General features: G+C 71.1%; 47 protein-coding genes and 1 pseudogene (2 of these 48 running past the window's edge). 17 read left to right on the forward strand and 31 right to left on the reverse strand.

The window, feature by feature from the left end; translation table 11 throughout:
* Nucleotides 1–2,601: the 5' end (the start) of an SDR family NAD(P)-dependent oxidoreductase gene (locus ACTMVF_RS13515; protein WP_441271227.1), read on the reverse strand. Its footprint begins 5,025 nt before the window's first position; only the first 2,601 of its 7,626 coding nucleotides appear in the window; its start codon is at nt 2,599–2,601; its stop codon lies off the left edge, out of view.
* A gap of 529 nt (nt 2,602–3,130) precedes the next feature.
* Here ACTMVF_RS13515 and ACTMVF_RS13520 point away from each other — a divergent pair.
* The 5 genes and pseudogenes from ACTMVF_RS13520 (at nt 3,131) to ACTMVF_RS13540 (ending at nt 7,547) form a co-directional block, all read left to right on the forward strand.
* Nucleotides 3,131–3,758, forward strand: a pseudogene (locus tag ACTMVF_RS13520) (response regulator transcription factor).
* Between the two features lie 100 nt (nt 3,759–3,858).
* Entirely contained in the window at nt 3,859–4,230 is a 372-nt protein-coding gene (locus ACTMVF_RS13525; protein ID WP_441271228.1) for a DUF4333 domain-containing protein, read from the forward strand.
* A 21-nt stretch (nt 4,231–4,251) separates the two neighbouring features.
* Complete coding sequence (locus ACTMVF_RS13530; RefSeq protein ID WP_441271229.1) at nt 4,252–4,935, forward strand: ABC transporter ATP-binding protein; 684 nt, start codon at nt 4,252–4,254, stop codon at nt 4,933–4,935.
* A gap of 23 nt (nt 4,936–4,958) precedes the next feature.
* On the forward strand, nt 4,959–6,974 hold the full coding sequence (locus tag ACTMVF_RS13535) for an FtsX-like permease family protein (protein WP_441271230.1): 2,016 nt from the start codon (nt 4,959–4,961) through the stop codon (nt 6,972–6,974).
* 75 nt (nt 6,975–7,049) lie between these two features.
* Nucleotides 7,050–7,547: an SDR family oxidoreductase gene (locus tag ACTMVF_RS13540; protein WP_441271231.1), complete on the forward strand. Its 498-nt coding sequence runs from the start codon at nt 7,050–7,052 to the stop codon at nt 7,545–7,547.
* 89 nt (nt 7,548–7,636) lie between these two features.
* Here the strand turns inward: ACTMVF_RS13540 and ACTMVF_RS13545 are convergent, their stop codons facing one another.
* A complete protein-coding gene (locus tag ACTMVF_RS13545; RefSeq protein WP_441271232.1) occupies nt 7,637–8,434 on the reverse strand; it encodes an SDR family NAD(P)-dependent oxidoreductase in 798 nt (265 codons plus the stop codon).
* Between the two features lie 59 nt (nt 8,435–8,493).
* Between ACTMVF_RS13545 and ACTMVF_RS13550 the strand changes: the two genes are divergently transcribed.
* On the forward strand, nt 8,494–8,874 hold the full coding sequence (locus ACTMVF_RS13550) for a MerR family transcriptional regulator (RefSeq protein WP_441271233.1): 381 nt from the start codon (nt 8,494–8,496) through the stop codon (nt 8,872–8,874).
* A gap of 713 nt (nt 8,875–9,587) precedes the next feature.
* The gene (locus ACTMVF_RS13555; RefSeq protein ID WP_441271358.1) at nt 9,588–10,331 is read left to right on the forward strand and encodes a phosphatase PAP2 family protein; all 744 of its coding nucleotides are present in this window, start codon (nt 9,588–9,590) and stop codon (nt 10,329–10,331) included.
* Nucleotides 10,332–10,343: 12 nt separating this feature from the next.
* Here the strand turns inward: ACTMVF_RS13555 and ACTMVF_RS13560 are convergent, their stop codons facing one another.
* The 21 genes from ACTMVF_RS13560 to ACTMVF_RS13660 form a co-directional block, all read right to left on the reverse strand.
* Nucleotides 10,344–11,717: a glutamate-1-semialdehyde 2,1-aminomutase gene (locus ACTMVF_RS13560; protein ID WP_441271359.1), complete on the reverse strand. Its 1,374-nt coding sequence runs from the start codon at nt 11,715–11,717 to the stop codon at nt 10,344–10,346.
* A gap of 13 nt (nt 11,718–11,730) precedes the next feature.
* Nucleotides 11,731–12,282: a dTDP-4-dehydrorhamnose 3,5-epimerase gene (gene rfbC / locus ACTMVF_RS13565; protein ID WP_441271234.1), complete on the reverse strand. Its 552-nt coding sequence runs from the start codon at nt 12,280–12,282 to the stop codon at nt 11,731–11,733.
* On the reverse strand, nt 12,279–13,517 hold the full coding sequence (locus tag ACTMVF_RS13570; protein WP_441271235.1) for a polysaccharide pyruvyl transferase family protein: 1,239 nt from the start codon (nt 13,515–13,517) through the stop codon (nt 12,279–12,281). The genes rfbC and ACTMVF_RS13570 overlap by 4 nt, the downstream gene beginning before the upstream one ends.
* Nucleotides 13,514–14,470, reverse strand: coding sequence for a glycosyltransferase family 2 protein (locus ACTMVF_RS13575; protein WP_441271236.1), 957 nt, complete (start codon nt 14,468–14,470; stop codon nt 13,514–13,516). Before ACTMVF_RS13575 ends, ACTMVF_RS13570 begins: the two co-directional genes overlap by 4 nt.
* Complete coding sequence (locus ACTMVF_RS13580; protein WP_441271360.1) at nt 14,467–15,756, reverse strand: hypothetical protein; 1,290 nt, start codon at nt 15,754–15,756, stop codon at nt 14,467–14,469. The genes ACTMVF_RS13575 and ACTMVF_RS13580 overlap by 4 nt, the downstream gene beginning before the upstream one ends.
* 5 nt (nt 15,757–15,761) lie before the next feature.
* A complete protein-coding gene (locus tag ACTMVF_RS13585) occupies nt 15,762–17,036 on the reverse strand; it encodes a DUF4910 domain-containing protein (RefSeq protein ID WP_441271361.1) in 1,275 nt (424 codons plus the stop codon).
* A gap of 20 nt (nt 17,037–17,056) precedes the next feature.
* A complete protein-coding gene (locus ACTMVF_RS13590; RefSeq protein ID WP_441271237.1) occupies nt 17,057–18,082 on the reverse strand; it encodes an NAD-dependent epimerase/dehydratase family protein in 1,026 nt (341 codons plus the stop codon).
* Between the two features lie 3 nt (nt 18,083–18,085).
* Nucleotides 18,086–18,733, reverse strand: a complete 648-nt coding sequence (locus tag ACTMVF_RS13595) for a PIG-L deacetylase family protein (RefSeq protein WP_441271238.1) — start codon at nt 18,731–18,733, stop codon at nt 18,086–18,088.
* Nucleotides 18,730–19,524, reverse strand: a complete 795-nt coding sequence (locus tag ACTMVF_RS13600) for a sugar phosphate nucleotidyltransferase (RefSeq protein WP_441271239.1) — start codon at nt 19,522–19,524, stop codon at nt 18,730–18,732. The genes ACTMVF_RS13595 and ACTMVF_RS13600 overlap by 4 nt, the downstream gene beginning before the upstream one ends.
* An 11-nt stretch (nt 19,525–19,535) precedes the next feature.
* Nucleotides 19,536–20,771 (reverse strand): class I SAM-dependent methyltransferase, encoded by a 1,236-nt coding sequence (locus tag ACTMVF_RS13605; protein WP_441271240.1) that lies wholly within the window; start codon nt 20,769–20,771, stop codon nt 19,536–19,538.
* A complete protein-coding gene (locus ACTMVF_RS13610; protein ID WP_441271241.1) occupies nt 20,768–21,979 on the reverse strand; it encodes a glycosyltransferase in 1,212 nt (403 codons plus the stop codon). The genes ACTMVF_RS13605 and ACTMVF_RS13610 overlap by 4 nt, the downstream gene beginning before the upstream one ends.
* 2 nt (nt 21,980–21,981) lie before the next feature.
* A complete protein-coding gene (locus ACTMVF_RS13615; RefSeq protein WP_441271242.1) occupies nt 21,982–23,301 on the reverse strand; it encodes an O-antigen ligase domain-containing protein in 1,320 nt (439 codons plus the stop codon).
* Between the two features lies 1 nt (nt 23,302).
* Complete coding sequence (locus ACTMVF_RS13620) at nt 23,303–24,832, reverse strand: right-handed parallel beta-helix repeat-containing protein (protein ID WP_441271362.1); 1,530 nt, start codon at nt 24,830–24,832, stop codon at nt 23,303–23,305.
* Between the two features lie 23 nt (nt 24,833–24,855).
* Nucleotides 24,856–26,799, reverse strand: a complete 1,944-nt coding sequence (locus tag ACTMVF_RS13625) for an alginate lyase family protein (protein ID WP_441271243.1) — start codon at nt 26,797–26,799, stop codon at nt 24,856–24,858.
* Entirely contained in the window at nt 26,796–28,991 is a 2,196-nt protein-coding gene (locus ACTMVF_RS13630; protein WP_441271244.1) for a bi-domain-containing oxidoreductase, read from the reverse strand. Before ACTMVF_RS13630 ends, ACTMVF_RS13625 begins: the two co-directional genes overlap by 4 nt.
* Nucleotides 28,992–29,008: 17 nt before the next feature.
* On the reverse strand, nt 29,009–30,943 hold the full coding sequence (gene asnB, locus ACTMVF_RS13635) for an asparagine synthase (glutamine-hydrolyzing) (RefSeq protein ID WP_441271245.1): 1,935 nt from the start codon (nt 30,941–30,943) through the stop codon (nt 29,009–29,011).
* A gap of 3 nt (nt 30,944–30,946) precedes the next feature.
* The gene (locus tag ACTMVF_RS13640; protein ID WP_441271246.1) at nt 30,947–32,515 is read right to left on the reverse strand and encodes a Wzz/FepE/Etk N-terminal domain-containing protein; all 1,569 of its coding nucleotides are present in this window, start codon (nt 32,513–32,515) and stop codon (nt 30,947–30,949) included.
* Nucleotides 32,512–33,882 (reverse strand): Wzz/FepE/Etk N-terminal domain-containing protein, encoded by a 1,371-nt coding sequence (locus tag ACTMVF_RS13645; RefSeq protein WP_441271247.1) that lies wholly within the window; start codon nt 33,880–33,882, stop codon nt 32,512–32,514. Before ACTMVF_RS13645 ends, ACTMVF_RS13640 begins: the two co-directional genes overlap by 4 nt.
* Complete coding sequence (locus tag ACTMVF_RS13650; protein ID WP_441271248.1) at nt 33,879–35,177, reverse strand: glycosyltransferase family 4 protein; 1,299 nt, start codon at nt 35,175–35,177, stop codon at nt 33,879–33,881. Before ACTMVF_RS13650 ends, ACTMVF_RS13645 begins: the two co-directional genes overlap by 4 nt.
* Nucleotides 35,167–36,492 carry a nucleotide sugar dehydrogenase gene (locus ACTMVF_RS13655; protein WP_441271249.1) on the reverse strand — a complete coding sequence of 442 codons (1,326 nt, stop codon included), beginning with the start codon at nt 36,490–36,492 and terminating at the stop codon, nt 35,167–35,169. The genes ACTMVF_RS13650 and ACTMVF_RS13655 overlap by 11 nt, the downstream gene beginning before the upstream one ends.
* Before the next feature lie 103 nt (nt 36,493–36,595).
* Nucleotides 36,596–38,074, reverse strand: coding sequence for a sugar transferase (locus tag ACTMVF_RS13660; protein WP_441271250.1), 1,479 nt, complete (start codon nt 38,072–38,074; stop codon nt 36,596–36,598).
* Between the two features lie 933 nt (nt 38,075–39,007).
* On the opposite strand from ACTMVF_RS13660, the gene abc-f reads away from it, so the two are divergent.
* On the forward strand, nt 39,008–40,660 hold the full coding sequence (gene abc-f, locus ACTMVF_RS13665) for a ribosomal protection-like ABC-F family protein (protein WP_441271251.1): 1,653 nt from the start codon (nt 39,008–39,010) through the stop codon (nt 40,658–40,660).
* A 175-nt stretch (nt 40,661–40,835) separates the two neighbouring features.
* Here the strand turns inward: abc-f and ACTMVF_RS13670 are convergent, their stop codons facing one another.
* Nucleotides 40,836–41,714: a helix-turn-helix transcriptional regulator gene (locus ACTMVF_RS13670; protein WP_441271252.1), complete on the reverse strand. Its 879-nt coding sequence runs from the start codon at nt 41,712–41,714 to the stop codon at nt 40,836–40,838.
* A 103-nt stretch (nt 41,715–41,817) separates the two neighbouring features.
* Here ACTMVF_RS13670 and ACTMVF_RS13675 point away from each other — a divergent pair, with 103 nt between their 5' ends.
* Complete coding sequence (locus ACTMVF_RS13675; RefSeq protein WP_441271253.1) at nt 41,818–42,513, forward strand: SDR family NAD(P)-dependent oxidoreductase; 696 nt, start codon at nt 41,818–41,820, stop codon at nt 42,511–42,513.
* Between the two features lie 173 nt (nt 42,514–42,686).
* Nucleotides 42,687–43,163: a tautomerase family protein gene (locus tag ACTMVF_RS13680; RefSeq protein WP_441271254.1), complete on the forward strand. Its 477-nt coding sequence runs from the start codon at nt 42,687–42,689 to the stop codon at nt 43,161–43,163.
* Nucleotides 43,164–43,499: 336 nt separating this feature from the next.
* Here the strand turns inward: ACTMVF_RS13680 and ACTMVF_RS13685 are convergent, their stop codons facing one another.
* The 4 genes from ACTMVF_RS13685 to ACTMVF_RS13700 all read right to left on the reverse strand — a co-directional run bounded on the left by ACTMVF_RS13685 (nt 43,500) and on the right by ACTMVF_RS13700 (nt 47,631).
* Nucleotides 43,500–44,531, reverse strand: a complete 1,032-nt coding sequence (locus ACTMVF_RS13685; RefSeq protein ID WP_441271255.1) for a LacI family DNA-binding transcriptional regulator — start codon at nt 44,529–44,531, stop codon at nt 43,500–43,502.
* Nucleotides 44,532–44,606: 75 nt separating this feature from the next.
* The gene (locus tag ACTMVF_RS13690; RefSeq protein WP_441271256.1) at nt 44,607–45,443 is read right to left on the reverse strand and encodes an ATP-binding cassette domain-containing protein; all 837 of its coding nucleotides are present in this window, start codon (nt 45,441–45,443) and stop codon (nt 44,607–44,609) included.
* Complete coding sequence (locus ACTMVF_RS13695; RefSeq protein WP_441271257.1) at nt 45,440–46,453, reverse strand: ABC transporter permease; 1,014 nt, start codon at nt 46,451–46,453, stop codon at nt 45,440–45,442. Before ACTMVF_RS13695 ends, ACTMVF_RS13690 begins: the two co-directional genes overlap by 4 nt.
* 155 nt (nt 46,454–46,608) lie before the next feature.
* Entirely contained in the window at nt 46,609–47,631 is a 1,023-nt protein-coding gene (locus ACTMVF_RS13700) for a sugar ABC transporter substrate-binding protein (RefSeq protein ID WP_441271258.1), read from the reverse strand.
* A 221-nt stretch (nt 47,632–47,852) separates the two neighbouring features.
* Here ACTMVF_RS13700 and ACTMVF_RS13705 point away from each other — a divergent pair, with 221 nt between their 5' ends.
* From ACTMVF_RS13705 to ACTMVF_RS13715, 3 genes are all read left to right on the forward strand, one after another.
* On the forward strand, nt 47,853–48,815 hold the full coding sequence (locus tag ACTMVF_RS13705) for a carbohydrate kinase family protein (protein ID WP_441271259.1): 963 nt from the start codon (nt 47,853–47,855) through the stop codon (nt 48,813–48,815).
* Nucleotides 48,816–49,042: 227 nt separating this feature from the next.
* The gene (locus ACTMVF_RS13710) at nt 49,043–51,604 is read left to right on the forward strand and encodes a GH32 C-terminal domain-containing protein (protein ID WP_441271260.1); all 2,562 of its coding nucleotides are present in this window, start codon (nt 49,043–49,045) and stop codon (nt 51,602–51,604) included.
* Between the two features lie 37 nt (nt 51,605–51,641).
* Complete coding sequence (locus ACTMVF_RS13715) at nt 51,642–51,935, forward strand: putative quinol monooxygenase (protein WP_441271261.1); 294 nt, start codon at nt 51,642–51,644, stop codon at nt 51,933–51,935.
* Nucleotides 51,936–52,145: 210 nt separating this feature from the next.
* Here the strand turns inward: ACTMVF_RS13715 and ACTMVF_RS13720 are convergent, their stop codons facing one another.
* Nucleotides 52,146–52,940, reverse strand: a complete 795-nt coding sequence (locus ACTMVF_RS13720) for an oxidoreductase (protein WP_441271363.1) — start codon at nt 52,938–52,940, stop codon at nt 52,146–52,148.
* On the opposite strand from ACTMVF_RS13720, the gene ACTMVF_RS13725 reads away from it, so the two are divergent.
* Nucleotides 52,941–53,111, forward strand: a complete 171-nt coding sequence (locus ACTMVF_RS13725) for a hypothetical protein (RefSeq protein WP_441271369.1) — start codon at nt 52,941–52,943, stop codon at nt 53,109–53,111.
* Nucleotides 53,112–53,133: 22 nt separating this feature from the next.
* Here the strand turns inward: ACTMVF_RS13725 and ACTMVF_RS13730 are convergent, their stop codons facing one another.
* Nucleotides 53,134–53,703, reverse strand: coding sequence for a TetR/AcrR family transcriptional regulator (locus tag ACTMVF_RS13730; protein WP_441271262.1), 570 nt, complete (start codon nt 53,701–53,703; stop codon nt 53,134–53,136).
* A 178-nt stretch (nt 53,704–53,881) separates the two neighbouring features.
* Nucleotides 53,882–54,847, reverse strand: a complete 966-nt coding sequence (locus ACTMVF_RS13735; protein WP_441271263.1) for a LysR substrate-binding domain-containing protein — start codon at nt 54,845–54,847, stop codon at nt 53,882–53,884.
* Nucleotides 54,848–54,987: 140 nt separating this feature from the next.
* Between ACTMVF_RS13735 and ACTMVF_RS13740 the strand changes: the two genes are divergently transcribed.
* The 3 genes in view from ACTMVF_RS13740 to amaB are tightly spaced (at most 59 nt apart) and all read left to right on the forward strand, a layout consistent with a single transcriptional unit that may run on beyond the window.
* The gene (locus ACTMVF_RS13740; RefSeq protein WP_441271264.1) at nt 54,988–56,163 is read left to right on the forward strand and encodes an NAD(P)/FAD-dependent oxidoreductase; all 1,176 of its coding nucleotides are present in this window, start codon (nt 54,988–54,990) and stop codon (nt 56,161–56,163) included.
* A 27-nt stretch (nt 56,164–56,190) separates the two neighbouring features.
* Nucleotides 56,191–57,579: a 2-oxoadipate dioxygenase/decarboxylase gene (hglS, locus tag ACTMVF_RS13745; protein WP_441271265.1), complete on the forward strand. Its 1,389-nt coding sequence runs from the start codon at nt 56,191–56,193 to the stop codon at nt 57,577–57,579.
* 59 nt (nt 57,580–57,638) lie between these two features.
* On the forward strand, nt 57,639–57,671 hold the beginning of the coding sequence (amaB, locus tag ACTMVF_RS13750; RefSeq protein WP_441271266.1) for an L-piperidine-6-carboxylate dehydrogenase. The gene runs 1,503 nt beyond the window's last position; the window shows 33 of its 1,536 coding nt (coding positions 1–33); the start codon lies at nt 57,639–57,641; the stop codon falls past the right edge of the window.

The raw sequence follows: 57,671 nt of genomic DNA on the forward strand, positions 1-57,671 counted from the left end.
GCCGGCGGCGTCGCGACGCAGGGTGCCGAGTACGGCCACCCGGTCGCGTCCGGCGGTGATCCGGCGCAGGTAGGTGCGCAGGACGGGATGGGGGCCGACCTCCAGCAGGACGTCGACGCCCGCGTCCAGGGCGTGGTCGACGGCGGCGGCGAACCGGACCGGCTCGCGCACGTTGCGCCACCAGTACTCGGCGTCCAGGCCGCTCGCGGGCACCGGGCCGCCGGTGACCGTGGAGATCAGCGCCTCGGTGTTCCCGTCCGGGGCCAACCCCTCCAGGCCGACGGCCAGCGGGGCGCGGACCCGCTCCATGACCGGGCTGTGGAAGGCGTAGTCGAGGTCCATGAGCCGGAAGAACACCTCGCGGGCCGCCAACTCCTCGCCCAGCGACTTGAGTTGGTTCACATGACCGGCGATCGTCACATCCCTGGCACTGTTCACGGCGGCCACCACCAGGCCCGGGTAGGCCGACAGGACCCGCTCCGCCTCGGCCGACGGCAGCCCCACCGCCGCCATCCGGCCCCGGCCGGCCGTGGCCGCCTGGGCCCGGCCGCGCTCGGCGACCACCCATGCCGCCTCCTGCAACGTCAGCGCGCCGACCGCGTAGGCGGCGGCCACCTCGCCGACGCTGTGCCCGAGCGCGGCCGTCCACCGCACGCCCCGCTCGCGCAGGACCGCGACGATCCCGGCCTGCACCGCGAACAGCAGCGGCTGCGCCACCTCGGTGGCCTCCAGCCCCCACTCGTCCGCCGGCCGGCGCAGCTGCGCGGCCACCGACCAGCCGATCCGGGGCGTCAGCGCGGCGTCGACCGACTCCACCTCGGCGCCGAACACCGGGTCGGTGTCCAGCAGATCGGCGGCCATCCCCGCCCACTGCGAGCCGTTGCCCGCGAAGACGAGGCCGACCCGGCCGTGCTCGACCGCCTCACCGGTCACGCCGTCGTCGGTCAGGATCCGCGCGGCCCCGTGCGGGGAGGAGGCGAGCGCCACGCGGCGGTAGCGGTGCCTGGCGCGGCGGACGGCGGTGGTGGCGGCGATGTCGTAGAACTCCGCCGACTCGATGGACTCCGTCGGCCCTGTGGACACCGGCCCTGTTGACCCCATCGACCCCATCGACCCCATCGACCCCGTGGGCTCCTGCGGCGCGGTCGGTTTCCGCGGCATGGTGCCCGTCAGCCGGGCGGCCAGCCGTCGCGCCGCCTCCTCGGCCGCCTGCGGGGTACGCCCCGAGGCGATCACCGGCAGTACGCCGACCGTGTCCGCGCCGGGCTGCGGGACAGCGGAGGGCGGAGGGGGGACAGCGGGGGGCGGCCCGACGACGACATGGGCGTTGGCCCTGCCGAACCCGAAGGAATTGACGCCGACGAAGCGCCGTCGGCCCCCCGACGCCAGCGGACGGGCCCGGTCGACCGGCTCCAGCCCCAGCCCGGCGAAGTCGATGCCGGGGTTGAGCGGATCCAGGTGCAGTGAGGCGGGGATCGTGCCGTACCGCAGCACCGCGAGGGCCTTGAACAGCCCCGCCATGCCCGACGCCGGCTCCAGGTGCCCGACGTTGGACTTCACCGACCCGATGGGCAGCGGCCCCACCGTCCGCGCGACGCCCAGCACTTGGCCCAGCGCCGCACACTCGGCCGGATCGCCCGCCTGCGTTCCGGTGCCGTGCGCCTCCACGTACCCGACCTCGTCGGGTGCGATCCCCGCCCGCTCGTACACCCGGCGCAGCAGGTCCTCCTGCGCCCGCGCGCTCGGCAGGGCCAGCCCGACGGTGTGTCCGTCGCAGTTGCTGCCGGCGCCGGCGATCACTCCGTGGATACGGTCTGCGTCGGCCAGTGCGTCGGCCAGCGGCTTCAGCACCACCACGCCCGCGCCCTCGGCCCTGACGAACCCGTCGGCGTCGGCCGAGAACGCCGCGCACCGGCCCCGCTTCGACAGCATCGACGCCTGGCTGAACCCGACGAATCCGGCCGGGTTCAGCAGCACGTTGACCCCGCCCGCCAGGGCCACCCGGCTACCGCCCGACGCGAGTTCCCGGCAGGCGCGTTCCACGGCCACCAGCGACGACGAGCAGGCGGTGTCGACGGCCATGCTGGGCCCGCGCAGATCGAAGAAGTGCGACAGCCTGTTCGCCGCGATCGAGTGGGCCGTGCCCGCCATGGAATAGGCGTTCATGCTCCGGGCCCTGACCATCTGCAGCCCGCCGTAGGAGAAGTCGGAGACACCGACGAACACACAGGTGTCCGAGCCCGCCAACGTCGCGGGGTCGATCGCGGCGTCGTCCAGCGCCTCGACGGCCGTCTCCAGCAGCAGCCGGTGCTGCGGGTCCATCTGCGCCGCCTCCCGCGGCGAGATCCCGAAGTACTCCGCGTCGAACCCGGCGATGTCCGTCAGGAACCCGCCTCGCGCGGTGTACGACTTCCCCGGCCGTGGCATCGCGGTGTCGACGAACCGCGCGCTCTCGAACCGGTCCTCCGGGACCGCCCCGATCAGGTCACGCCCGGCCTCCAACGCCCCCCACAAACCGGCCAGATCCACGATCCCGCCGGGCAGCCGGCACCCCAGACCCACGATCGCGAACGCATCCGTACCGTATGAATCCCCCGACATCCTCACGCCCCCAGTCCCGAAACTCTGTGTAATCGTGCGACTACGGGATCACCATGGCGGGGGTACCGGGACAGGTCAAGCGGAATCGGACGGAGCCGCCTCTCCTTTCGGGCCGTGACCTGCGACAACTCCCATGCGAACAACGGCAATCGGAGTCAACCTGTGGAGCGGGGAGAACCGAGTGGGGGAACGGTGGCCGACTGCGGGCAGTGACGGATGACGCCCGCACCCGGGTTTATTTCCGGAAGAGGTCGGTGACGGCGTCCCTGACCGCACTCCTGACCACGGACGAGGCGAACGCATGCTGCGGATGGACGCGTTGCTGCACGAGTACGACTCGGCGCTGCGCCTCGGGCCGGGGCGATCAGCCGGTGTACGCGCTACAGCTTGTGGCGGGCGCGTATCCGACCCGCCCCGACTCACCGTGGCGGCGATCCGGCGCAGGTGCGGGCCCGTCATGAGCCCGAGCTCATAGCGCAGCAACGGGACCCACAGGGAACTATCAGGGACGCGGAACAGGATCAGGCGCATGCCTGCCGCCAGAGAAGCCCTCGCCATCCGTCGGAGCGCGGTGCGTGTGCTGATCGTCGACGACGACCCCGAGCTGACCGAGCTGCTGTCGTGGGCCGTGACGGAGGCGGGCCGGCAGCCCTTCACGGCCGAGGACGGGCGCAGCGCCCTGACGCTCGCACGCGGCTGTGCCCCGCACGCCGTCGTCCTGGACAGGATGCTGCCCGACCTGGACGGCGTGCACGTACTGCGGCGCCTGCGGTACGAGAACGCCCACCTGCCCGTGCTCATGCTCACCGCCCGCGACACCCTCGAACACCGCCTCGACGGGCTGTCGGCCGGCGCGGACGACACAGGAGGCGGCTGACGAGCCCGTACGGGTCCTCGGCGATCCGGTGCCGGCCGAGACGACCCGCCAGGTGCAGCGCGACGGTACGCCGATCGCGCTCACCGCGAAGGAGTTCGACCCGCTCAGCTATCTGATGCGGCATCCGCGCCAGGTGCTCGGCAAGGCGCAGATCCTCGGCGAGCCACAGCACGGCGGCCAGGGGGCGCAGCCGCGGGCGGAAACGGACTTCATGCCGATCACCGTAGGCCGGCCCCCCCGGCGGCGGGATCGGCCGATCGGCCGAGGGGCCCGCCGCTGACGCCGGCCTCATGGCCGAGGCGCGCGCCCGGCCGCGCGGGCGAGGGTGGAGCCGCATCCTCACCACGGGCTTACGGACCCTCGGACATCAGGAGTACGCGATGCAGCGCAGCAAGTTCCTCGTAGGCGTCGTCGGCGGCGTGACCGCCGTGGTCGCGCTGGGCGGCCTCGGCACGTATGTGCTCGCCGGCACCGAGTCCACCAGCCGCCTGGACGAATACAGCACCGCCTCGGTGGACGGGCACAAGGCGCTCGCGGCGAACATCGTCGCGGGCCGCACCCAGAGCAAGATCCACCCTCTGCCCTGGGTCGGCGAGAAGGTCTCCGGCGTCACCTGCCCGACCGGCCTGAAGGCCGTGGCCGGTGCCACCCTCACCTGCACCGGCAAGAAGAGCGACGGCACGACCGTCGATATCCCCGTCCGTGTGACCAAGGCCGACGCCAAGAGCGTCACCTGGACGTTCGAGCGCTGAGAAGGGACCGGGACACACATCATGAGCACCGTTCTGGCCGGCTACGGCCTCGTCAAGAAGTACGGCTCCACCACCGCCCTGGCCGGCATCGACGTGGAAGTCGGCGAGCGCGACTCCCTCGCCATCATGGGCCCGTCCGGGTCCGGCAAGTCCACGTTGCTGCACACCCTCGCCGGGATCATCCGCCCCGACGACGGCCAGGTCCTGCTGCGCGGCGAGCGTATGGACAAACTCGGCGAGAACCGGCTCAGCGCCCTGCGCCGCAAGCGGTTCGGATTCGTGTTCCAGTTCGGTCAGCTGCTGCCGGAGCTGCCCGCCGAGGAGAACGTAGCCCTGCCGCTGATGCTGGAGGGCATGCCGCGCGGCGAGGCCGTCACTCGCGCCCGCCGCTGGTTCGCGCCGCTGGGCCTGGACGGGCTGGAGCACCGCCGCCCCGGCCAGCTCTCCGGCGGCCAGGCCCAGCGCGTGGCCATCGCCCGCGCCCTGGCCGTCGAACCGGACGTGGTCTTCGCCGACGAGCCCACCGGCGCCCTGGACCAGCGCACCAGCACCGAAGTGATCCAGCTGCTGACCTTCGCGTCCCGGCAGTCGGGCGCCGCCCTGGTGATGGTCACCCACGACGCCGACATCGCCGCCCACTGCGACCGGATCCTCCAGGTCCGCGACGGCCGCATCAGCGGCCACACCCAGTACACCGTCGCCTGACCCCGCCTTCCCCGGAGCCCGCCATGCGTTCCCCCGTCCTGCCCCTGACCTGGCACCTCGCCAGGTCCTCCGGCCGCCGCGGCCTGCACTCCCAGCTGCTCGCGGCCGGCGCCGCCGCCGTCGGCTCCTTCCTCCTGCTCGTGATGATCGCCGCCTCCCTCGGCGCGGGCGCCCGCGCCGAGCACACCACCTGGCGCACCCCCGACGCCGTACCGGCCAAGGAGGCGACGGCCGTCCAGGCCACGACCGTCACGTACGTACGCCAGGACCCCGTCACCGTTGTGAACCTGGCCCAGCTGCCCGGCCGCGCGGCCACCCCCGCACCCCCCGGCCTGAGCGGCTTCCCGAAGCAGGGCGAGGTGTACGTGTCCCCGGCCCTGGCCGACCTGCTGCACCACCTCCCCGCCGGCCAACTCGCCGACCGCTTCCCGACGACGAAGTCCTACGGCACGATCGGCGCCGCCGGCCTCGCCTCGCCCGACGAACTGGTCGCGGTGGTCGGACGGGCACCCGGCGACCAGGCCGTCTCCAAGACCGCCGGGGAGCAGAACTACTACGACGACGGGCTGAGCGAGCGCGCACTGGTCTCCGGGTTCGCCGGCACCAAGGCGAGCGTGTTCACCGGCATCGACCAGGGGACGGTGCTGCTGGGCGTGGTGCTGCTCGTCATGCCGGTCGTCGTGCTGGCCTCGGCCGCCGGACGGCTCGGTGCGGCCCGGCGCGAGCAGCGGCTCGCCGCGCTGCGGCTGGCCGGGGCGACCCCGCGGCAGATCCTCGCCATGACCGCCGTCGAGGCGGCGGGGGTCGGCGCTGCCGGGGCGTTGGCGGGCGCGCTCGCTTACACGGCGCTGCTGCCCGCGCTCGCCGAACTCCCGTACGGCGTAGGCGGTTGGTACACCGGGCAGCTGTGGGTGGGGCTGCCGTGGCTCGCGGCCGTGGTGCTGGCCGTCACCGCGCTGATCACCGTGAGCGCGGTGACCATGCTCCGCCAGGTGGCCACCTCGCCCCTGGGCGTCGCCCAGCAGGCCAACCCCCGCCGCACCCGCCTGATCCGCCTCGTGCTGTTCGTCGCGGTCCTGGCTTACATCTGGGCGACCACGGGCGACAGCGGCCAGCTGACGATCCGGCAGCTGATCGCGCTGCTGGTGCTCTTCTACGGCGCGTTCTGGCTGTTCGGCCCCTGGGTCGTGGACCGGCTGGGCCGGATCGTGGCCCGCCGCGCCAAGCGCCCGGCCACGCTGCTGGCCGCGCGCCGGCTCAGCGACGACCCGCGCGGAGCCTGGCGCACCGTCAGCGGCCTGGTGCTCGCAGGGTTCGTGGCCGGGTTCTTCTCCGTCGGCACGCTGGGCTCCGACGGCCCGAGCCATGAGGGGCAGGCGGCGGTGATCACCGCGAACGCCGCCGACGCCCGGCACACCGCCGCCGAGGCCCGCACGCTCCTGCACCGGGCGGGCGTCACCGCGACCGTCACCGTCACCAGCGAGGACGATTACTTCAGCCTGCTCGGCGGTGTCAACGGCGTGATCGCCCAGGTCTCCGGCGGGCAGGAGCGCATCGACACCGCCGTCACCGCCCTGACGCCCCTCGGATCGGGCAGGTATCCGATCTCGCAGGAGTACGTGTCCGCGCCGGACGACACGGCCACCGGCCGCATCGCCACCGTCAGCACCGCCACCCTGGTACTGAGCTTCGTGATCGCCGCCGCGTCCGCCGGCCTCACCGCCGCCGCCGACGTCCTCGACCGGCGCCGGGTCTACGGCCTGTTGCGACTGGCCGGCACCCCGCTTCAGGTGCTGGACCGGGCCCGGATCCGCGAGACCGTCATCCCGCTGGCCGCCCTGGCCGGCGGCACCACAGCGATGGGCGTCTTCGGCGCCATGCAGCTCAACGAGCAGGCCGGTACCACGATCAACATCTCCGGTTTCGTGGAGCTGGTGGTCTGTGTGGCCGTCGGCGCGCTGGCCATGCTCGCCGCCATCGCGGGCAGCAGGCCGCTGCTGCGGAAGGTGACGCAAGGTCCGGCACAGACGGCGGACTGACGCCGTACCGACGGCTGCCGTGCAGGTGGGTGAGGAGGCCGCCGGTCAGACCGGCCAGCTGGGTCACCTGCTCCGGTGAGAGGGCGTCGAAGACGAGTCTGCGCACTGCTTCGACGTGGCTGGGGGCGGCCCGCACGATGGCGGCTCGGCCGGCGGGGGGCGAGACGGAACTTGGCGCCGCGCCGACCGGTCTCACACTCCTCCCGCTCGACCAGTCCCCACCGCTGCATCCGGGCGAGCTGGTGGGACAGGCGGCTCTGCGAAGAGATCGCCGCCGCGCTCTCGTTCCTCTGCTCACCCGACTCCAGCTACCTCACCGCCCACGCACTCGTCGTCGACGGTGGCGTCACCCACCAACCTGGAAGGAATGCTTCGTGGATGCCGGCGGATCACTCCTGCCAGCCTGCCGCCGCGGCAGCGCGCTCCTTCCACTGCCGCACGCCCGACGGACAGGCCAGAGCGGCACCTCCCGGCCGTAGGCGTGGAAGAAGTGGTCGAGTGCCTGGCGGTGCTCGGGGTGGTGCATCCGCACGATCCAGTCTGCAGCATTCATGTCCCCCTGCGACCGGCTGAGCGGGCCGCAGGGGGACAGGTTGTGGTCTGCATACGTTTCGCTTCCGCGCGGCGGAGTCGATCCGGGGCCGCCTACCGGGTGGGGTCGGTCATGCGCCGAGGCCCTGGCCGAACCCGCCGTCCACGGGGAGTTCCACGCCGGTGGTGAAGGTGGCGTCGACGGCCAGGTACAGCGCGGCGGCGGCGATCTCCTCCACGGTGCCTCCTCGGCCCATCGGTGTGGAGGCGTTGCCCTGTTCGATGAACTCGGCGCGCTGTTCGTCGGTCAGTGCGGCGACGCCCATGGTGGGGGTGAGGATGAAGCCGGGGGCGATCGCGTTGACGCGGATCTTGCGGGGGAGCAGCTCGGCGGCGAGCACCTTGGCGAAGGCGGCGACGGCCTCCTTCGCCCCGGAGTAGGCGCTGAGACCGGGGAAGATCTGGTCGTTGGAGACGGTGGTGAACACGATCGAGCCGCCCTCGGACATCAGCGGCGCCAGCCGCTGCACGGTGAAGAAGGCGCCCTTGGCGTTGACGTCGAAGATGCGGTCCCACGATTCCTCGGTGACTTCTTCGAGCGTCTGGAACTCGGCGATGCCCTGGTTGACGAACAGGTAGTCGATGCGGCCGAGGTCCTCAGCGACCTGATCGCCGAGGGCGGCGATGGATGTGGCGTCAGTGGCGTCGGAGCGCACCGGGTGGGCCAGCGGGGTGTCGAGTGCCGCCTGGGCCTCGGTGAGTCGCTGGTCGCTGCGTCCGGTGTACATCACTTCGGCGCCGCGGTCGGTTAAGGCCTGGACGATGGCCCGGCCCATTCCGATGGTGCCGCCGGTGACCACTGCCTTCTTACCTGCCAGGGCCTTCGGATCGATGGTGGGAGATTGCTGGGTGCTGTGAGTCGTTGTCATGGCGGCTAAGCTAAACCTTGACATTGATGTCAGAGTCAAACTTCTGTGCCGGGAGTCATATGTTCATCGGCGAGCTGTCGAGGCGCACCGGCGTCAGCACCAGGAGCCTGCGGTATTACGAGCAGCAAGGGCTGCTGCGACCGCAACGGCGAGCCAGCGGCTACCGCGAGTTCGACGAGTCCGATGTGGCCACCGTGCGCAGGGTCCGGATCCTGCTTGCGGCCGGGCTGAATACCGACCTGATCCGGGAAGTGCTGCCCTGCATGGCTGAAGAGGGAGCCATCCTGGCGCCAACTTGCGAGGAAATGGCCCAGGACCTCAAGGACGAACGCGAGCGCCTGGGCCGCTCCATCGAACAGCTCCAAGCCGCCCACGCCATGCTCGGCTCGATCATCCACGCAGGCGAAGCGATCACCGCCCGGGTCGGCCGCAACGGATAGGTTCGCGACTCCACAGCGGACGCCTCCACAACCTCGCCGGCACCATCTGACCGACCCTGACGCCTCCGGCGCACACGCTTTTCGCGGGCGGGCTACGGCGGCGCTTCGGGTGCATCTGCGTCCGTCGAGCGGAGCGAGCGGTCAGCCCTCCTGATCACTCCTGGGCCGTCCCTGGGCCGTGCGAGGGCGCCCGAGGTCGACCAAAGGCGACCGACAGTGACGGTCGCCCGGCAGTCGGCATCCGAGAAACGCCCTCTCAGGACGTCGGGGGTGGCCCCTCGAGGCAAGGCGCCGCGCCCCCGGAATGTTTCCCACGCTAGGAGCCAGTGGCTTCGACGCGGCCCGAAGTGTCATGGGCGTCGGCTCGGTCGACAGACCGTTCGTCGTCGAAACTCGCTGCCGACCAGCCGGGATTCCTCGGTGTCCCGGCGTATTGACACGCGGACTGTCCGAGGGCGGTTTGCCGCGACGGCATTGTTGGGCAGGGGGGCAACCAGAGGCTCATTCCGATGCTCTTCGCCAGGGGGATGGACAGGCCGACGAGTTCGGGACTGCACAGGCTGACGGCTCCCGCGTGGGCCAAGTCGAACACGACGGGAGGGGGCTCGTTGGCGGGGAGTTGGCGCCGGCAGAAGCCGAAGGTCACGTCGACCAGCGTCAGTGGCGTTGGATCGCTTGGCCGGAGCGAGCCCGTGGATCTGACGGGCCCGGCCATGCCGGCGGGCGGCAGCGGGCAATTCTCGGGGGCGCGGCATCGCGGTAGCGGCGGGGTGCTGCCCCCGTCGCTACGCGTGTCGCTCGGGTTGATCGCGGCCCTCGCCACGCTGGTGGTGGGCGTGCTCGGGGTCCTGTACGCCGGCCACAGCGAGCCCGGCAGGGTGGACAGGTGGATCATCCAGCCGACGGCGGACAGTGTGCGGCCGCCGTGGCGGTACGTCGCTCTGGCCACGGACTTCCTGGGGGAGCCTGCCGGAGCGGCGCTGCTGGTCGTGGCCGCCGTGACGGGCTGCGTGCTGCTTCGGTGGCCGCGCGCAGCGGTGCTCGTCGTTGCCGGTCCCGGCCTGACCGTGGGGACGACGACGCTGCTCAAGCCCCTGGTAGGACGCACCATTCACGGCGACGGCAACCTGTCCTATCCGAGCGGGCACACCGCCTTCCTCACCGCGCTCGCCCTCGTGGTGGCGCTGCTCGCGACGGGCAGGTTCGGCCTCGGCAGAACGGCCGGCACGTCACTCGTGCTCGCCGCGGCGCTGGTCGCCGGCGCCGCCATGGGCTGGGCGCAGGTCGCCCTGGGCGCGCACTACCCGACCGACGTCCTCGGCGGCTGGTGCACCGCGCTGGCGGTGACACCGGCGACCGCGTGGCTGGTCGACCGGGCGGCCGACCAGCAGGTCGCTCGGGCGGCCGACCGGCAGGCCGCTCGGAGGGCCGACGCCGGTCGTCGGGAGCGTCGCTGACGTCACGTCACGTCAGGCCAAGCGGCGGAACACGGGCTTCACCGGTCGTCCGCCCAGCCAGGGGGTGGGATCTGCGGCGTCCAGTGCCTTCCGGTACACCGCACAGGCCTGGGCCACCACCGCGACGGTGTGATCGATGTCGGCATCGCTGAGCGCGCTGCTCACCACGAACGACGGGGCCAGCACCCCGCCCGCGAGGAGTTGGCGCAGGAACAGGGTGCGGTACTCCTGCGACGGCTGCCGGTTCTCGTCGAGGGTGGCGAAGACCAGGTTGCTGGCCCGGCCCCGGACGACGATGTGATCGCCGACGCCCATGCTCGCCGCGGCGTCCCGGACCCCGGCGGCCAACCGCTCGCCCAGGGCGTGCAGCCGCGCGGTGACGCCCTCCTCGACGTAGGTGGTCTGCACGGCCATCGCGGCGGCCAGCGAGTGCGTTTCCGCCCCGTGCGTGGTGGACAGCAGGAACACCCGGTCGCCGGAGTGACGCAGCCCGCCCCGCTCCATCAGCTCGCGGCGCCCGGCCAGCGCGGCGACGGCGAACCCGTTGCCCAGCGCCTTGCCGAACGTGGAGAGGTCGGGGACGACGCCGTAGAGCCCCTGGGCGCCCGCCTCGGACCAGCGGAAGCCGGTGATCATCTCGTCGAAGACCAGTACGCAGCCGTGCCGGTCGGCCAGCTCGCGCAGGCCGGCGAGGTACCCGGGCGGCGGCTCGGTGTGGGTGGCGGGTTCGAGGATCAGACAGGCGACCTCGTTCCGGTAGCGGTTCAGCAGCTCCTCCGTGGCGGCCAGATCCCCGTAAGGGAACGCCACGGTGAGCTCGTTGGTCGCGGCCGGGATGCCGGCGGACATCGGCGTGGTGCCGATGAACCAGTCGTCGACGGAGAAGAACGGATGGTCGGCGCAGATGGCCACCCGCGGGCGCCCGGTGACGGCGCGGGCGAGGCGTACCGCGGCGGTGGTGGCGTCGGAACCGTTCTTCGCGAACTTCACCATCTCGGCGGTCGGCACCGTGGCCAGGAAGCGTTCGGCGGCCTCGACCTCCACGATGGACGGGCGCACGAAGTTGCTGCCACGGTCGAGTTCGCGTCGCACCGCCTCGGTCACGCGCGGGTGGGCGTGGCCGAGGCTGACCGACCGCAGGCCGGAGCCGTACTCGATGTAGCGGTTGCCGTCGACGTCCCACACGTGGGCACCGCGGCCGTGGCTGATGACCGGGGCCAGGTTCTCGGGGTACTGATCGTCGCCCTTGGCGTAGGTGTGCGCGCCCCCGGGGATGAGGGCGTGCAGCCGTTCGTTCGCCAGCCGCGACCGGGGGAGGAGGAACTCCTCGGTCTCCTTGGTCTCTTCGGTCTCTTCGGTCTCTTCGGTGTGTCCGGTGTGTTCGATGTCCACGCCGACCTCACTTCTCTCTGTGCTTCAGGACCTCGGCGAGGCTCGGCGCCTCCCGGTCCCGCTGGGACATCGATGTGGCCGGCAGCGGCCAGGGGATCGCGAGCTCCGGGTCGTCGAAGGCGATCGTCACGTCCTCGGCCGGATCGTGCGGGCGGTCGATCCGGTACGAGGTGTCGGCGGTTTCGGTCAGGGCCTGGAAGCCGTGGGCGCATCCCGCGGGGATGTACAGGGTCGTCTGCGTCTTGTCGGACAGTTCGAAGAAGGCCCGGCCCAGGTACGTCGGCGAGTCCGGCCGCAGGTCCACGACCACGTCGAAGATCTGCCCGTACGAGCACCGCACCAGCTTGGCCTCGCCAGCGCCGGAGCGCAGGTGCAGGCCGCGCAGTACGCCCCGGGCCGAGCGGGACACGCTGTCCTGGACGAAGGCGTGCGGGTCGAGGCCCGCCGAGCGGACCACGTCGGCGTCGAAGGTGCGGCAGAAGAAGCCGCGTTCGTCGGCGTACGGTGTCGGCTCGAAGATGTACGCGCCGGCGATCTCCGGGACTTCGGTCGCTTTCATGGAGTCTCCTGCCGAGTGCGGGCGTGGGCGTGGGTGCGGGCGTGGTCGGCCGTCGGGAACAGGACCGCGGTCAACTCGGTGAATTGGTCCCGGAGTTGCCGTGCGGCGACCAGGTTCCGCTCGGTGAGGGTTCGCCGCAGCTGCGCCGATTGCCCTTCCAGCGCCCGGAATTGCTCCAGCAGCCGGTCGGCGTCGACCTCGCGGGCCGGGTGGCAGTACGCGCCCAGCCCCATTCGGTCCATGAGCGCGTCGCTCTTCGCCGCGTAGCTGAGGGCGAGGGTCGGCGTGCCGGCCTTCAGCGCGCAGATCAGGTTGTGGTACCGGGTCGCCACCACGGTGTCGGCAGCCGCCGTCTCCTGCATCAGGTCGGCCAGTGAAGCCGCCTCGGCAGCGGTGACCAGCGGCGAGTTGACCGCGTCGAGGATCGCGGCGACCACCGGCGCATCGCACTCGTCGCCGGTGAGCAGCCGGACCGGCCTGCCGTCCTCCACCAGCGCGCGGACGAACCGGGTCGTCCCGTCGAGGTAGCGCCGGTGGATCTCCTCGGCCCGGGCGCGGTCGTCATTGCCGCCGTGGAAGTCCATGACGCCGACGCAGACCGGGCCCGGCGGGCCGTCCGGGGGCGCGCTCGCCTCCGGTGTCGGCAGGGCGAACGCCAGGTCCGGATAGACCTCGTCGCGTGCGGTGTCCACGCCCATGTCCCGCATCGCGTCGCGGGACGGGGCGTCCCGGTACGACCGGTACGCGGCCAGCCGCGCCGACCAGCGCACCAGGGCCCGGGTCGGCCGGTTGCCGATCGGGGCGGCGCCGACGCCGACCAGCGCGACCCGGGTGCCGAACAGCCTGCCGGAGGCGCAGAGCAGGAACAGCGAGTAGGGGAAGCCCCACGGCCGCAGCGGCAGCGTGGCCTCCAGCACGCCCATGCCCGGCACGATCACCACGTCGTGCCTGCGCACCCAGGCGGCGGTGCGGACGGCGTCGACGAGTTTGCCCAGGCCCTTCGCGGCGATCGCGCCCGCACGCGACGCGGTCCGGTACTCCCCGCGGTACCAGTGCAGCCGCGTCGCGGCGATCCCGTACCGGGCCGCGACGACCTCGGGTCCGCCGCACAGCGCGTCCACGACCGCCTCCGGGTGCTCGGCGCGGAGGTACCCGAGCACGGCTTCGAGCGACCCGTCGTTGCCGAGGTTGCCGGAGCCCAGCAGGCCGAACACCCCGATGCGGGAAGGGGTCACGCCTGCCTCCCTTCACGACCTGCACGGCCGGCGACGAGGGCGTCGACGGAGACCGCGAGCCGGCCCGGGTCGACCGGGGCACGGTCCTCGACCCGCTCCCCGGCGCCCGGCCGGACCCGGCTGGTCATCCACGCGGCCAGATGGCGGAAGCACGCGCGCCGGTCCGCCGGGGACAGCGGCGCCCGCCTGATCGCCGAGGCGAAGCCCCAGACGTACTCGGCGAGCAGCCGGGGCGTCGGATGCAGCGGGCCTGCCCGGCGCGGGTCCAGGTTGACGCACCTGGAGCGCTTGCTCGGATTCGCCCGCTCGGCGCGCGTGGGATGGTCGCGGCGGAAGTACAGCAGCTCCGGCACCTGGTGGAAGGGCCCGTGCAGGGTGATCTCGGCGACGAACGTGCGGTCCGCGTGGTGGTAGCTGTCGTGCGGCTTCACCCGGCGCAGCACGTCGGCCCGCATCACCCCGTAGAAGTCGTCGCCCCCGGGCTCGAACAGCAGACTGCGGAAGCGCTCCGGCGCGTGCGGGGAGTCGGTGGCGAGCCCGTACTCGTACGGGACCTTCACCTGGCCGTCGCCGTCGATGACCGCCTGGCCGGAGTGCGCGAGGATCACGTCCGGCCGCTCGTCCAGCGCCGATACGCAGCGCCGCAGCAGGTCGCGGGCGTAAAGGTCGTCGTGCGAGGCCCACTTGAACAGTTCGCCGCGGCATGCGGTGAACACGTAGTTGTGGTTCGGTGCGGCGCCGATGTTCCGGGTCAGCCGTATGTACCGGATGCGCGAATCCTGCGCGGCGTACTTGCGGCAGATGTCCCGGGTCCCGTCGGTCGAGGCGTTGTCGGAGATGACCAGCTCGAAGTCCTCGTAGGTCTGGCCGAGCAGGGCGTCGAGCGATTCGGCGAGGTACTCCTCGCCGTTGTAGACGGGCAGGCCGATGCTCAGCCGGGGATGGGCGGTCATGAAGTCCTCACTTCGGGGATGGGGTTCTGGTGGCGCTCGCGCAGGGCGGAGCTCAGCTGCAGCCACCACAGGGCCGAGCCGCAGACGGTCGCGGCGGCGACGCCCCAGGCCGAGCCGACGGTGCCGCCCACGACCGCCCCGCCGAGCCCGCCGATGACGTAACAGGCGGAGGCGAACAGCTGGCTGCGCAGGCTGCGCCGGGCCGCGCCGAGCGCGCGCAACCCGGCCGCCGCGCCGGTGCCGAGGCCGGCGCCCGCGACGCCGAGCGTGACCGGCACGATGAGTTCCGAGGCAGAGCTCCAGACACCGCCGAGCACGAACTCGCCGCCCCGGTCCGGTACCAGCAGGAGTGCTCCGCCCCAGAGCAGCGCGGCGAGGGCCTGTCCGCCGCCCAGCAGAAGGCAGAACGCGCCGAGGCGGTGCGGGGCCCGTCGCAGCACCCGGGCCGCCTCCGCGACGGTGACCAGGGACAGCCCCATCAGCACGGCGAGGAACGGGCCGAGCAGCAGTTCGGCGCCCCGGACCACCCCCACAGCGCCGACCCCGACGATCGCGCCGAGCCCGTACGCCCGCAGCTGGCTCGCGCCGCTGTTGCTGACGTTCTCGACCAGATACCGGTAGCCGAGGTCGCGGTGCTCGCGAAGCCACTCGCGCGCACCGGTCAACCGGGGCCGGATGCTGGTCTGGAAGCAGCCGTACACCGCGGCCACCGCTGCGGACCCGCCCCAGGCGAGTACGAAAGCGGCCACGCTGCCCACATGGGCCGCCACCACCATGGCCGGGACGAGCACGACGCCCCACACGAGGTCGTTGACGAACGCCTTCCGCCCGTTGCCGGCGGCGAAGAACGCGAACCGCCATGCGTCCTGCAGCAGCAGCCCCGGCAGTACGACACCGAGGCAGGCGAACGCGGGCCCCACGCGGCCGCCGAGAGCAAGGCCGGCCACCACGGACGCCGCGCCGAGGGCGACGCCGACGCCGAGCGCGGTACCCGACGACCGGACCACCGCCGCGCGCCAGGCCGCGTCCGGCACGCCGCTGAAGCGCACCATGAGCGGATCGGTGGCAAGGCCGCGGGAGACGTTGAGCACCACGCCGTAGGTCACCCAGGCCAGGGTGAACACGCCGAACGCGGTCAGCCCCAGCGAGCGTGCCACATAGATCCCCACCGCGAAGTTGGTCATGCTGGAGGCCGCCTGGTCGGCCAGCCCCCAGGACAGCCGGCCGACGATGCCCCGCCGGGCGGACCCGGCCGGTGTCGTCGTCTCCTCCCCCTCGGTGGTCATCGGCGTCATGCCTTGATCAGCCCGGCGCCGTGCAGGGCCCCGGCTGCGGCGGCCACGGTGTCGAACGGCAGCCCGGACCGCTCGGCGACGTCCAGCAGGCTGTGCTCACCGTCGGAGAGATTGAGCACCCAGAGCATGGCCATCTGGGCCTGCTTGGTGTCGCTGCGGCCGCCGAGCGCGTCGTACAACCCACGTCGGCCCAGCTGTGGTTCGCCGTAGGGGCTGAGGTTGAGGTACCGCCGGTTGCGGTCGAGGACGGCGAACGCCTCGCGGCAGACGGCGAGGGTGTCCGCCATCGCCTCCGGGGAGACGAAGTCCGGGTTGTCCGCCGAGGTGTGGTACTCGGGGTAGCCGGCGTACGGGGTCCGGCTGAGCGAGCCCACGCCGAGATTGAACCCGGGGGAGCAGAACTGCCGCTCGTCGTAGCCGTACGGAGTGAACTCGGCGACGCGGTGCGGGCGTTCGGAGGCGGCCAGCACGTGGCGCATCACCCGGTCGATCTCCGCGTCGCCGCGCCTGCTCTGCTTGTACGTCAGCGAGCCGGAGTCGCCGGCGCAGGCCAGCACCAGGCCGTGCTTGACCCGTTCCACCCTCTCCTTGTTGCGGGCCAGCCAGGTGATCGCCCCGATGGTGCCGGGCGCGAACAGGAACCGGTAGGTGTAGTACGGCGTCTGCTCCGCCAACGCCCGGGCCAGGTACGTCGCCACCGCGATGCCGGCCAGGTTGTCGTTGGCCAGTGACGGGTGGCAGACGTGGCAGGAGACGATCACTTCGTCGGGGACCTGTCCGGGGACCACGTGCTCGGCGTAGGTGAGGTGGCCATCGGCGAGCGTGGAGTCGATGCGCACCTCGTACTCGCCGTCCGGCAGCGCGTCCAGGATCTCCTGGGCCAGGCAGAACCCCCATTCCGGCTTGTAGTAGCTGGTGCGGTACGGCACCCAGGACGGGTGGTCGGGCAGGGTGTGCAGGTGCGCGCGCAGCTCGGACAGGGGCATGGTCCTCGACACGGGCACGCTGTAGCCGAGCACGTGCAGGCTGGACGCGGCGAAGTCGACGACCCGGTGGCCGGCGGTGTCGGCGATGTACGCGTCCCGGATGTTCCACTCCTGCGGCACCGTCCAGTCGAGCACCTGCGTCCCGGTCGGCACCTCGTGCACCTGGAGCGGGATGTACTCGCCGACGATCTCCAGGGTGGCGCGCACTCCGTCGCCGGTGATGCTGCGGCACAGCGGGTACAGCCGCTCCACCAGGGCGTGCATTTCCTCGCCGGGCGTGGTCATCGGCTGCTCGCCGACCGCGGTCATCCGCGCCACCGCAGGGTGTCGTCGACGGTGCCGGCGTCGGACGCCGCGCGCAGCACGGCAAGGCGGGTGAAGCGCCGCTCGAAGTCGTCCTTGGTCAGCCCGAACTTCCGGTAGAAGTCGGCGAGTTCGAGCGCGCCCTGCTTCACCGTCCACTCGCAGTCGAAGCCGGGCACGGCGGCGCGGAACCGGGAGAAGTCCACCCGGTACGACCGCGGATCGGCACCGGTCTCCCCGGTGATCACCACCTTGGAGCCGGCCACCGCCTCGGCGACCTGCCCGGCGATCTCGGCGACCGTGACGTTGTTGACCTCGCTGCCGATGTTGAACGCCCGGTCGTGCACCGCTTCGCGCGGCGCGGTCAGCGCGGCCGTGAAGGCACGTGCGATGTCGGCGGCGTGCACCAGCGGGCGCCAGGGAGTGCCGTCGGAGAGCACCAGGACCTCGCCGGACAGAAGCGCGTGGCCGACCAGGTTGTTCAGCACGATGTCGGCGCGCAGCCGGGGCGAGTAGCCGAAGGCGGTGGCGTTGCGCATGAACACCGGCGTGAAGTCGCCGTCGGCCAGGGCGTGCAGGTCGTCCTCCACCCGCACCTTGGACTCCGCGTACGGCGTCACCGGGCGCAGCGGGGCGTCCTCGCCCACCAGGTCGTCGCCGCCGGCGGCGCCGTAGACGGAGCAGGTCGACGCGTACAGGAAGCGCCGCACTCCGGCGTCGCGCGCCAGCCGGGCGAGGCGTACGGACGCGTGGTGGTTGATGTCGTAGGTGAGTTCCGGCGCCAGCGAGCCCAGCGGGTCGTTGGAGAGCGCGGCCAGGTGGATCACGGCGTCGACCCCGGCCACGTGTTCGGCCGTGATGTCGCGCAGGTCCACCCGGTGCCCCTGCGGGTCCGCGGGCGTCGGGCCCAGCACACAATCGGCGAACAGGCCGGCGTCGAGGCCGACGACCTCGTGCCCGGCGGCGGCAAGGACCGGGGCCATGACGGTGCCCAGGTATCCCTGGTGTCCGGTCAGAAGTACGCGCATGGTTCAACCCCCCAGGTTGAGCGTGAGTTTGGTGACGGCGAACGCCTCGGCGTAGCGCTCGTGGCATTCGATGCCGCGGATGCGCGCGAGACCCAGGAAGGCCTCCCGGTCGTACCAGGGCCGGTGCCGCTGCGAGGGATAGTGCTCCTGCAGCAGCCGCACCTTCTGTTCGGCGATCTCCTGCGACAGTGGCTGGTACGCCGCCATACGGCCGAGATCGCCGTCCCACTTGACGATCTCGTAGCCGAGGACCAGGTGGTCGCGGAACGCGGTGGGTATCAGCTGCGCCAGGCCGCGGTGGTCCTGATGCGCGTCATCGGTGCGCGGGGCCAGGATCAGATCCGGGTCGGTCTGCGCGCGCAGCTCCTCGACCGCGGCCTTGGCCTCTTCCCAGTGCACGGGCATACGGCCGTCCGGCAGCTTGTGCACGGTCAGCCGCAGGTCGGCGCCCGGGCAGAAAGCGGCGAGCGCGGCCTGCTCCTCCTGCTCCCGTTCGCTGCCACCGCCGGAGAGCACCAGCGCGTCGACACGGAGACCTGGCCGCGCACGGCACAGCGTCAGCAGCGTGCCGCCGGCGCCGATGGCGATGTCGTCGCAGTGCGCGCCCACCGCGACGATCCGGTCCGGGTGCCCGGCCCCGAGCCGGATCACGCGCTCACCCCGGCGCTGTCCCGCTCCCACACGGCCCACGGGCGGTCGCCCCGGGCGTAGGCGGCGTCGAGCGCGGCCCGCTCCTTCACGGTGTCGGTCGGCTTCCAGAAGCCGCGGTGCCGGTGCGCCACCAGTCGGCCCCGCTTGGCCAGTTGGGCGCATCCGTCGGCGACCAGGTCCCCGTTCTCCGGTATGTGGTCGAAGACCTCCTGGCGGAGCACGAAGTAGCCGCCGTTCTCCCACAGCGGCAGTTCGCTCACCGCGGTGATGCCCCCCACCAGCCCGTCCTCGCCCAACTCCACGCAGTGGAACGACGACTGCGGCGGCACCACCATCATCGACGCCCCGGCGTCGCGCTGCGCGAACCGGTCGATCATCTCCGGCAGCGGGGCGTCGGTGAGCACGTCGGCGTAGTTGGCGAGGAACATCTCGTCGCCGTCCAGATGGTGCCGCACCCGGCGCAACCGCTCCCCGATCGGCGACTCGACGCCGGTCTGCGCGAACGTGATCGTCCAGTCCGAGATGTCGGTGGACAGCAACTCGGTCCGCCCGCCTCGCAGCACGAAGTCGTTGGACGTCGTCTCCTCGTAGTTGAGGAAGAAGTCCTTGATGTGATGGGCCCCGTACCCGAGGCACAGGATGAACTCCGTGTGCCCGAAGTGCGCGTAGTAGCGCATGACGTGCCAGATCAGCGGTCTCGGGCCGACCATCGCCATCGGCTTGGGCACGTCGTCGGAGGTTCCGTTGCGCATCCGCATCCCGTAACCGCCGCAGAACAGTACGACCTTCATGCTGTGCCCTTTCAAGACGCGACCTCGACGATGCTCAGTTCCGGGATGGGAAAGACCAGCCGGCCGCCCCAGTCGTGGACGAAGGACAGCTGCTCGACCAGCTCGGCCCGCAGGTTCCACGGGAGGACGAGGACGTAGTCCGGTTTGTCGGCGGCTATCTGCTCGGGCGGCAGGATCGGGATGCGGGTGCCCGGGGTGAACCTGCCGTGCTTGTAGGGGTTGCGGTCGACCGTGTACGGGAGCAGGTCGGGCCGGATGCCGCAGTGGTTGAGCAGGGTGTTGCCCTTGCCCGGGGCGCCGTAGCCGACGACCGTCTCGCCGCGCTCGGCCGCCTCGATGAGGAACTTCAGGAGGTCCCGGCGCACCTTGGCCACCCGGGCGGAGAACTCGGTGTACCCGGACAGCTCCTGCAGCCCGGCGGCCTTCTCCCGGGCCAGGACGTCGGCCACCCGCCGGCTCGGCTCGCCCGCGACCTCGGTCGGCCGGGCCCACAGCCGGATGGAGCCGCCGTGCGTGGGCAGCACCTCGACGTCCACGAGCGCGAGTCCGCCGCTCGCAAGCGCCCGGATCGCGGACGCGACCGTGTAGTACTGGAAGTGCTCGTGGTAGATCGTGTCGTACTGGTTCTCCTCGATCAGGGTGAGCAGGTGCTGCACCTCGACGGAGACCCAGCCGTCGTCGGCGACCAGGGCGCGCAGCCCCTGGGAGAAGCCGACCACGTCGGGGATGTGCGCATACACGTTGTTCGCCACGACCAGGTCCGCCGGGCCGTGTTCGGCGCGGACGGCCGAGCCGGTCTCGGGGCTCAGGAACTCCGTGAGCGTGGGCACGCCGGCGTCCCGCGCCGCGGCGCCGACGTTCACCGACGGCTCGATGCCGAGGCAGCGGATCCCCCGGTCCACCACGTGCCGCAACAGGTACCCGTCGTTGCTCGCGACCTCGACCACGAAGGCGTCGGGGCGGAGAGCGAGGCGCTGCACGGCGTCGGCGACGAACGTCCGCGCATGCTCCACCCAGGAGGTCGAGTACGAGGAGAAGTACGCGTACTCCTTGAACGTCTCCTCCGGCGTGATCAGCGGCGGGATCTGCGCCAGCCAGCAGTCGGTGCAGACCCGCAGGTGCAGCGGATACGCGGGCTCCGGTTGGTCGAGTCGGTCCGCCGCGAGAAAGCTCTCACACGGCGGGGTCGCCCCCAGATCGACGACGCTCGCCAGCGCCGCCGAGCCGCAGAGTCGGCATCGTGTCATCTACTGCCCCCCATTGATTTCGTCCGTCCCGCGATCGCGGTGCGGTACTCCTCCACCAGGCGCTCTAGGCCGACGGCCGGGCTGAAACCCTGCTCGTAACGGCGCCGGGCCGCCTGGCCCATCTCCTGGTTGCGGTCCGGCTCGGCCGCGATCCGGCGTATGCAGGACGCGAGCGAGGCGGACTCGCCCGGCCGGTGCAGCAACCCGGTCACCCCGTCCTCGACGAGCTCGACGAAGGCGCCGTGACCGGCGGCGACCACCGGGACCCCGGCCGCCATCGCCTCCACGACCACTAGCCCGAACGCCTCCAGCCATGTCGAGGGAGCCACCACGGCGACCGAGCGCGCGATGGCCTTCCGGCATTCCGCCGTGTCGTACAGGCCGACGTAGCGCACGTCGTCCCGGCCCGCCGCCCAGGCGGTCACCTCTCGCTCCAGCGGCCCCGTGCCGGCGATCACGAGCGGTACGCCCACTCCGCCGCTCGCTGAGATCTCGTCCCACGCGGCCATGAGCAGCCGTACGCCCTTGGCCTCCGCGAGCCGGCCGAGATAGAGCAGATGCTCGCCGGTGCCTGCTCGGCGGTCGTCCGGGTCGGGCACGAAGTTGTGCTTCACCGCCAGCCGCTCGGGCGGCATGCCGGCCCGTACCAGGACGTCGCGCTGCGCCGCCGAGATGCAGAAGAACCGCTCCACGCCGGACCACCACCGCCGCCGGTTGACCGACAGGCTGACCGCGAGCGGCACCGTCGCGAGGCGGGAGTTCCGGTAGCAGCCGTGCCGGACGGCGGGCAGCGGTGCCGCCGACCCGACGCACTCGGTGCACGGGCGGCCGTCCCGCTGCAGCGTGCCGGGCGGGCAGACCTGCGTGTAGTTGTGCAGCGTGGCGACGGCGGGCACGCCGGCGTCGGCGCAGGCGGCCAGCACCGCGGGCGACAGGAGCGGGAAGACGTTGTGGACGTGGACGATGTCCGGCCGCTCGGTGCGGAGCCGGGCGGCGAGTTCCGTGCGGACCGAAGGGTTCCACGGCACCAGCAGCGGCACCGCGACCTTGCCGAGCAGGGACCGGGCGGCGATGTCGTCGCTGCGCCGCTCGAACACCTCGACCCGGTGGCCGGCCGCGCGCAGCAGCTCCACCTCCTGGTCGACGACCTTGTTCTCGCCGCTCGGCTGCGCCGAGGCGTAGCGGTTGTGCACCACGAGGACATGCATGCTCAGGTCGCCTCCGATCTCCGGGCCCAGCGCGGGATGTGCCGTTGCGGGGCGTGGGTTGTGGCGAGGGGCGTGGCAGCCTCGGCAGGTGTCGCCAACAGCGAGGCGGCCAGGGCCAGATGCAGCAGATACGGCGAGGCGTCGCCGAGACCGGCCTCGGTGTACGACGCGATCGCGCAGTAGCTGATCAGGAAGATCGCGCAGGCCCTCTGCAGCGACGGTGGCCGCAGCAACGCGACGCCGCCAAGGACGATGATGACCGCCGCCACCAAGGCGACGCCGATCAGACCCTGTTCCTGGTAGACCGCCAGCCAGCTGTTGTCGATCGGCAGACCGCCGAACGACTTGTCGCCCAGGCCCACGCCGAACACCTTCTCCGCGGTCGTGCGGGGCGCTGCCAGCAGGGCGTCCCAGACCTTGGCCCGGCCGGTGAGGTTGGAGAAGTTCTCCTTGCTCTGTCCGCGCAGGAACCACGCCTGCAGCGCGGAGGCGAACCCCACCGCGGCCACGGCGGCGCACAGTACCGCCCAGGTGAAGAACCGGCGGGCGGCGGCGCTCGTGAGGATGAGTGAGCCGATCGCCAACGTCAGCCCGATGAACAGGCCGAGCGTGGCCGTACGGGTATGGGTCAGCGCGAGCAGGACGAGTGACGGCACGATGACCACCGCCGCGCCGGCCCTGTCGGTCCGGCGGCCCAGGACGAGCAGCACGGTGAGCCCGATGATTACCGCGGCGTACTGTCCGATCTGCGGCGGGGTGAGCGGCCACAACGCGCCGACCAGGCGTCCGCCGTAGAGCTCGGGGAGGGCCGCGCCCGGTGAGATGGCCAGGCCGGCGGCCACCGTCCCGAGCACCGCGAAGTACATCCGGATGTGGTGCCGGACGAACGTCAGGCCGCCGTTCCACCAGCGGCTGAGCAGCCACAGCGTGCCGACGAAGAGAGCCAGCCGGGTGCAGCGGAACAGCGCGCCGAACCCGGACTCCAGGCTCACGCTGGAGATCAGGCTCGGCACCAGCAGCAGGGTCAGCAGGAACAGGAAGGCGCTGGCCCGGATGCGCAGCCGGAGATTGACGGCGAGCGCCAGCGTGAACGCGGCCACCAGCGCGCCCATGGTGACCATCTGGATGAGGGAGCGGGGCAGCGGGACGATGGTCTTCGCCCCGGCGGAGCCGAGCGTGTTGAGGACCAGCAGCCCCCAGACGATCCCGACGATCTTCGGTGTGCCGTCAGATGTGCCGTCAGGACGCGGTTCGGCGCCGGGCTGCGTGCCCGCCGTGTCCGGTCCGCCCGACTGCCCACTGCGCCGCAGGTCTGCGCCCATCTCAACCACCGGCCCGTGTGCGGAAGGTGCTGCCCGCGTCCTGCTGGTACGGCGTGCCCTGCCACTTCCCGAAGGTGAGCACCCGGCTCGGGTCGTGGGCGACGAACTTCCACGGTCCGACGTAGGCGTTGTCGTGCCAGCGGTTGTCCTGCTTGCGGGTGATCGCCTCAGCCACCTTCTCGCCCTGGTACGGCGACCAGTCCGGGTAGGTGCCGTAGTTGGCCAGCACCGCCATGCGGTCGCACTTCGCCGTGCACTTGACGACGGACTTGTCCAGCACGAAACGGTTGTCGTGGATGTCCACCCGCTGGGTCTTCCACCGGCAGTCGGCGTAGAGCGGTGCGGTGGCGATCGCCGGCTGCGCACAGCGGTCGGTGTTCTTCACCAGCAAGGTGCAGTCGCCGGACGAGGTGTTGGCCGGGCTGTTGCAGAACCGGTCGGCGTTCTCCCACAGGGTGATCCCGGACCAGTTGTTCTCCAGCACGTTCCGGTAGATCTCGATCTTGTCGGTGCGGGCCTTGATCCGTGGTTCGCCGCCGGACTCGGACAGGTAGACCGTCGCGTACGGGAAGTTGTCGCCGCGGCCGGCTTGCCTGCGGCCCTCGACCCAGTTGTTCCGCCGGATCGTGTTGTTCCGGATGACCGCGTTGTAGCTGGTCTCATAGATCAGGGCGGCACCGTCGTTGGCCTCGAGCACGTTGTTCTCGATGCGGAAGTCGTTGTTGTTGGTGTCCGCCCACAACCCTGTTCCCCGGTTGTCGTGCACCCAGTTGCCGCGCACGTCGGCGCCGTCGACGGCCCAGAACTTGATGCCCCCGGTGCAGCCGCACCCCTCCCGCCGCCGCTCCCAGTCGTCGGTGTTGTTGCCCACGATCTCGTTGCCCTCGACCACCAGGCCGCTGATACGGCCGTCGGCCTTGTAAGCGTTCATGCCGTACTGGCCGTTGCCGCGCAGACAGCTCGCGCGGACCCGCTGGCGGGCACCGGCCATCAGCCCGGCACCGGAGTTGTCCTGGATCGTCGCGTGCTCGATCACCCACCCGTCGGCCGAGTCATGGTTGACCACCCCCTCGTCCGGCGGCGCGACGAAACCCTGCACGGTCAGGTGGCGGATGGTGACGTCGCGGGCACTGCCGCCGAACGCGTATTGGTTCTTCTTCCGGCCGTCGAACACCGCGCCCGGCGCACCGAGGTAGCGGTTCCCCTCCTTGGGGATGACCTGGGCGTAGCGGTCCGGGTCGAGCCTGTGCTTGCCCGGTCGAAGCCAGAACGTGGTGTTCGGGGGGTTGCTCTTGGTCTTCGCCGCCAGGTCACCGACCACCGAGGGGTCGACGGTCACCGCGCCCGCCGGCGCCTTCGCCGGCCCGGCCGCGGGCTTGGCGCACACCCGGGCCACGGGCGTGGACGACGGCGCGGCGGTCGGCTTGGCCCCGGCGTCCGACGTGCTCGTGCTCTCACAGCCGGTCGCCGCCAGCAGGGCCAGCGCCAGCGGTGCCGCCGCCAACGCCCAGTGCCGCCTCCTGATCCCCAGGCGCTTGATCCCCACGCGCGCCCCTAGCCGTGGAACCTGAGCACGGTGGTGAAGCCCTCCGCGCCGTCGGCGAAGCCGGTGCCGACCAGCGTGGTGGTGGGTTCCTTGCGCCCGAATCCGGCGGAGTACCAGCCCAGCGGCGGGTCCGTCTCGCCGCGATGCGCCCGCCAGTTCAGCTGCCCGGGCAGGTCGAGCACCGCGGAGCGGTCCTCGCCGTCCCGGGTCCAGGTGAGCACGGCCCGGTTGTCCGCCAGATCCGCGGCGATCGCCGGGCCGAGGTGGAACGCCAGCCGCACCGCCCGGCGCGGACCGCGCACCTCGTCGACCACCTTCAGCTCCTGGCTCGCGGCCGTCAGCTCCACCCGGCGGCGGTGCACGGAGCCCTGGTAGCCGTCGTGTTCGGCGCACCAGCGGGCCACCCCCTCGTCGGAGGTGTCCACGGCCAGGACCCGGCTGCGCGCTTGCCGGATCCACAGGAACGGGCCGCCGGAGACGGACTGGTCACCGCCGTCCAGCTGAAGGGTGTTGTGGCCGAGGGTCGACCGGAAGTACTGCCGCCACTCGGGCTGCCCGTGGTAGCAGTACGTCCCCGGGTCGGCGAGCACGTCGACCCCGTCGTGCCGGACCTCCACGGACAGCGCGTCCGCGTGGGCGTGCGCGGCGATGGACAGGAAGCCGTGCGGACCGCCGTCGCAGCGGCACCAGATCTCTCCCGGACCGCGCAGGATGGTGAGCCCCGCGTCGGCGAAATGAGCCGGTCGGTTTGCCGGGCGGGTCGCGGCCGGTTCGGTGGGCTTGATGAGCGCGGCCAGCAACGGGCTGCGCACATCGGTGCCGGTCACCGTCGGCCACCACGTGAGCCGGCCGAACACGGCGTCCCCGGTGGCCAACAGGGAGGCCCAGCGGTCGGTGCCCGCGCCGTCCACGATCAGACCGTGACCGTCGTCCGCGTCCCCCTGGCGCGGGGGCCGTAACCGGCTGTCCACGATGGCCGCGAGCGCGTCGGTCATCCGCAGCAGTACCAGCCGGACGGACGCGGGGACCGGCACGTCGGCGGCGTCCGCCTCGGCCAGCGCGGCCAGGCCGAGCTCCAGCACCAGGCCGTGATACTCGGTGGCCAGCTCGCGGTTGAGGCCGGAGCCGAAGGTGTTGCCGCGCAGATGCCGCTCCAGCGAGCGCAGCGCGTCGGCCCGCCAACGCTCCGAGGAGGGAAACCAGCCGAATGCGCAGGCCGCTGCGAACTGCCCGGCGGCCTCGGCGATGACGTGGTTGTTCGCCGAGGACCCCCGGCTGGGGAAGGCGGCCAGCCAGCGCTGGTGGTGCCAGATCTGCTTCAGCGCCACCGGGTTGCCCTCGAACAGCCCCGGCGCGCCCGGCCAGCCGTCGAGCAGCCGGCGGATCCACACCCAGGACAGCAGCCGGATGCCCAGCTCGATGCCGCTGATCCAGTGCACGCCGCGCAGCGGTGGGTTGGCCGCCCACCACGACCGCAGGTGCTCGGCCACGCGCTCGGCGTACCGCTCGTTTCCGGTGATCGCGTAGGCGGCGGCGAGCTGGGTGAGGTACTGATGCCGGGACAGCTCCCAGATCTGCTTGATGTCCCCGACCGCGTCCTCGTTCCGGTACGGCACGTCGAAGGCGTAGCCCGCCGGAGCCCGGCGCCCGGTCTTCGGGTCGTACCACCAGTCCGGGTCGGCCAGGTCGTCACGGACCACCCCGAAGTACTCGGCGTGCCCGTACATCAGCCGGTCCGCCTCGGCGATGAGACGTTTCGCGGCGTCCGGAGGTACAGCGGCGATCGTCCCGGCGGGCAGTGCCGCGGTGAACCGGGCGCCGGTCACGCTCGGGCAGTTGGGCCGCGCCGACCGCCACCGCCGCCTGCGCACCGCGTCGCCCACCCGGCCCGCGACCTCCTGCGGTCCCATCCGGGACAGCCGCCGCAGGTACCAGCCCGCGCTCATCGTCATCGCGCCCCCGCCAACGTCACCGGAGCACCGGCCGCCAGGCCGGTCTGCACGGCGAGGGTGGCCGTCGTGGTGGCGACCAGCGACTCCAGCGGCACCGGCATCGGCCCGCCGGACCGCACGGCCCTGATGAACGCGGCCAGTTCGGCGTTCTGGCCCTTGTCCCGGGCCTTGGGAAGCCGCGAACTGACCCACCGCTTACGGTCGGCCCTGCCGTCCGAATACAGCGAGGCACGGACGAAGTCGTCGAGCCGCAGCGCACGGCCGTCCGCGACCAGGTCCAGCGTCTCCTTGGGGAAGCTGCTCGGGCCGGTGGTGACGTAGCTGATGGTGGCGGTGGACCCGTCCGGGTAGCGCAGTACGACCTGGAGGTCCTCGTTGCCGGACGGGGCGACCGCGTAGACCGAGACCGGGTCGGCGTCGAGCAGCCAGCTCGCCGTGTCGATGAAGTGCCCGCCCTCGCCGGCGAACCGCGAGCCCTCGGTGCCTTGTTGGAGGTACCAGCTGCCGTGCTGCAGTCGGCCCGCGTTGACCAGGTAGCGCAGGTTCGCCGGGCCGGTCCGGACGCCGAACCGCTGCTTGGCCTCCCGCAGCAGCGGAGCGAACCGGCGGTTGAAGCCGACCTGCAACCGATCGTTGCCGGACTCCTCCACCGCCGCGAGCACACCGGCCAGCTCTTCCTCGGTGAGCGCCAAGGGCTTCTCCACGAACACCGTCTTGCCGGCCAGCAGTGCCTTCCGGGTCAGTTCGGCGTGCGAGCTGTGCCGGGTGACGACGAACACCGCGTCGATGGACTTGTCGCCGAGTACGGCGTCGAGGTCGGTGGTCGCCTCGGAGAAGCCGAACTTCCGCTGTGCGTTGGCCGCGGACAGCGCCGTCGTGGTGACGACGGTCGACAGCTCGACGCCGTCGCGCTGTGCCAGGTGCGGCAGCAGCATCGACGTCGCGTAGTTACCCGCACCGACGAACGCGAGGCGCACCGGCGTCCTGGCGGCCCGGGCCGGAGCCCGCTTCACGTTCACCGCGGGCACGACCACCGCCGGGGCCGCTGCTTCCTCCGCTTCCCCCTCCGGTTGGGGGTACCGGAACAGCACGGCCACGGCCTTCAACTCGCCGTCCTTCAGGCGCTGGTACGTCTCGACGGCGTCGTCGAAGTCGGCGATGTGGGAGACCAGAGGCTCCACGTCGACGCTGCCACGGGCGACGAGATCGAGGAAGCACGCCAGGTTGCGGCGCTCGGTCCAGCGCACATAGCCGATCGGGTAGTCGCGCCCCTCCAGCTCGTACTCCGGGTCATAGCGCCCGGGGCCGTACGACCGGGAGAACCGGACGTCGAGTTCCTTCTCGTAGTACGCGTTCCACGGCAGGTCCAGACGGCACTTGCCGATGTCGACGACCCGGCCGCGGTCCCGGCAGAGCCGGGCGGCCAGCTCGACGGGCTGGTTGCTGCCGCCGCCTGCGGCCAGATACACCTGGTCCACGCCGTGGCCGCCGGTGAGTTCGGCGACGGCGGTCTCCACGGCCGCGGACGAGGGATCGCCGCAGGCCGCCGCGCCAAGGCGCTCCGCCAACTCGCAGCGCACCGGGTCGGGGTCGGCCCCGATGACACGGACTCCCGCGGCCGCGAGGAGCTGCACCACCAGCTGCCCGATCAGCCCCAGGCCGATGACCAGCGCCACCTCGCCCAGCTGCGGCTCACCCTGGCGGACGCCCTGCAACGCGATCGACCCGACGGTGCCGAAGGCCGCGTGCCGCGGCGCGAGGCCGTCCGGCACCGGGGCGTAGAGGTTCTTCGGCACCCAGTTCAGCTCGGCGTGCAGCGCGTGCTCGTTGCCGGCGCAGGCCACGAGGTCGCCGACCTTCACGTCGTCGATGCCGGCGCCGACCTGCTCGACCACCCCGCACAGCGAGTAGCCCAGCGGCGTGTAGGAGTCCAGCTTCCCCATCACCTTGCGGTAGGTGGCGGGCACCCCGTTGGTGGCCACGCTCTGCATGACCTTGGCCACCTGGTCGGGGCGGGAGCGGGCCTTGCCCAGCATCGACATGCCGGCCTCGGACACCTTCATGAGCTCGGTCCCGGTGGAGATCAGCGAGTAGGCGCTGCGGACCAGCACACCGCCCGGCTTGCACCCCGGCACCGGCACGTCGAGCACCGCCAGCTCGCCGCTCTTGTAGTTCTGTACAACCTGCTTCACCCGAACTCCTCTGATTCCTAAGCCGTTAACCGAGTGCTCTGGCCGGACCCAGAGGTCGCGTCGCGATACCAGTACTCGAGGGTCAGCACATGCCACAGATGCTTGGAGAAGTCCCGCTGCCCGGCGGCGTCCTCGGCCACCATCCGCGCCAGCGCGTCGCGGCGCAGGAACCCGGAACGGACCAGCTCGCCGTCGTTGACCACCTCGCGCACCAGCGGCGCCAGATCCCGGCTCATCCAGGCGCGCAGCGGGGCGCTGAACAGCCCCTTGGGCCGGTAGACGATCTCCCGGGGCAGGACCGAGGTGGCCGCCTCCTTCAGGACTGCCTTGCCCTGCCGTCCGACGATCTTGCGTTCGCCGGGCACGGCGAACGCCGCCTTGACCACTTCGACGTCCACGTACGGCACCCGCACCTCGGTCGACGCGGCCATGCTGGAGCGGTCCGTGTAGGTGAGGTTCAGGCCCGGCAGGAACATCCGCGCGTCGGTCAGGCACATGCGGTTGACGAAGTCGTCGAGGTCGTTGTCCTGGTAGACGTCCGCATGCTCGGTCAGCACGTCGTCGACCGTCCCGGCCAGGTCCGGATCGAGCAGGGCGAGGAGCTCCTCCTGGTCGTACATGGTGTAGCTGCGCCGGAACGCGGTCTCCTCCGGCAGACCGGCGAAGGAGAGGAACCGCTTCGCGAAGCGCACCGACCGGTACCCCCGGCGGGCCGTGGCGACCGGCAGCCGGTCCACGGCCGCGGACACGCCGCGCCGCAGGGGCCGCGGGACGCGCTGGTAGCGCAGGGCGAGCAGGTTGGCCAGGTGCTTGCGGTACCCGGCGAACAGCTCGTCGGCGCCCATCCCGGAGAGCATCACCTTGACCCCGGCCTCCCGGGCGGCCGAGCAGATCAGGAACGTGTTGATCGCGGCGGGGTCGCCGATCGGCTCGTCCAGGTGGTACGTCATCCGCGGCAGCAGGTCGAGCACGTTCGGGGCGATCTCGATCTCGTGCAGGTCGACGCCGAACCGCTCGGCCACCTGCCGGGCATAGCGCAGGTCGTCCGGCATCGCCTCGAACTTGGCGTCCTCGGCGCGGAATCCGATCGTGTAGGCGGAGATCCCGGGTCGGTGGCGGGCGGCCAGCGCGGTCAGGTAGCTGGAGTCGAGCCCGCCGGACAGGAAGGTCGCCACGGGTACGTCGGAGAGCAGGTGTTGCCGAGTCGACTCCTCGACGATGGCGGCCAGGTCCGGCTGCTCACCGGCCCGGGCCCGCTCCCGGCCCTCGGCGGCGACGTCCTTCAGGTTCCAGAACCGGCCGCGCTCCACCCGGCCGTCGGGCCGGCAGCGCAGCCAGCTCCCCGGCGGCAGCTTCTCCGCCTCACGGAACGCGCACCGTGAATCCGGCACCCAGTAGTACAGCAGCGAGGCCACCAGCGCCGCATGGTCCACCTCCAGCGACCCGCCGGTCGCGGCGGCGAGCGCCTTCAGCTCGGAGGCGAACACCAGGCCCTCGCCGCGCCGGAGCAGGAACAGCGGCTTGATGCCCAACTGGTCCCGGGCCAGCACCAGTTCACCGGTGCGCTCGTCGAAGACCGCGAACGCGAACATGCCGCGCAGCCGGGGCAGGCAGTCCGTGCCCCAGCGCCGCCAGGCCTCAAGGAGCACCTCGGTGTCGGAGGTACCGCGGAAGCGCACCCCGGCGGCTGCCAGCTCGGCACGCAGCTCGGGCGCGTTGTACAACTCGCCGTTGTACGTGAGGGCGAGGCCGTCCGAGACCATCGGCTGGGCGCCGGTCTCGGACAGGTCGATGATGGCCAGTCGGCGGTGCCCGAGCTGCACTTCGCCGTCACCGACGGGGTGGCCGTACCGGCCCGCCCCGTCGGGACCGCGATGCGCGAGGGTTTCGGTGAGCCGGTCGGTCACCAGCTTCCCGTCCGGCCATCGGTAAGTACCTGCGATGCCACACATGTCCTACCGCGCCTCCTGGTCGTTGTCCGGGACCCGTGCGGCCCACGCCGGCTGCTGTTCCGTACGCCGCAGTCCCTCCCCCACTGCCTGAACGGCGTGGGAGGTACCCCCACCGTTCTGCTGGGCCGTCCGCTCGCTCCGGCCGCGCAGCGCGGTGTGCAGCCCGTCCCACAGCGTGCCGTCGGTCCGGTCACGCGGATCGGGGTCGATCAGCACCACACCGAGCACCGGAATGTGCTGGTCCGCGAGCTGCCGCGCCACGGTGTGCAGCCATGCGGCGCTGCCGTGCCCGGCGCGCACGACGAGCACGGTCCGGGTGCCGAGGTACTGGAGGTCGGTCCACGCCGTGCCGGGCGCCACCGAGCCGACGCCGAGCCGGCGCTCCTGATGCGGCATGGCCGTGGCACGCTCGCCGCTGATCACGGTCGGGTCTCCCGGCTTCGGGCGGCGGCGCGCGAGCCGCGGGCCGGGCAGACCGTCGACGACGACCACCGGGCCCTCCGGCGCCAGTGCCGCGGCGACGTCCAGGGCGATCACGCTCGTGCTGCGCGCACAGCCGAGTTCCAGCAGCGACACCGGTTCCGCGGAGCCGCGCACCGTGCGGGCAAGGGTCGTGGTGAGCCGTTCGCGTGCCGCCCGGGTCCGTCGGCGCTGCCACGGCCCGCGCGACCGCAAGGACGTGCGGCGCAGCTCCGCGATGACCGAGGCGCCCAGGTTCGCCGCGATGTCCCGGCGCAACACGGGGCGGTCCGCCACCACCGTGCCGACCGCGGCCAGCGCGAGCCCGAGGACGAGCCCGAGGACGAGCCCGATCGCGGAGTGGGTGACCGCGGCCTTGGGCAGGGAGTGGCGCACCGCGCGCGGGGCGTCCACGATCTGCGTGCCGGCGACGACCTCGGGTGTGCCGGTGCGCGCCTCCGCGGCGCGCTGGTCGAAATCGGCGATCCGCGAGGTGAGTTCGGCCCGGCGGGCGAAGAGCGACTCAATGCTCGCCGACGCTTTCGGGTCGCTCTCCGTCTCCGGCGATCGGTCTCCGATGTCCTTGTTGACCTGGGCGAGCTCGTCCCGCATGCGGTCACGCTGGTCGAGCAGGGCCTTGGCCTCGGCCTTCGCGGTTTCCTGCATCCGCCGCACATGGTCCGCGACGAACGCGTCGGCCAGCGCTTTGGCCCGGGCCACCGCTTCCGCGTCGCTGCCACCGGTCACATCGATCTGCAGCAGGTTGTTGGTCAGGCCGGTACCCCGGTAGTCCCGCATGAAGTCTTCAGGGTTTTCAGGGGACTTGAGGGCCTGTAGTGCCTTGTCGGCGATCCGTGTGGTCTGCAGCAGCTCCACATCGGTACGGATCAGTGTTCCGGTGTCGTTCGGCTGGTCCTCCTTGTGCGCGACCAGCACCTTGGTCACCGCGCTCGGCGGCGGCGGCATCAGGACCGCCACCGCCGCGCCGACCAGCAGGCCGAGGAGCGCCATGGCGCACCAGAGGCGGCGGCGCCTGCGCACCGACACCACCAGCGCCTGCAGGTCGAGGAGCGGAGCGGCGGCCGACGACTCCGAAGTTCTGCTCGTCGTCACACGGAACCTCCTGTCGCGTGGCCGCGAACCGCGAGCGCCGCAGTGGCGTCGTCCGGTGCGGGGCCGGCAGACCGCGTCGGACGGTCCCGGACGGTGTCGGCGACGACGATGCCGACGATCTCGTGCCCGCCGTCCACACACGCCTCGGCGATGCCGGCGAGCTCCTCCGCGGTCCAGCTGCCCGTGCTGAGGACGACCAGGGCACCGGACTCGGTGTCGCGGTCCGGCACCATCGGCCGGTCCACCGAAACCTCCACCACCCGCAGCAGCGGATCGCTCCCGGCCTCGGCGACGAGCTGTTGGGCGGCCTGGCGGGCGATCTCGTCGCCGTCCGGTACGACGGCCAATAGCCGTCGGTGGGCGGGCAGTTGGTCCCGCAGGCGGGCGCACACCCGCTGGTGGCGGAGCCGCCTGCCGGCCTCGTCGCCCCACCTCTGCGGGGTCGGTATGTCCCACCGGGTGTCGATGCCGAGGAGTCGGCGGATCCGGGCCCGTGGCCCCCCGCCCTCCGCCTGGTGCACGCGCCGGTCCTCGGGCACGTCGACAGTGCCGAGCAGCGCCGAACCCAGCGCCGCGGCGATCTCCGGTTCGGTGCGCAGCCGACGGTTCATCCGTGCGGCGACGAGATGGCCGATGACCGCGAGCAGGAAGAACAGCAGCGCCCCGGCGACGATGAGCTGCATCCTCGTCGGCGGCGCTTCGCCGGTCGGCCGGGCCGCCGGCCCCATGACGACCATGCCGGCCATGCTGGTCGCCGGGTCGGCCTGGTCCAGCTTGGTCATGGCCTCTTCCAGCGAGGTGCGCAGCTTCTCGAGCGCGGTACGGGCCTGCACGCTCTCCACGGTCTGTCCCGGATCGGCCGCATTGGCCAGGTCGGTGATGCGGCGGTTGGTCTCCTCGACCTTCTTCCGCAGCGCCTCGGGCCCCGTGGCCGCTTCGGAGTCGGGGCCACCGCCCGCGATCCGCGCGGCGAATACGACGAACTGCTGGGCCACTTGGTCGGAGAGCCGCTGCGCGCGCTCCGGGGTGTCGGCCGTACCCGAGATCTTGACGATGTTCCCGTCGGCGGCCTTGGCGGTGACTCGCTCCCGCAGCTCGGTGCCGCTGACGTCCGTCCAGCCGAGCTTGTCGGCCACGCGGTCGACCACCGTCGAACTGGTCGCGATCTCCGCCTGCGTCAGCAGCTCGCGCTCCTCCCACTGTCCCGGCAGCAGCACCGACGCCGACGCCGTGTAACGCGGCGGGAACACCACCACCGAGGTGCCGTAGCCGACAAGTGCGCCCACCACGGCGAGGACGGCGAGCAGCCGCCACCGCCGACGGAGAATCCGCCCGATCGTGACGAGGCGGATCGTGTCATCGCTCAACGGCGCGGCCTCTTCCCTGTGCGGACCGTGCGGACCGTGCGGACCGGGTCGCCCACCGACACCGGAGTGCGGTCGCGGCACGCGGCGGCATAGGCGGCGAGCAGCGACACCTGCGAGTTCCGCCAGGAAAGCTGCCCGCTGATCCGCTCCTGGCCGATCTTGCCCATCCGGGCCCGCTTCTCCGGATCGTCCAGCAACACCGCGATGAGCTCGGCGAATCGGGCCTCGTCGTTGGCCGGCGCGTACACGGCGGCGTCACCTGCGGAGACGCGCGCCTCCTTGAGGTCGAACGAGACGATCGGCCGGCCCATCGCCATGTACTCCAGGACCTTGTTCATGGTCGACACGTCGTTGAGCGGATTGCGCGGGTCGGGGGAGAGGCACACGTCCGCGGTGGACAGGTAGCGCACCAGGTCGGCGTCCGGGATGCGCCCGGTGAACTGCACCTGTTCGGAGAGCCCGAGCCGCCTGGACAGCTCCACCATCGCGTCGAAGGCGTCGCCGGCGCCGACGAACACCGCGTGCCAGTCGGTCCGCCCGACCTCGTCGCGCAGCTTCGCGAGGGCCCGCAAGGCGTAGTCGACGCCGTCCTGAGGGCCCATGACGCCGAGGTAGCACAGCAGATGAGGCCTGCCGTGCTTCAACTCCGGCTCGGCCGGCACCGGTTGGAACCGCTCGATCGCGGGCGCGCTGCGCACCACGAAGACGTCCTCCGGCCGCCGACCGCCACGGCGCACCGCGACGTCCCGGTAGCTCTCGTTCGTGGCGAGTACGACGTCCGCGGCCCGGTAGGTACGCCGTTCCAGTGCGCACACGGCGCGGTAGAGCAGATCCTCGCCGCGGTCGAACCGGGAGAGGTACAGCTCGGGCACCAGGTCGTGCTGGTCGAAGACGAACCGCGCACCGCGCCGCTTCAGCCACAGCGCGGGCAGGAACAGCAGGTCGGGCGGGTTGCAGGCGTGGACCACGTCGACCGGGCCGACCTTGCGGGCCAGCCGGGCCGTGTGCCACAGCGCCGATCCGTACTCCCGCAGGTAGCCGGCCGGTCCTCCGGTGGCCGCGCGCAACGGGTAGCGGTGGATCCGCACCCCGTCGATCACCGCCTCCGGCTCCGTGTCCCGCTTCTCCCCCCGGGGGCAGATGACGTGCACCTCCCAGCCCGCGTCGCGCAGCGTCGTGCACTCCTGCCACACCCGCCGGTCGAACGGCACCGACAGGTTCTCCACCAGGATCAGCGCGCGCCGGCCCGAGCCGTCACCGCCGGCTGTGTCACTGAAAGACGTGTCACCAAGCAAGGCCCATGTACCCCGGTTCGGTCCGGCGCGCCTCGGCGTCGGGAAGGCGGATGAGGTCGACTATCACCGGGCCGCCGCCATGGGGCAGCGCCGAAAGGACGGCCGGGTCCCTGGTCCCGACCAGGCACACCTCGGCGTGTTCGAGCACCTCGTCGACGGAGTCCGCGAGCAACTGCGCGAGGTGCGGCAGCCGGGTCTCGATGTACTCGCGGTTCGCGCCGATCAGCCGGGAGAGGCTCACGTTGGCGTCGTGGATCCGCAGGTCGTAACCCTTGCCGTGGAGCCTCTCCGCCAGCTCGACGAGGGGGCTCTCGCGGAGGTCGTCGGTGCCGGGTTTGAAGGACAGCCCGAACATTCCCACCCGGCGCTTGCCGGTGCGCTCGACCAGCTCCACCGCGCGCTGCAGATGGTCGGCGTTGGAGGGCAGCACGTGGGCGAGGATGGGCACCGAGACGTCGGCCCGCTGCGCCGCGTGGACCAGGCTGCGCAGGTCCTTGGGCAGGCAGGAACCGCCGAAGGCGAAGCCGGGCCGCAGGTAGGCGGGGCTGATGTTCAGCTTGCGGTCGGCCAGGAACACGTCCATCACCTGGTGCGAGTCCACCCCGAGCGCCTGGCACACCGCGCCCAGCTCGTTCGCGAAGCCGATCTTGAGGCCGTGGAACGCGTTGTCCGCGTACTTGATCGCCTCGGCCGTCGGGACCGGCACCCGGAACACCTCGCCGGGCAGGCCGTCGTAGAGCGCCATCACCGCGTCGCCGCTTGCCGGGTCGAGCTCGCCGATGACGGTCTTGGGCGGGTCGAAGAAGTCCCGCACGCTCGTGCCCTCGCGCAGGAACTCCGGGTTGACCGCGACCCCGATGTCCACCCCGGCCGTGCCGCCGACGTACTTCTCCAAGATCGGTACCAGCAGGTTCAGGCAGGTGCCCGGGAGCATGGTGCTGCGGAACACGACGGTGTGCCGTCCCCCCTGCTTGGCCCCCTCGGCCAGCACGGCGCCGATCTCCTCGGTGACCCGCTCCAAGTACGTGGTGCACAGGCTGCCGTTGGGCTCCGACGGCGTGCCCACGCAGACCAGCGACACCTCGCTGCCCTCGATCGCCTCGCGGACGTCGCCGGTGGCGCGTAACGCTCCGGTCCGCACGACCTCGGCGATGAGCTCGCCGATGCGCTCCTCGACCACCGGGGCCAAGCCGCTGTTGACCAGGTCGACCTTCACCTGGTTCACGTCCACCCCGATGACCTCGTGCCCCATGCTGGCCAGGCACGCGGCCGACACGCAGCCCACGTAGCCGAGCCCGAAAACGCTGACTCTCATGACGCGTTCCTCCCCCCAGGCAGGCCCATGTGGCCTGCGGTCCCCCCAGACAGGCCCTCGTGGCCTGCGGTCCGCGCTCCGGCCGGACGACGGCCCCCGCGCATCAATAGGCCCCTTGGCCATGGATCACCGCACGCAGTGTCTTCCACAAGATCACCGCGTCCAGGGCGAGCGACCAGTCCTCCACGTACCGCAGGTCGAGGCGGACCGCCTCCTCCCACGGCAGGTCGCTGCGTCCGCTGATCTGCCACAGGCCGGTGAGGCCGGGCTTGACCAGCAGCCGCCGCCGGATGTCCGGGCCGTAGGCGGCGGACTCCTCCGGCAGTGGAGGCCGCGGACCGACGAGCGACATCGATCCGGTGAGTACGTTGAAAAGCTGCGGGAGTTCGTCGATCGAGTACCGGCGCAGCACTGCTCCGACCCGGGTCACCCGCGGGTCCCGGCGGAGCTTGAACAGCAGGCCCGCGCCCTCGTTGCGGTCGGCGAGTTCGGCGCGCGTCCCGTGGGCTCCGGCGACCATGGTGCGGAACTTGAGGATGGTGAACTCGCGGCCGTCCTTGCCGACCCTGCGCTGGCGGTAGAACGCCCCGCCCCGGCTGTCCACCATCACGAGCAGCGCGACGAACACCATCAGCGGCGCGAACAGCATCAGCAGAAACGTTGCGCCTACCCGGTCGACGACCCCTTTGACCGCCCGGCGGCCCCCGGTGAAGGTCGGCATGCTGACCCGCAGCAGCGGGATCCCGAGCACCGCGTCGACGTGCAGCCGCGGGCCGGCCACCTCCATCAGCACCGGGGCCACGACCATCTCCGCGTCGCTGCCTTCGAGGTTCCAGGCCAGCCGCTGCAGCCGGTCCGGTGACCAGTGCGGGTCCGGGGTGACCGCGACGACACGGTAGCCGTCGTGGCGGACGTGCTTGGCGACGTCCTCCAGTTGCCCGACGACCGGCACCCCGTCCAGATGGTCACCGTCGAGCCCGAGTCCGTCCGTGGTGCACACCGCATCCACGCGCCAGCCGAGGTGCGGGAACTTGCGGGTTCGGTTGATCAGGTCGCGCACGGTGTCCGGGCTCCCGGCGGCGAGCACCGGTCTCAGGCACCGCCCTTCCTTGCGCTGTTTGTGCAGCCCAAGGCGGAGCAGATACCGCGCGGTCATGGTGACCAGGGCGATCGCGGGGATCGCGACGAAGATCCAGAGCTTGATGTTGCGCGAGGTGAGGGCGATCCCGCCGAGCGCCAGTACGACGGTCGCCGCGAACAGTGAGCGTCCGAGCCGCCGGAATTCCTCGGCCCCCTGGCCGAGCACGGCCGGAGCCCACGCCCGGCCCACCGCGAGCGCCCCCAGCACCAGCAATTCGGTGCCGAATGCGAGAATTCCCCATTTCTCGTGCCAGTTGGCCGCGTCCCGGGCCCCGAAGAAGTTGCCGATCGCCGCCACCACGAAGGCGGTGGCCACGGTATCGCTCATGATCACGGTACGGCGGTAGCGCTGCTCCCAGTCGATCGCGGGCCGGCTGATCGCCCCGTTCGCCAGACGCCCGCGCGCTGACGGAAACGGGTCGACTAATTCCCCCTGCTGCACAGGACCCCCCAGGTCACCAGTGGTTCGACGCGTGTTCGCCTAACACTGTTTCTCCCCTCGGGAGGCACCCCCGCCCCCCGCGCCGTGCTGTTCCTCCCCTCGGGAGGCCCCCGTCCCCCGCGCATGACATCCCGGCTATTCAGCGCTACTTGAACAACTCACCCTGGCGGCAGCGGATTCGCATGTCCTGCCGAATTCTCAAGGTGCGCGGGATCCCGTCGAAACCTCGGATGCTCCCGGATGCTCCCCGCACCCAAGGCCCCGTCTCGGGCTCCAAGAATTGATCACCCCCACGTCTGGCGCCGGGGACGCGATTGCTGGTTTTCCGTAGCGCCGGACCTATAGATCATCACTGTCCGCTTCGTGATCCGAACAGCTGAAGCACGGTCAATCTAGACCATCGGGGCCCAGTGTGTAGAGGGGATGTGTGTAATTTGTGTTCAAGCTTTGGGGCTGGATCCAGCCTGGTGTTCGTGCGCCGGGAGCAAGCCGGACCTGAAACCGTGACGGTCATCTGACGCTCGCGGATGAGGCGTCAGGCCGCCAGGTGCGGCGGGCGAGCGCATTCGCGGCGATGGTCGCCCAGGAGCCGAGGCTCTTCCGGCGGGCACGGAAGGTGTACGTGGCGCTGTTCGCGTCCGAGACGTCGACAAGGTGACGGCCGGCTGGGGCACATGAACGTCGACGACGTGAACGTTCCCGTCCGTCGGACGTGCCGTAGCGCAGTCCATGTCGGATCAGGTGGTCGGCGAGTTTCGCGTTCCAGGGACTCAGGACACACAGCGAGCCGGTCCGCCCGGATCTGAATTGAGGCGAGACGGTTCGTCTTGTTATGGTGAGGGCATGGCTTTCCTCTTCTTCGTCTGAGTCACGGCACGGCCGATGCCGCCGTTTCCGCTGCCCGTAGACCCTTCGTATGCCCAGGGAAGCCATATGCGCGACCGCGCCCATACCGCCGTGCCCACCGTCGCCCCCGCTGCCGTGGCGCAGCTGTCCGTCAAGGACGTCACCAAGTCCTACGGCACCCGGACCGTCCTGGACCAGGTCTGCCTCACCGTCCGTCCGGGCGAGAAGGCCGCCGTCATCGGCGAGAACGGCTCCGGCAAGTCCACCCTGCTGCGGCTGGTCGCCGCTGCTGAGACGCCGGACACCGGGGAGATCACCGTCAGCTTCCCCGGCGGCACCGGCCACCTGGCCCAGACCCTCGACCTTGGCGCGAACCGCACAGTGCAGGACGCCGTCGACCTCGCCCTCGCCGAACTGCGCGACATGGAGTACCGGTTGCGGAAGGCGGAGGAGTCCCTCGGCGAGGCGGCGGAAGAGGAACTCGCCGCGTACGGCGACCTGCTGACCGCATACGAGGAACGCGGCGGATACGAGGCGGACGCCCGTGTGGATGCCGCGATGCACGGGCTCGGGCTCGCCCGGATCACCCGCGCCCGCCTGCTCGGCTCGCTGTCCGGCGGCGAGCAGTCGCGGCTCGCGCTCGCCTGCGTCCTGGCCGCCGACCCCGAACTGCTGCTCCTCGACGAACCGACGAACCACCTCGATGCGGCGGCCGTGCACTGGCTGGAGGAGCACCTGCGCGCACACCGCGGCACCGTCGTCGCGGTCACCCACGACCGCGGCTTCCTGGAACGCGTCGCCACCACCATCCTCGAGGTCGACCGGGACACGCGCACGGTGCTCCGGTACGGCGACGGCTGGGCCGGCTACCGCGCCGCGAAGGCCGCCGCCCGGCGCGGTGCCGAGCAGCGGTACGCGGACTGGGCCGAGGAGGTGGCCCGCATGGAGGAACTGCTCGAGGCCGCAGTCAGGCGGCTTGCCACCACCGGCCGCGACCCGAAGCAGGGTTTCGGCAAGCACCGCCGGTCCAGCGAGGCGAAGCTCGGCGGGCAGGTGCGCTCCGTCCGGGAGCGCCTCGCCCAGCTGCGGCGCAACCCGGTGGCCGAGCCGCCGGCACCACTTCGCTTCACCACCGCGCTGTCGGCGGCAGACGGCCCCGCCCAGGGCCCCCTCGCCGAGTTCGACGGCATACGGGTCGGCGAGCGGCTGCGTCTGGACGGGCTCCTTGCGATCGCTCCCGGACAGCGGTTGCTGGTCACGGGCGAGAACGGCGCGGGCAAGACGACGCTCCTGCGCGTCCTGGCGGGCGACCTGGAGCCGGACGCCGGCACGGCACGCCGCCCCGCCCGGATCGGCTACCTCGCCCAGGAGCTGCCCGCGCACTCCACGCGGCTCCCGCTGCTCGCCGCGTTCGCTGCCGGGCGGCCCGGACTGCCGGACGAGTACGCCGAACAGCTCCTGGCACTGGGCCTGTTCCGCGAGCAGGACCTGCACGTCCCGGTCGCCGCCCTGTCGGCGGGCCAGCAGCGTCGTCTGCAGATCGCCCGCCTGGTGACCCGGCCCGCGGACCTCCTCGTCCTCGACGAGCCGACCAACCACATCGCGCTCGACCTGGTCGAGGACCTTCAGGCGGCGCTCGCCACGTACCCAGGAGCGGTGGTCGCGGTGTCGCACGACCGCGACTTCCGCGCCCGCTTCGAAGGAGAGCGGCTGGAGCTGCACGCCGGCCGCAGGCGCTGACCCCTCGGATCCTCGTCCTCCGCGAACGGCCCTCGCCCACGCCCCGCCCCCACCTGCCCAACAGCCGGAAACCCGCTGAAGCGATGGAGCCATGCCCGGGCCCGCATTCCCACGCATCCCAGGCAGCGTTTTGCGTCTGGACAGGCGGCTGGACGGGATCCGGCCGGCTCGATGGTTACGGCGTGGAGAACAAGCCGGGCCCCGGCGGCGAGGGGCCGTCGGCACGGACGCCGTTCGTGACCCGCAGGAACTCCAGCTTTTCCGCATCGGCGGAACCCGCGGCCACCGTGTAGACGACGAGTCGGACGTCGCAGCCCGGGACGGTGAGCACGTCGCAGTCGCAGATCACCTCGCCGACCTGGGGGTGCACGATGGTCTTGCGGGCCGAGACGTGCGGTCCGACCGCACCCTCGTCCCACAGCCGAGTGAACTCCGCACTGGTGGACCGCAGTTCCTCGACAAGGTTGGTCAGGCCGCGGTCACGGGGGTAGTTGGCGAGAGCCGTGCGCAGATCGGCGACGAGGGCGGGGCCGAGGGCGTCGCCGTCCTGGATCACGGGCCAGGCCGCGAGCCCTGAGGGCCCTGTGGCGAAGACCGAGCGCACCAGGTTCCGCTCGACAGGTGTCCGCGCGCTGGGGTCGCCCAGCAGCACCACCCAAGCCGGAGTCCAGGACAGCAAGGTCCAGTCGGCACTGAACACGCCCACGGGGAACTCGCCGAGGCGAGCCAGCATCCGTTGGACCCCCGCCGGAACATGCGTGGAGATCGTCCCCTCCTGGGGAGGGAGGAGGCCGGCCAGCCGGTAGGCGTGATCGCGTTCCATGGGCTGCAGTTGCAGTGCCCTGGCCAGGCTTGCGACGACCTGCGCCGAAGGGCTCGTGGCGCGGCCCTGTTCCAGCCGCACCACGTAGTCGACCGACAGCCCCGCGAGTTCGGCCAGCTCCTCGCGGCGCAATCCCACCGCACGTCGTCCGGGCCGCGAGGTCCGCCCGACGTCGCGGGGAGAAAGCCGGTCGCGCCAGCGGCGCAATGCCGTGCCAAGGGTCTCGTCCACTCGGCCATTGTGTCCGCCGTGCAGCCGTTGTGCCTGGTACTGGCAGTCCTACCGTCGCAGAGGGCACTGGTTGTCCTCTCGTCACGGGCCGAGAGTGAAACGCATGACAACAACCTTCATCACCGGAGCCAACAAGTCCCTCGGTTACGAGACCGCCCGCCGCTTGATCGAAGCCGGCCACACCGTCGTCGTCGGTGCTCGTGATCCAGAGCGCGGCCAGGCGGCCGCCGACGCACTCGGTGCCCGTTTCGTCCAGATCGATGTGACGGATGACGCGTCGGTGGCTGCGGCCGCCGCCGACATCGAGGCTCGCGAGGGCGGCATCGACGTCCTGATCAACAACGCCGGCGTCTTCGGGACGCATAGCCCCGCCGACCAGATCACGGCCGCTGACGCGAGCGCAGTCTTCGACGTCAATGTCGTGGGGATCGTCCGGGTGACGCACGCGTTCCTGCCTCTGCTGCGCAAGTCCGCGAACCCGGTCATCGTCAATGTGTCCAGCGGCATGGGGTCGTTCGCGGCCACCCACGACGCCGGACGCGTCGAGGGGCGGGCCATCGCGCCGCTCTACACGGCTTCGAAGGCCGCCGTGACCATGCTGACCACGCAGTACGCGAAGTCCTGGCCGGACGTGAAGGTGAACGCGGCCGACCCGGGCTACACCGCGACCGACTTCAACGGGCACAGCGGCCCGCAGACAGTGACCGAGGGAACCGACGCGATCGTCGAACTCGCCACCCTCGGGGCGGACGGACCGACCGGAACCTTCCGCGACCGTCACGGTGAGATGGCCTGGTGATCCGCCTCTGAGTGGGGGCGTGCCCGGCACGGACGAGGGCGGCCGGAGTGCGGCTGCGAGGCAGTCGGCCGCGATCCGGCCGCTCAGGGGCCACCCCCCGGCCCCGGATGTGCTGGGGCCCGCTTCAGGGTGTGTAACCTGCTTCTCTATAACGACTGTCATAGGAGGCTGTCATGACGATCATCACCGTGAATGCCCCGAAGGGGCGCCTGGGTCTTGAGCAGCGCCGCGAGTTGGCCGAGACGCTGACCGACGCGGTGTTGGTGCCCGAGGTCGGGCAGGACGCTCCGGCCGCCAGGGCTGGGTTTCAGGTGCACTTCGTCGAGCGCGAGCGGGACATGATGGCCATCGGCGGGCGGCTGTTGGCCGACGCCGCCGATGACCGCGACGTCATGGTGATCGACGTCGCGGTCATGGACGCCGCGTGGCAGCGGGACGTGCGGGCCGAGGTGATCGAGCGGGTGCTGGCCGCGCTCGCGACGGCCTGTGGGCTGGAGAAGCCGTCGCCTGCCTGGTGGGTCAACTTCCGTGTGATCGACGAGGGCAGTTGGGGGTCGTCAGGTGGCGTGCTGTCCATCCTGCCGCTCCTCGAGAGCGGGGTCTTCACCGAGGAGCGGGCCAAGGCCGTCCGCGCGGCACTGGGAGCGTGAAGGCGGTCCTCGATCGCCGCGAGGATCAGGGCCTGCGGCATGGCGGGACGGCCTCGGAGGCGAGCTGCCGCTTGCCCTCCGGTGAAGTGCCCCTGCCTGGTGGTCCGTTCGTGCACGCCCTGCAGGGCTGACGTTTCCGCCGTCCGGAGTCAGTCGTGCGGCGGCGGTGCCTGTGCCATGCGTGATGTCGTCATTGTGGGGCGGGGGTGGGGCGGTGCCACTCAGGCAGCCGTCGAGGACGTCATGGCGGTACTGGAGCCGGCGTAAGCCTCGCCGGACGGCGGTGACCAGGTCCTGTGACCGCCCAGCGTGTCCTGTTGCACGACGGGCCTCGCGTCATGCTTCCTGCATCGCGGGCGCACGGCGCTCGCCCGAGCCCCGGACGACCAGGCGGGTGGGGACGGTGATGGTGCGGGCGCGGGAGCGGTCGCCGTCGAGGCGGGCCAGGGCGGTGGCCGCGGCCGTTCTGCCGATCTCTTCCGGGTCCTGAGCGACGACGGTCAGAGCCGGTTCGAGCGCCTCGGCGAGTTCCACGTCGTCGAAGGCGACGACGGCGACGTCTTTCCGTTTGGTCCGGGCGAGTTCGGTCACTATGCCCAGAGCGACGATGTTGTTGCCGGCGAACAGGGCGGTGGGGGGATCCGCCAGGCTCAGGAGCTGGGAGGTCGCGGTGGAGGCCCCGTGCTGGTCGTGGGCATCGGTGACCAGGGAGCGGTCGTAGGGGATGTCGGCTTCCTGGAGGGCCGCGCGGTATCCGGCCAGGCGCTCGCGGCGGGTGTAGAGCTTGGTGGGGAGGTCGCCGACGAAGCCGATGCGCCGGTGGCCGTGGGCGATCAGGTGGGCGACGCCGTCCTGGGCGCCCGCACGGTTGGAGCTGACGACGCTGTCCGTGGCCAGGCCCGCGCCCGGACGGTCGAGGAAGACGACGGGCAGGCCCGCGGTGCGGTGGGTCTTGAGGTGGGAGTGGTCGGCGCCGACGGACGGCACGACCATGAGGATGCTGACGCGGCGGGCGAGGAACTTGTCCGTCAGGGCGCGTTCGCGGTCGGGGTCGTCTGCGGAGGAGCCCATGAGCAGGGTCAGGCCGCGGTCGCGGACCGTGTCCTCGATGCTCCTGGCCACAGCGCCGAAGAAGGGGTTGCCGAGGTCGGGGATGACCAGCCCGATGGTGGTGTCGGGTCCGCCGACGCGGATGTTGCGTGCCATGAGGTTCGGCTGGAAGCCGAGCTTGGCCACGGCGGCGAGAACCTGTTCCCTCGTTTGGGCCGAGGCGGGCCCGTCCTCGTTGAGGACGCGGGAGACGGTCTTGGCGCTGACACCTACTTCGCGGGCGACATCGGCCAGGGTGGGGCGGCGGTTCGCTGCCATGGACGAATGGTCTCCTGTGCTCGTCGGTTCCGGCCGCGGCCTCGGCCGGATTCCGTCGAGTGTCGAGTGATGTGGTCAGGTGGCCCGGACTCCCGCGGCCTTCGCCGCCTCGGAATCCGCTACGACAGTATCTCCGGCCGCGTCCACGGTGAGCGCGCCGGTCATGATGGCGACGACCTCCGCCATGGAGTAGTCGGACGGCTTGATCACGGCAGCGCGCCTGCCCAGCCGGTGGACGTGGATCCGGTCGGCGATCTCGAAGACGTGGGGCATGTTGTGACTGATCAGGACGACCGGCATGCCCTTGTCCCGGACACGGCGGATGAGGTCCAGGACCTGGCCGGACTCCTTGACGCCGAGCGCGGCGGTGGGTTCGTCCATGACGACGACGCTGCGGGCCCAGGCGACGGCCCGGGCGACCGCGACGGCCTGCCGCTGTCCGCCGGAGAGGGTCTCGACCGACTGGGTCAGCGAGCGCAGGCCGATCTTCAGGTCGGCCATGTGCTCGGCGGCCTCCTGGCGCATGCGCTTCTTGTCGAGCATGCGCAAGGCGCTGCCGAGGATGCCGGGGCGGCGCAGTTCACGGCCGAGGAACATGTTCGAGGCGATGTCCATGGAGGCGGCCACGGCGAGGTCCTGGTAGACCGTCTCGATGCCGTGGGCGCGCGCACTTTGCGGCCCGGAGAACTGGATCGGCTTGCCGTTCAGCCGTATCTCGCCCGCGTCAGGGACCACCGCACCGGTAAGTGCCTTGATCAGGCTGGTCTTTCCGGCGCCGTTGTCACCGATGACGGCGAGGACCTCGCCGGGCAGCAGGTCGAAGTCGGCACCGTCGATGGCGGTGACATGGCCGTAGCGCTTGACCAGGCCGCGTGCCTGCAGGACGGGCGTGGGGGAGGAGGTGGCGGTCATCGGGCCTTCTTCCGGGAGATCTGGTCGACGGTCACCGCGAGGATCACCAGGACACCGGTGATCAGCGTCTGGTAGATGGAGGCGACGCCCATCAGCTGCAGGCCGTTGCGGAACACACCGACGATGAGGACGCCGATGAAGGTGCCGAGCACCGAGCCGCGTCCGCCGAAGAGGCTGGTGCCGCCGAGCACCACGGCGGTGATGCTGTCGAGGTTGTCGGTCTGTCCGGCCTGGGGGTCGCCGACTCCGGTGCGGGAGATGAGCAGCAGGGCTGCGATGCCGTAGAGCAGACCCGCCACGGTGTAGACGCCGATGGTCAGGCGCGAGGTGCGGATGCCGTTCAGTCGCGCCGCCTCCGGGCTGTTGCCCAGCGCGTAGACGTGTCGGCCCCAACCGGTGCTGCTCAGGGCGTAGGCGAGGAGCAGGAACAGGGCGATGGTGACCAGGGAGCCGTAGGTGATGTCGGTGTTGCCGAGCGGGAAGGTCTGCCCGAGGGCCGTCAGCGGGCCGGGCAGGTTGGTGACCGTCTGCTCCTCGGAGTAGATGTGGGTCAGTGCGAACGCCACGTTGAGCATGCCGAGGGTGACGATGAACGGCGGCAGCGGGATCTTCTGCACCAGCGCCCCGTTGAGCAGCCCGAAGCCGCCGCAGACGACCAGGCCCAGAGCGATGGCGGCGAGCGGTGGCAGGGAGCCCTCGGCCGCCATCTTGGCGATCACGATGCTGCCGAACGCCATCACGGCTCCGCACGACAGGTCGATGCCCGCGGTGAGGATGATCAGGGTCTGACCGATGGCGAGGGTGCCGACGACCATGACCTGCTGCACGATCAGCGAGAAGTTCCCGCCCGTGAGGAACTGGTCGGTCGAGAAGGAGAAGAAGACGCAGGCCAGGAGGAGGGCGACCAGCGGGCCGGTGGTCGGCTGCGTGAGCAGTCTGCGGGCCGTGGTCGGCGCTTTGAGCTCGGCGTATGGCGAGGACGTGCTCGGAGGCGTGGACGTGGCGGTCATGCGAAGTCCTTGTCGGAAGACGGAAGTCCTTGTCCGGCCGTGCCGGAGAACAGGGAGGACAAGGAGGCGAGGGGGCGGCCGTCCCCGGTCGGGGAGGTGGGGCCGGCCGCCCCGCTGAAGGGAAAGGCGGCGAACGTGCGGTCCTCGGGGACGGCTCAGCCCCAGCAGTTCTCCAGGCCGTAGGCGGTGTCCTTGGACGTGACCCCGTCCTGCGCCTTGTCGGTGATCAGGGTGACGCCGGTGTCGGTGTAACCGGACGCCTTCTTGCCGTCCTTGGCGTACGTCACGACGGCCTTGACGCCCTCGGCGGCCATTTTCAGCGGGTACTGCTGCGAAGTCGCCGCGATCTTGCCGTCCTTGACCGCCTGGGTGCCGGTGCAGCCGCCGTCGACGGAGACGATCAGGACGTCCTTCTCCCGGCCCTTGGCCTTGAGCGCGGTGTACGCGCCCAGCGCGGCTGGTTCGTTGATGGTGTAGACGACGTTGATGCCGGGTTCCTTCTGGAGGCAGTTCTCCATGGCGGTCTGGCCCTTGGCCTGGTCGCCTCCGGTGTCCTGGGAGCAGACGACCGCCGGGTCCTTGTCGTCGATGCCGAAGCCCTTGAGGAAACCGCTGTGGCGCTGGACGCCGACGGAGACGCCCGGCGCGAGGTCGAGGGTGGCTATCTTCGCGGTCTTGCCCTTCATGGCGGCCTTGGCGTACTCGCCGATCAGCTCGCCGGCCTTGACGTTGTCGGTGGCGAAGAGGGCGTCGACCGCGCTCTCCGGCTCGGTCGGGGTGTCGAGGGCGATGACCAGGACCCCCTTGGCCTTGGCCTTCTCGACCGCGGGCACGATCGCCTTGGAGTCGCTGGGGGTGATCAGGATGCCCTTCACCCCGGCGGCGACCATGTTCTCGATGGCGGTGACCTGACCGGCGTTGTCCCCGTCGAACTTGCCCGCGGCGGTCATCAGTTCGACGCCGTCCGCCTTGGCGGCCTTCTCCGCGCCTTCCTTCATCTTCACGAAGAACGGGTTGGTGTCGGTCTTGGTGATCAGACCGACCTTGACGCTGCCCGAACCGGAGCCGACGGTGTCCGATCCGGAGCCGGATCCGCAGGCCGTCAGGGTGAGGGCTGCCAGGCCGGTGCACGCGGCGGCTCTGAGGAGGGCTGAGGGCAGACGAGGGGTGCGAGACATGAACGACTCCAGCGGGATCGCGGGCGGTGCGGCGGCATCGGAGCATGCCGTCCCGAAGTGTCATCGTTGACTTATGTCATCGTTGACACTGCTTGGCGAGGATGATGGACTCCGCCTCCCGGCAACGTCAATGCCCTGCACCGGACACAAGTCCGTAACGGCCGCGCGGATGCCCGGTCCGTGCCCGCTTTCGCCCGTGCGTTCGCAGAGAAGAGCAGCCCATGAGCCCGCGCCAGATCACCGTCCTGGGGGAGTGCGTCGCGGACGCGTTCACCGAACCCGGAGGCACCTCGAACGAACTCGCCCTGCGTGTCCTGCCCGGCGGCGGACCTGCGAATACAGCCGTCGCCCTGGCCCGCCTCGGCACCCCGGCCCGCTTCCTCGCGCGGCTGTCCGGCGATGTGTTCGGCCGCCTGTTCCGTGCCCACCTGGAGGCATCCGCGGTGGACCTGTCGAGCGCCGTCGAGGCCGCGGAACCCAGCACGCTGGCCGTGGCGGAGCTGGACGAGCAGGGGCAGGCCGCCTTCTCCTTCCATGCGCAGAACACGGCCGACTGGCAGTGGACAGCCGAGGAGTTGGCGGGGGTGGACCTGTCCGAGACCGCCTGCGTGCACACCGGATCACTGGCCCTGGTCCGCGCACCCGGCGCGGCGGTGGTGGAGGACTTCCTGGCGGCGGCGGCCCCTCGGGCCACCATCAGCATCGACCCCAACGTCCGGCCACTGCTGGTGGATCCCGACGTCTACCGCGCCCGGCTGGCGCACTGGTGCGACCTCGCCGATGTGCTCCGGCTGAGCGAGGACGACCTGGCGCTCCTGCTGCCGGGCACGCCGCCCGAGCAGGCGTGCGACATCTGGCACGCGGCCGGGGCCCGGCTCGTCGTGATCACGCGCGGTGCCGAGGGTGCCCTGGCCTCGCTTGATGGCGAACGGCTACAAGTGCCCGCGGTGGCGACACAGGTCGTCGACACGGTGGGGGCAGGGGACTCCTTCACTGCCGGGCTGCTTCACCACCTCGGGGCCCGCGGCCTCCTCGGCGGCCGGCTGACGGAGCTGCGCCTCGACGATGTCGCCGATGCCTGTCTGTTCGCCACTCAGGTTGCGGCCCTGACCTGCTCGGTTGCCGGTCCCAACCCGCCGTGGCAGAGGGAGTTGGCGCGGCTCGCGACAGCCGGGCGCGGCTAAGTGGGCAGCCGAGCCGCGCCGGGGCGATCAGGACAGCACCGTTGACGCGATGGCCGGATTGCCCCCATCATCGGGCCACTCGCTGTCATCGATGACACAAGTCAACGATGTCACCACCCACCTTGCGAGGCGCTGTGGACGACGGCGCCGGCGAGGCGTCACTCTTCCGTCCGTCCGTGCCGGGCCGCAGGCTCCGCAGCGTGGACGGCCGCAGCACAGGAGGCCCCATGAGCTCTGGACGTGTATCCCCTCATGCCCGCACGCGGCTGATCGCGGCGGTGGCGACCGTCTGCGCCCTGTCCGCAGCCTCGCTCGCCCCGCAGGCCGTCGCTGCCGAGACCCCGCCGTACTCCGAGACCTACAGGCCCCAGTTCCACTTCACCCCCGAGAAGAACTGGATGAACGACCCGAACGGCCTCGTGTACTACAAGGGCGAATACCACCTCTTCTACCAGTACAACCCGAACGGCAATTCCTGGGGTGACATGTCCTGGGGGCACGCGGTGAGCAAGGACCTCGTGCACTGGGAGGAGTTGCCGCTCGCCCTGTCGCACGACGACGAGGAGATGGTGTTCTCCGGCAGCGCGGTCGTCGACTGGAACAACACCACCGGGTTCGGCACGAAGAAGAACCCGCCCATGGTGGCGATCTACACCAGCGCCTACAAGAACGGCGGCAAGCAGGCCCAGTCGCTCGCCTACAGCACCGACCGGGGCCGTACCTGGACCAAGTACCAGGGCAATCCCGTCATCGACATCGGCTCCAGAGAGTTCCGCGACCCCAAGGTCCAGTGGTACGCACCCACCAAGAGCTGGCTGATGACGGTGTCGCTGTCCACCGAGCACAAGGTGCGGTTCTACTCGTCCAAGAACCTCAAGGACTGGGACCTGCTCAGCGAGTTCGGGCCGGCCGGTGCGACGGGCGGCGTGTGGGAGTGCCCCGACCTGTTCCCCCTCGCGGTAGACGGCGACGAGAACAACATCAAGTGGGTCCTGGTCGTCAACATCAACCCCGGCGGCATCGCGGGCGGTTCGGCCGCCCAGTACTTCGTCGGCGACTTCGACGGCAAGAAGTTCACCGCCGACGACAAGGGCACCTACACCCCGCCCACCGGCATGGTGATGCAGGACTTCGAGGGCACCGACTTCGGTACGTGGACGACCACCGGCATCGCGTTCGGCGACGGACCGGCGGCCGGGACACTGGCCGGGCAGGGGACCGTCGAGGGCTTCGACGGCAAGGGCCTCGCCAACAGCTTCCACAGCGGTGACGGCGCCACCGGCACCCTCACCTCACCCGAATTCACCGTCGACAGCCCCTACTTGAACTTCAAGGTCGGCGGCGGACGCCACCCGCACGAGGCCGGAACCGTCATGGAGCAGGGCCCGCCGCCCGCAGGCACGGTCCTCGCCGACTTCGAAGGCGGCAGCTACGGCGACTGGACGAAGACCGGTGACGCCTTCGGCACCGCACCGGCCACCGGCACCCTCCCCAACCAGCAGGAGGTCTCCGGCTTCCTGGGCAGCGGCCTGGTCAACACCTACCTGAACGGCGACTCGACGACCGGCACCCTTACGTCGCCCGCATTCACCATCGACAAGAAGCACATCAACTTCCTCATCGGCGGCGGCTACCATCCCGCGGGCTCCGCCAACCCCACCGCCCTCGAACTCCTCGTCGACGGCCAGGTCGTGCGCAGCGCCACCGGAAAGGACGCCGAGGCGCTCAACTGGGCTTCGTGGGACGTCAGCGACCTCGCTGGTAAGAAGGCGCAGATCAGGATCGTCGATGACAACACCGGTGGCTGGGGCCACCTCAACGTCGACCACATCATGCTGTCCGACACCGAGGCCCAGCCCGTCTCCCGGGAGACGTCCGTCAACCTGATGGTCGACGGCGAGGTCGTCCGCAGCGCCACCGGCTCCAACAGCGAGACCCTGGACTGGGCTTCCTTCGATCTGCGTCCCTACGCCGGCAAGAAGGCACGCATCCAGGTCGTCGACAGGAACACCGCCGGCTGGGGCCACATCCTCGCCGACCAGTTCACCGCCGCCGACACCCCCGCCCTCTCCGTCGTGCAGCGCGCCGACTGGGCCGACTACGGCAAGGACTACTACGCGGCGGTGTCCTGGGAGGACGCGCCGGGCGGCAAGCGGTACATGATCGGCTGGATGAACAACTGGGACTACAGCGGCGCCATCCCCACCTCCCCCTGGCGCGGCGCGCAGAGCGCCCCCCGGGAGATGGCCCTGCGCACCATCAACGGCCGACTCCGGCTCACCAGCAAGCCGGTGAGCAGCCTGGAGTCCCTCCGGCAGAGGCGCCCGGCGACGGCGGCCGGCGTCACCGTCAAGAGCACCTCGAAGCCCCTGATCGGCCCCGCGGCCAAGGGCAAGGCGCTCGACATCGAGGCCACTTTCTCCCTCAAGGACGCCGAACGCTTCGGCCTGAAGGTGCGTACCGGCGCCGGAGGCGAGGAGACCGTCATCGGCTACGACACCACGACACAGGAGCTGTACGTCGACCGCACCCGCTCCGGCGCCGTGGACTTCAACAGCTCCTTCCCCGGCGTCCAGCGAGCACCACTGCAAGCCAAGAACGGCCAGGTGAAGCTGCGGATCCTCGTCGACTGGTCGTCCGTCGAGGTCTTCGGCGGCAGCGGCGAAGCGGTGATCACCGACCAGATCTTCCCCGACCCGGACAGCCAGGGAGTGCAGGTCTTCGCCGAGAACGGCTCGGTGAAGCTGGACCGGGCCCGCGTCTGGCACCTCGACTCCTACCGCGACTGATCCTCACATCACGCCCGACCAAGAAGGACACCACACCGTGAACAAGACCCTGCTCGCCGAGTTCACCGCACGCGAGGGCGCGGAGGACGAGGTCGCCCGCCTGATCCTGGAGTACGCCCGGAAGGTACGGGAGGAAGACGGCAACCTCGCCTTCGACGTCTACACCAAGGCGTCGAGCCCGCGCGCCTACTGGATCTTCGAGGTGTACCGGGACGAGGACGCTTTCCAGGCGCACCTGACGGCCCCGTACGGTGCTCCGTTCAACACCGCACTCGCGCCGCTGATCGAGGAGGACGCCTCGGTGCTGACCTTCCTCGATCCGGTGGCCTGACCATGGCCGGCCCGCCTCGCGGACCGGCCTCACACGTTGAGCCGTACGGGCAGAAAGACCGGGGCGGGCGGTGACCGTCGTGGGCTGCTTGGGATGCAGGGAGGGGCTGCACCCGGTACGACCGTTCGAAGTCTGGCGCCCTACGAGGCGAAGTAGTTGAAGCTGGATGGCCGTCTCCGCGTGAGCGTTTGAGGACGAGGCCTCCGCGCGTCAGCCGGCCAGGCGGTTGATCTTGCGGATCTGCTTGTCGAAGGCCCGGGCCGGCACGAGGCGGCGCAGTGTGCTCACGCGTCCGGCCAGGGGGCCGGCGGTGTAGCGCAGTCTCGGCTTCGCGTCGGTCGCTGCCGCGACGATCGCCTGGGCGACGACGGCGGGGGCGTCGCCGGTCCTCACGGCCTCCGCCATCACGCGGTCGACGATGTGCCGCTGCTTCGCGTAGGCGTGCAGGGGGGTGTCGGGCTTGGTGCTGTTGGCCTCGAACCCGGTCCTGGTGTAGGCGGGTTGGACGATGAGTGCCCGGACGCCGTGGTCACGGACCTCGTGGTCGAGGGACTCGGTGTAGCCCTCGATGGCGTGCTTGGAGGCGGCGTAGGCGGCCATGTACGGCTGGGGCATGAACCCGAGTACGGACGAGACGTTGATGATGCGCCCGCGTCCCTGGGCACGCATGTGCGGCAGGATCTCGTTCACCATGCGCATGACCCCGAAGACGTTGGTGTCGAAGACGGCCTGCGCCTGCCCGAGGGGGGTTTCCTCGGCCGCACCCATCGAGCCGACGCCGGCGTTGTTGACCAGGACGTCGATCCGCCCGAACCGCTCGAACACCTCCTGGACCGCGGCGGTGACCGAGGCGTCACTGGCCACGTCCAAGTCGAGGAACCTCATGCCGTCAAGCGGGGTGACGCGTGAGGTGTCGCGACTTGTGCCGACCACGTCGAAACCCGCTGCGACCAGGGCGAGCGCGGTTTCCGCGTGCAAGTTTGAGCGGGGAGTCGTCGCTTTGATGTGGAGCCTGAAACGCTCCTGATGCGGATGCAGGGATATGCCGTCGTGGTGGCCGCGGAGGTGCACCTGCCGCTGGGTGCTGATGCCTGCGAGACCGCGAGCTTTTTCGCCTGCGGCATGCTCGGCAGCACTCTTACGGCCATCGGGCCTCCCGCGAGTGCCGGGATGTGAGGGTTTGTGGACGGGCGATGTGTCAGCGCATGCCCGCTGCGTCGAGCAGGGTGGCCACCGTGGGTGCGATGAGCCCCGTCAGTTTGTCGGCTCCGATCCCCGCGCGGGCGCTGGCGCCGTCGAAGACCAGGCTGAGCTGCCGGGCCAGCAGGTCGGGATCGCTCGCCCCGCCTTGCTCGGCCTCGGTGCGGAAAAAGCCTGTCAGGTTCTCCTTGACTCGGTGGGCCACCCGACTCGCAGGATGACTCTGATCCTTGAGCTCGATCTGAACGGCCAGATACGGGCAGCCGCGGAACTCGGGTGCTCCTGCCTGCGATTCCACCTGCTCGAAGACGTGCATGATCCGCTCGCGGGGCGGCCGGCCATCGTCCGTCGCGGGCAGGAGTGTCGCCACGTAGTCGGAAGTGCGCTGCTCGAGGCTCGCCGCCAGTAGTTCGTCCTTGCTCTCGAACAGCTGGTACATGGAGCGCTTCGACACCCCCGCCGCCTTGCACAGGGCCTCGACGCCGATGCCGACACCGTCGCGGTAGGTGAGCGTGGCCGCCGCATTCAGCAGCCGCTCTCGGGAGCTTGGCTTCGCCTCGGTGGTCATGCTGCGAGGTTAACTCGATTCCGACAAAATAAAAACTGATCGGTTTTCAGGGTGGAGCCTTGATGGTGATGAGGGGGTGCCTTCCGCTATGGGGGGAGTCCTTACCGTGAAGGCCCTCAATAACAGGACCAGGGCGGTGGCCGCGGCGGCGGTGATGGTGGTGACCATCGGACGGCGCTCACTCAGGCGGCCTCCGGTGGTGGTGCCGCCCAGCGCTCCGACACCCTGACTGGTTTCCGTCGGTGCGCCTGGTCTCGGCCACCGCCCGCAGGACGTCGACGAGGGCCGTCACCGTGGGCCGGTGCTCCGCGGCGGAGCGGAACACGACCACGATGTGCCGCTCCACTGTCTCGCTCAGCTCCACCACGTCGAAGCGCGACGAGCGCAGCCTGAGCATCAGATCCGTCACGGTGCTCACACCGACGCCCGCCTCGACCAGGGCCAGCGTGGCCGCGGTGTCCGTCACCTCGTGCCGCACCTCGGGCTCGACGCCCGCCCGTCGGCAGGCGGTGAGCACGGCACGGCCGTAGTAGCTGGTGGTGGACGGCATGATCCACAACAGATCCTGGGTGTCGGCGAGGGAGACCACGCGACGGCCGGCCATCGTGCCGGCGGGCACGGCGAGCGAGAAGCGTTCCCGGTACAGCTGCGTCACCCGCAGGGCCGGATCGCGGGGAATGGGCACGTCCGGGTAGTCCAGGCCGAGCGCGAGGTCCACGGCTCCGGACGCGACCGCGTCGTACACCTCGTCCACGTCCATGTCGCGGCTGCGCACCGTCAGTCCCGGATAAGCCTCGCGTGCCCTGCGCAGGGCCAGCGGCAGGATCTCGGCGGCGGCCGTGGCGAACAGGCCGACCCACAGTGTCCCGGCGGGTTCGCCCCGGGCGCGCTCCAGCGCCTCGACGGCCTCGGCCTCCGTGGACAGGATCCGCTCGGCGTGATGGGCCAGCGTCATGCCGGCGTCGGTCAGCTCCACCCGGCGCCCGACGCGCCGCAGCAGCTCCATGCCGGTGGCCTTCTCCAGCGCGGTGATCTGCTGGGAGACCCCGCCGGGCGTGTAGCCGAGGGCCGCGGCCACCGCGGAGATGGTGCCGCGCCGGGTCAGTTCCACAAGGGAGCGCAACTGGGCACTCGTCCAGTCCATACGGCGAACGTATAGCAGCTCTAAATGATCATGCGCACTAATTGTTCATAGACGTCAACTGTCGTGTTGCCGCACGATGACGCGCAGACAGCTGCTCGGCAACGCCCCTGGTGACGCACCGCCCGCGAAGGGATGGCCTGTTGACCTCCTCACCGCTCTCTCGCACCGTTCCCCCCACCGCCGACGTCGTGATCATCGGCGGCGGCGTGATGGGAACCAGTACCGCCTTCCACCTGGCGGAGGCCGGAGTGCGCAACATCGTCGTCGTCGAGCGCGGAGATCTGGGCTGCGGCAGCTCGGGCAAACCGATCGGCGGCGTGCGGGCCCAGTTCTCCGACCCGCTCAACATCGAGCTGGGCAACCGGAGTCTGCGCGCCTTCCAGGACTTCCCGGACCGCCCGGGCACCGACATCGGACTCGACACCGTCGGCTATCTCTTCCTGCTCACCACCGAGCAGCAGGCCGCGGACTTCGAGGCCGGTGTCCGGATCCAGAACGGCTTCGGCGTCCCCAGCCGCATGGTCGACGCCCGCGAGGCGCACCGGCTGTGTCCCTATGTCAGCACCGACGGACTCGTGGCCGCCGTCCACTCGCCCACCGACGGTCACGCAAGGCCCGCCCTGGTCGTCCAGGGTTACGCCCGGGCGGCGGCCAGGGCCGGGGTCACCTTCGCGACCCGCACCGCCGTCACCGGCCTCGACACCAGCGGCGACCGGGTGACGGCCGTCCACACCGACCGCGGGCGCATCGACTGCGGCACGGTCGTCTGCGCCGCCGGGGCCTGGTCGGCGCGGATCGGCGACATGGCCGGCGTCAGCCTCCCGGTGCGGCCGGTGCGCCGCCAGCTGGCCTTCACCGTCCCGCTCACGCCCCCCGCCCCGCGGATCCCCTTCACCATCGACTTCACGTCCTCGGCGTACTTCCACAACAGCGACGACGGGCTGCTGTTCGGCCTGGCCGACCCCGACCAGCCGGACGGCTTCGACACCACGTGGACCCCGGACTGGCTCGACCTGTTCCGCGATGTCGTACGTCACCGCGCGCCCGCCCTGGCGGACATGGAGACGGACGGCGGCTGGGCAGGACTCTACGAGGTCACCCCGGACCACAACGCGCTGATCGGCCGCTCCGGCGAGGTGACCAACTTCCTGTACGCCACCGGGTTTTCGGGCCACGGCTTCCTGCAGGCACCCGCGGTCGGGGAGATCGTCCGCGACCTCTGCCTGGACCGCGCCCCCTTCGTCGACATCACCCCGCTCAGCGCGGACCGCTTCCGGGCGGGCGCCGAGATCCGTCCCGAAGCACATGTGGTGTGAACACCCGATCGAAGGGCAGAGCTGTCGATGATCAGCCAGTGGCAGTTGCGCGCCGCGTTCGCCCAGCGGCTCTCCGGCATGTACGGGCGGGAAGTCCCCGCCTACACCACGCTTGTGGACGTCTCCCGCGAGGTCAACGAGGACGTCCTGCGCGCCCGGGGTGCCGACGCCGAACGCCTGGGATCCATCGGGCGGGTGACCGCCGAGCGCCACGGCGCGATCCGGGTCGGCACCCCGCGGGAGCTGGGGCAGGTCGCACGGATCTTCGGCGCCCTGGGCATGCGCCCGGTCGGCTTCTACGACCTGCGCGAAGCCGCCGCCAGCGCCGTCCCCGTCGTATCGACCGCGTTCCGACCCGTCGACGGCGAGGAACTGGCCCGCAATCCCTTCCGCGTCTTCACCTCCCTGCTCACCCCCGCCGACCCGCGGTTCTTCGACGCCGACCTGCGCGCACGCCTGGAGACCTTCCTGGCGGCCCGCGAACTGTTCCCCCCGCAACTGCTCGACCTGGCCGACCGGGCGGAGGCCGAGCGGGAACTGCCCGAGGAGGACGCCGAACGCTTCCTCCAACTGGCTGTCGGGGCCTTCGAGTTGTCGAACGAACCGGTGGACAGGGCCTGGTACGAGACGCTGGAGAAGGTGTCTGCCGTCGCCGCGGACATCGGCGGCGTCCGCAGCACCCACATCAACCACCTCACGCCCCGCGTGCTGGACATCGACGAGCTCTACCGGCGTATGACCCAGCGCGGCATCGAGATGATCGACACCATCCAGGGCCCGCCGGCCTGGCAGGGACCCGACATCCTGCTGCGCCAGACGTCCTTCCGCGCCCTCGCCGAACCCCGCGCCCTGCGCCTGGCGGACGGCAGCGTGACCCGCGGCGCCCTGCGGGTGCGCTTCGGCGAGGTCGAGGCCCGCGGGATCGCCCTCACCCGTGCGGGCCGCACCCTCTACGACCACCTGCTCACCGCCGTCGACCGGGAGGCCGCGCACCGGCCCGTGACAGACCGGGCCGACGTCGCCCGCGCGGTCTGGGAGAAGCACCTCCCGCGCACCGAACGCGAGCTGGCCGAGCGCCGGTTGGCCTACTTCACGTACCACGCGACACCGGACCAGCCCCGCGACGGCCGCGAACCGCCCGCCGACCTCGGCGAGTTGCTGGCGCGGGGCAGGGTGCGCGCCGAGCCGATCGTCTACGAGGACTTCCTGCCCCGGTCCGCGGCCGGCATCTTCCAGTCCAACCTCAGCGGCGAGGGCTCCCGCGACAACGCGCAGCAGGGCACGGTCTACGACGCCGAATGGCTGTCCGGCGCCCTCGACCGCGAGGTCCTGGACCCCTTCGCGCTCTACGAGCAGCAGCAGAACGCCTCCCTGGCCCGGGTGACCGAACAACTCGGGCTGAAGCCCCTCGCATGACAACTCGCATGACGCCTCGCATGCCGACTCGTATGACACCTCATATGACAAGGAGCACCATGACCAGCACGACCCCGACCCTGCCCACCACC

The sequence above is a fragment of the Streptomyces sp. SD31 genome, from assembly GCF_052068475.1.
Taxonomy (GTDB): Bacteria; Actinomycetota; Actinomycetes; order Streptomycetales; family Streptomycetaceae; genus Streptomyces.

What these genes read in the sequence shown, in the direction of transcription:
- ACTMVF_RS13590 (WP_441271237.1), bottom strand. Translation starts at nt 18,082, where the DNA reads ATGCGCGTACTTCTGACCGGACACCAGGGATACCTGGGCACCGTCATG.
- ACTMVF_RS13535 (WP_441271230.1), top strand. Translation starts at nt 4,959, where the DNA reads ATGCGTTCCCCCGTCCTGCCCCTGACCTGGCACCTCGCCAGGTCCTCC.
- ACTMVF_RS13675 (WP_441271253.1), top strand. Translation starts at nt 41,818, where the DNA reads ATGACAACAACCTTCATCACCGGAGCCAACAAGTCCCTCGGTTACGAG.
- ACTMVF_RS13575 (WP_441271236.1), bottom strand. Translation starts at nt 14,470, where the DNA reads ATGACCGCCCATCCCCGGCTGAGCATCGGCCTGCCCGTCTACAACGGC.
- ACTMVF_RS13685 (WP_441271255.1), bottom strand. Translation starts at nt 44,531, where the DNA reads ATGGCAGCGAACCGCCGCCCCACCCTGGCCGATGTCGCCCGCGAAGTA.
- ACTMVF_RS13680 (WP_441271254.1), top strand. Translation starts at nt 42,687, where the DNA reads ATGACGATCATCACCGTGAATGCCCCGAAGGGGCGCCTGGGTCTTGAG.
- ACTMVF_RS13600 (WP_441271239.1), bottom strand. Translation starts at nt 19,524, where the DNA reads ATGAAGGTCGTACTGTTCTGCGGCGGTTACGGGATGCGGATGCGCAAC.
- ACTMVF_RS13605 (WP_441271240.1), bottom strand. Translation starts at nt 20,771, where the DNA reads ATGACACGATGCCGACTCTGCGGCTCGGCGGCGCTGGCGAGCGTCGTC.
- hglS (WP_441271265.1), top strand. Translation starts at nt 56,191, where the DNA reads ATGATCAGCCAGTGGCAGTTGCGCGCCGCGTTCGCCCAGCGGCTCTCC.
- ACTMVF_RS13530 (WP_441271229.1), top strand. Translation starts at nt 4,252, where the DNA reads ATGAGCACCGTTCTGGCCGGCTACGGCCTCGTCAAGAAGTACGGCTCC.
- ACTMVF_RS13700 (WP_441271258.1), bottom strand. Translation starts at nt 47,631, where the DNA reads ATGTCTCGCACCCCTCGTCTGCCCTCAGCCCTCCTCAGAGCCGCCGCG.
- ACTMVF_RS13525 (WP_441271228.1), top strand. Translation starts at nt 3,859, where the DNA reads ATGCAGCGCAGCAAGTTCCTCGTAGGCGTCGTCGGCGGCGTGACCGCC.
- ACTMVF_RS13580 (WP_441271360.1), bottom strand. Translation starts at nt 15,756, where the DNA reads ATGACCACCGAGGGGGAGGAGACGACGACACCGGCCGGGTCCGCCCGG.
- ACTMVF_RS13655 (WP_441271249.1), bottom strand. Translation starts at nt 36,492, where the DNA reads ATGAGAGTCAGCGTTTTCGGGCTCGGCTACGTGGGCTGCGTGTCGGCC.
- ACTMVF_RS13705 (WP_441271259.1), top strand. Translation starts at nt 47,853, where the DNA reads ATGAGCCCGCGCCAGATCACCGTCCTGGGGGAGTGCGTCGCGGACGCG.
- ACTMVF_RS13585 (WP_441271361.1), bottom strand. Translation starts at nt 17,036, where the DNA reads ATGACCACGCCCGGCGAGGAAATGCACGCCCTGGTGGAGCGGCTGTAC.
- ACTMVF_RS13615 (WP_441271242.1), bottom strand. Translation starts at nt 23,301, where the DNA reads ATGGGCGCAGACCTGCGGCGCAGTGGGCAGTCGGGCGGACCGGACACG.
- ACTMVF_RS13735 (WP_441271263.1), bottom strand. Translation starts at nt 54,847, where the DNA reads ATGGACTGGACGAGTGCCCAGTTGCGCTCCCTTGTGGAACTGACCCGG.
- rfbC (WP_441271234.1), bottom strand. Translation starts at nt 12,282, where the DNA reads ATGAAAGCGACCGAAGTCCCGGAGATCGCCGGCGCGTACATCTTCGAG.
- ACTMVF_RS13730 (WP_441271262.1), bottom strand. Translation starts at nt 53,703, where the DNA reads ATGACCACCGAGGCGAAGCCAAGCTCCCGAGAGCGGCTGCTGAATGCG.
- ACTMVF_RS13625 (WP_441271243.1), bottom strand. Translation starts at nt 26,799, where the DNA reads ATGACGATGAGCGCGGGCTGGTACCTGCGGCGGCTGTCCCGGATGGGA.
- ACTMVF_RS13545 (WP_441271232.1), bottom strand. Translation starts at nt 8,434, where the DNA reads ATGACAACGACTCACAGCACCCAGCAATCTCCCACCATCGATCCGAAG.
- ACTMVF_RS13610 (WP_441271241.1), bottom strand. Translation starts at nt 21,979, where the DNA reads ATGCATGTCCTCGTGGTGCACAACCGCTACGCCTCGGCGCAGCCGAGC.
- ACTMVF_RS13690 (WP_441271256.1), bottom strand. Translation starts at nt 45,443, where the DNA reads ATGACCGCCACCTCCTCCCCCACGCCCGTCCTGCAGGCACGCGGCCTG.
- abc-f (WP_441271251.1), top strand. Translation starts at nt 39,008, where the DNA reads ATGCGCGACCGCGCCCATACCGCCGTGCCCACCGTCGCCCCCGCTGCC.
- ACTMVF_RS13555 (WP_441271358.1), top strand. Translation starts at nt 9,588, where the DNA reads ATGCCGGCGGGCGGCAGCGGGCAATTCTCGGGGGCGCGGCATCGCGGT.
- asnB (WP_441271245.1), bottom strand. Translation starts at nt 30,943, where the DNA reads ATGTGTGGCATCGCAGGTACTTACCGATGGCCGGACGGGAAGCTGGTG.
- ACTMVF_RS13695 (WP_441271257.1), bottom strand. Translation starts at nt 46,453, where the DNA reads ATGACCGCCACGTCCACGCCTCCGAGCACGTCCTCGCCATACGCCGAG.
- ACTMVF_RS13710 (WP_441271260.1), top strand. Translation starts at nt 49,043, where the DNA reads ATGAGCTCTGGACGTGTATCCCCTCATGCCCGCACGCGGCTGATCGCG.
- ACTMVF_RS13550 (WP_441271233.1), top strand. Translation starts at nt 8,494, where the DNA reads ATGTTCATCGGCGAGCTGTCGAGGCGCACCGGCGTCAGCACCAGGAGC.